We start from the raw sequence: 57,671 nt of genomic DNA on the forward strand, positions 1-57,671 counted from the left end.
GCGCTTGTAGATCGCCTTGCCCCAGGGGGTCAGGCGGTGGGCGTCGGTGCGTTCCCGAGCCTCGGCCCAGACATGGCGGGTGATGGTGCGGATCGCCTTGGTGTTGGCCGTGCAGGAGGACGGGCCCTCACGGGCCCGTTTTCGTTTCGGCTCCGCGCCAGCGGTCAAGCGCGTAGCCGGTTGAGGCATTCGCCATCAGCCTGTTACGGTCAGGGTGCTAGACCTTTGCGGGTCGAGCCCCTTACTGCGATGAAACCATGGACAAAGCCCTCCTCCGCCCTGCCCTATCCGGCGACGAACCCTATCTGGACTGGCTGGAAGAAGCCTGCATGCGCGACTATGCGGTCGCGCTCTGGGGCAATTGGCGGCCGCGTCCGGCGGATGCGCTGATCCTTGACGAGCATCGGATCATCGTTGCGGGGGAAGAAGATGTCGGCTGCGTTTCGGTCACCCGACGCGAGGACCATGTCTGGGTGAACAAGCTTTATGTCGCGCCCGGTCACCAGAAGTGCGGTTACGGTGCGATCGCGCTCCGCCAGGTGCTCGGCGAAGCAAGAGCGATCGGCCTACCGCTGCGCCTCAGCGTACTGACCACCAATCCGGCAGTCGCATTCTACCGCCGCGAAGGTCTTGTCATCTATGAGGAAACCGCCGAGCGGCGCTTCATGACGTCGGAGGCACGTTAAGCTTATCAGCACCTTCTGATTGACGACCCGCATGCTCAGGCGCATCCTCGCGGGGGTCAGAGGGGGACACGCCATGAGCGAGCCTGATCTCTATCTGCTTGGGCGCGCCGGGCCCGAGGAAGAACGCCTGAAGCGACAGATTGCCAATCTCGCACCTGACTCCGACCAACAACTCGAAAGGGTCGGCATCCGGCCGGGAGAACATGTCATCGATCTCGGTTGTGGCCCCGGCGGTGTGCTGCACCTCATCGGCAAACGTGTCGGACCGACTGGCGCGGTGCTGGGCATCGAACGCGACCCGCACTTCGTCGAGCTTGCCCGCCGTTTCGTCGCCAGCCACGCCCTACCCCAAGTGGAGGTGCGCGAAGGCGATGCCTATGCCACCGGCCTGCCGCGCCGCTCCTTCGACGGTGCCCACATGCGGCTGGTGCTCGTCAACGTGCCGCGGCCGGAGCTTATCGTGCTCGAAATGGTGTCACTGGTAAAACCAGGCGGCTGGATCGCAAGCTTCGAGGCCGATTTTCTGGGTCATATCTGCGATCCTCCGCTTCCCGCCTGGGACCGCCTGCTTGCCGCCTATGTCGCCTATTCCGCAGCCAGGGGCATCGATCTTCATATCGGCCGCCGCGTGCATCGTCTGTTCCGGGATGCGGGTGTCGAGGCGATTTCCGTCGATGCCGTCGAGCACGTCTATCCGCCCGGCCACGACCGTCGGCCGATCCTCAAGGATTTCATCAACAATGTCCGTGCAGGGCTTGTGAGCGAAGGCTTCATCAGCCAGTCCGAGCTGGATGCCGATCTCGCAGCGCTCGACCGGCACCTTGCCGATCCGAACGTGCTCGTGACGTCCCATCTGTTCTTCCGGCTGACCGGCCGTATACCGGAACCGCTCGTCGTCAAAGCGTGAAACGGCCTGCCATCCGGGTTCACGCCATTTCAAATCCGCCTAGAGCATCCCGCTCTCAAGTGGATTCACGTGAGGCGGAAAGATGCTCTAGAATCAAAGTGCTAGGGCGTCCTTGGGCGTTCACACGAACGCACGGCGCTCTAGGCGGCGGCACCGGCGCGCTGGTGTGCCAGACGCTCGCCGACAATGATCAGCAGGCCGGCCGCAAAGATCAGGCCGGCGCCGGCAAAGACGTTTGCGGTCGGCACGTCGCCCCAGATCAGGAAGCCGAGGCCGAAGGCCCACACGAGTGAGGTGTATTCGAAGGGTGCGATTACCGAGATCGGCGCCCGGCGCATGCCTTCAAACAGCGCGAACTGGGCGATGCCGGCAATCACCCCCGTGCCCGCCATCAGCGCGACGTCGAAGAGGGCCGGCGGCGTCCAGAAAAAGCCGACCGCAAGCCCGGTCATGCCGATGAAGAAGACGTTGGAGATGGTCATCTGCGTCAGCGTCGTTTCCTGGAGAGCGGTCTTGCGCAGCATCACCGTGCCAATCGCCCAGAACACCGCGGCCATGAGCGCCAGGACCACCGGCAGCGACAGCTTCATACCGGTGCCGAGCGGATCGCAGGCGACGAGCACGCCGACAAAGCCGATGAAGACGGCGAGCCAGCGGATTGGCGGCACGTCTTCCTTCAGGATCGGTACGGCGAGCAGCGTCACGATGATCGGCGCGGCGTAGTAGAGCGTCGTCATCTCGGCGAGGCCGAGATCGCGGGCGGCATTGAAATAGGAAAGCCAGGCGGCGAGCAGCAGGAGGTTGCGCACGAAGAGCGGCTTGATCACCGGCGACGAGATGGCGCTCCGCACCAGCTTGCCGCGGCCGATGACAAGGCAAAGCACGAGGATGGTGATGCTTCGCGTAAACAGGATCTGCCAGACCGAATAGCCGACGACCAGCCATTTGACCGACGCATCCTGCAGCGAAAACAGGAAATAGGAAAACGTCGTCATGACGATACCTGACAGGACGGTCTTGTTCATGGGGGCCTCGATCGCGCCGGCGGGAGAAAGAGCGGCGGAGCCCGTCTGATAGCGCGGTCGCGGCACACGCGGAAGGGGTGTCCCGGTGCCGGGCTGTGGCGATTTCTTGGGGTGGCGCCAGGACGATCGGGCACCACGCTTGATGGAGATCAAGAACAGGCGCTTGCGCCGCTGCTAGAAGGCAGTGATAACGGCCACGAAACCAGGTCCCAACGACATGCAGCCGCTCGCCTTTTCCTTTGCCGCCCTGATCCTGCTCGCAACGCCGGGGCCGACGAACACGCTTCTGTGGCTATCCGGCGCATCGGCAGGCTTCCGCCGCTCGCTGCCACTGCTCGCCGGTGAACTTGGCGGCTATCTTGCGGTCATCATTCCCGCGGTTGCACTGCTGGCACCATTTCTTGCCGCCCACCCGCAACTTGGTCTGGCGCTGCGGTTGATCGCCTCTGCCTGGGTTCTCTATCTTGCCTATGCGCTCTGGACGACCGATGCCGAGCGTAGCGAAGGCATTGTCATCTCCGTCCGCCAGGTCTTCGTCACGACGCTGCTCAATCCGAAGGCGCTGATCATCGCCCTGGTGCTCTTGCCGCAAACGGGCCTGGCTGCGGTCTCGCCCTGGATCGCCGGCTTTTCGCTGCTCGTGCTTGCTGTCGGATCGACGTGGATCGGCGCCGGCGCCGTGCTGGTGCAGATGTCGAAGAACGTGTCGGCCTCGCATCTGCCGCGCCGGATCGCAGCCGTCTGCCTCACCCTCTTCTCCGTCGGCATTGCCGGCAGCGCAATCGCCGCCATGCACTAAAATCCCCGAGGACCGGTCCTCGGGGATAGCAATGCGCTTGCGAGACCGATTGCTGCGTCACGCAGCGACAGTCGCTTCGCCGAGTTCCTTTGCCAGCGCCACGCCGATCAACTGTTCCCAGCCCCCACGCCGATATTCGAGCTTGTCGAGCCCGTCGAGGAAGGCGACTTGCTCGGTGAAGACGAGGCGCGTGCCGTTGCCTTCCGGCTGAATGTCGACTGTGGCGACGGAAGCGGAAATCTTCCGGTCGTTCTCTGTCATCGTATAGGCGAAGATGATCCGGCGGTTCTCGACGATATCGAGATAGATGGTGTCGTCGTAATAGGTGGTCTCGTCGTCCTGGCTGAAGCGACCAGTCTCGCGGCCGCCGACGCGGAAGTCATGGGTGACTGTGGCACCGGCCTCGACGTTGACGAACCAGCGCTCTTTTGCGGCCGGCTCGGAGAAGGCCGTGAACACCTGTTCCGGCGTCGCCTTGAAGCAGCGCTCGATGGTGAAGCTCCAATGTTCCACGGATCTGTCGGTCACGTTCTCTCTCCTCTGAAGCTCGAAAACCGCCGGCCTCTGTCGAACTGGTTTCGTTTAAAAACTGCTATAATTTTGAAAGCAGTTGCACGATAGCTTCACTGATGCGATAATGCAAGCGGTTTTGAAGAGGTGCCAATGAAGGACGACATTCGCTCGGGTTGCCCGATCAATCTTTCGCTCGAAGTGTTCGGCGACAAATGGAGCCTACTGATCATTCGCGACATGATCTTTGGCGGCAAACGGCACTTCCGGGAATTGCTGCGGTCCCAGGAGGGGATCTCCTCCAACATCCTGGCGGACCGCCTGAAGATGCTGGTCGAGCAGGGCATGCTGACCAAGGCCGACGACCCCAGCCACAAGCAGAAGGCGATCTACAGCCTGACCGAGATGACGATCGCGCTGGTGCCGATCATGGCCCAGCTCGGCGCCTGGGGCCGTCGCTACCTGCCGGTCAGCGAGGAACTCAGCATCCGTGCCGAACTGATGGAGGATGGCGGGCCGCCTCTTTGGGATCGGTTCATGGAGGAGCTGCGCCACGCGCATCTCGGTGCACCGCTTGATGGCCCACCAAGGGTGCGCGCAACACTTCAGGCAGCCTATGAAGAGGTCGTGGCCAGAAAGGCGCGTGAAAGGGCTATCGCCTGACGCCGAACCGAGCGGTCGCGGATCAAAGCCCGATCGCGGACAACATGACGAAAGTGGCGAACAACACGAAATGTGTCATGCCCTCGATGGCGTTCGTCTGACCATCGTTGAGGTTGATCGCCGCAACGATCAGGGTAATCGCCACCATCACCGTGTGCACCGGCGACATCGCCATCAGGAAGGGCTGACCGGTATAGAGTGCGATCGCCTCCATGACAGGCACGGTCAGGATGACCGTTGAAAGCGATGCGCCGAGCGCGATATTGACCACGGCCTGCATCCGGTTGGCGAGTGCTGCGCGCATGGCGGTCATGATCTCCGGCGAGGCGGAGATCGCAGCGACAACGATGGCGGCAATCGCCGGCGGCGCGCCGCTGCCCCTCAATCCGGACGTCAGCAGCGACGACATGATTTCTGCGAGAAAGCCGATCATCACGATGCCGACGATCAAGGTCAGGATCGACGGCAGCACCGGCTGGTCGATGGCATCCTGCAACGCCCTCCCCTCACCCTTGGCTTTGGGATAGCTGTAGCTGAAGAAATAGCTGTGCACGCCCACCTGCATGCGCAGGAAGAGAGCGTAGAGCGTGATCATCGCGCCGATGGTGAAGGCCGAATAGAGATGCCATTTCGCCGCCGGAACGAATTCCGGAACGACCATCGAGATGCCCATCGCCGTCAGGATCATGACGCTGTAGGTGCGGGCGGAATCGTCGTTATAGGGCTGCTCGCCGTGCTTCAGACCACCAAGCAGGGCGGCAAGACCCAATATGCCGTTGATGTCGAGCATGACGGCGGCATAGATCGTACGGCCGACAACGTCAGGATCATGGTGCCATAGGGGTCGCCGACCTTGGACGCAAGCACCTCGGCGTGGTGGGAGACGCGAAGCGAGGCAAGAACGATCGCTGCCACAAGCCCGGCGGCGCCGAGAAGCGCTGCCAGCCGGCCCATCTCGAGGAGCTTATGCTCCAGCGCAAACCCGGCAAACGCGGCAGCGACGGCAGCGATCAGCAGGCGCTCTGATCTCATGCGTGCCTACAAGACGCCCCTCCACCAAAAAGCCTGTTCTGCCCGTCACACGAACTATAGGGTCCGCAATCCCCAAAGCAAATGACAGGAAAAGGACTATTTTCCTTCCGATTCTTTACCGCTCCCCGGCCTTTCGGTAGGGTAGCGTCGAATGAACCCAGCAAGCGGCCGCCATTTGGCCCGGATCTTTCGGCATGTTGTCCCACGGCACGATCTGGCACGCTATTGACGCCCTGGCCGAGCGCTATCAGCTCTCGCCCTCTGGCCTTGCGCGCCGCGCTGGCCTCGACCCAACCTCGTTCAACAAGTCCAAGCGTCGCTCCGCCGATGGGCGGGAACGCTGGCCCTCGACCGAATCGATCGCCAAGGTGCTGGAGGCGACCGGCGCCACGATGGACCAGTTCACGAACCTGCTGCGTCCGGACGGGGGGGAGGCGGCAGCCTCCGACCCGGTAGCCAGCGCGACCATACCGCTGATTGGTTTTGCCCAGGCGGGCGCCGGCGGCTTCTTCGATGACGGCGGTTTTCCCGCCGGCCAGGGCTGGGATGTCATCGACTTCCCGACGACGGCGGAGCGCCGCTCCGGCATCTACGCGCTTGAAATCCAGGGCGACAGCATGCTGCCGCTCTATCGCGACGGCGACACGCTCATTGTCGACCCGGGCGCACAGATCCGGCGCGGCGACCGGGTGGTGGTCAAGACGCGCGACGGCGAGGTCATGGCCAAGATCCTGACGCGCCAGACACCACACATGATCGAACTCCTGTCCCTCAATCCCGAGCACCCGAACCGGGGCTTCGAGATCAACCAGATCGAATGGATCGCCCGTGTCATCTGGGCCAGCCAGTAGGACGACTTCCTGATGCGGCAGCATTTCTACACACTTGCCGGCGGCATCGCCGCGATCGCGCTATTCACCGGCATCCTATATGCCGGAGCGGCCGCTATTCGCGACCGCGAGAGCGCCGCCACGCCGGACCTCGTTCTCGAAACGCCCGACATGTCAGAGCTCGAGCCGACAGCGGGTCAGGCCGAAACGGGCGACGACGTTCCGCTGGATCTTGGCTCGTCGGATGGCAGCGCTGCGGGGGAAGGCGTCGCAGACGGCGGCGGCTCGACCAACAACGCCAGGACGGAGACGGCTGCTCGTACTATCGAACCGCAGCAATTCGGGATGCCAGAGACGGTGACGAGCGCGCCGCTTGAACGGGTGGAACCCCGCCCGCCCTTGTCGGAACCGGACAAGCAAGCAAAGGCGGCAACCGGACCGACGGTCCTCTATCGCCCCGTGGCGATCGCCGCCGGGGTGATCCAGTTCGATAAGTTCACGCTGCAGATCGATGGCATCGAGCCCGAAAACGCGGACCGGACCTGCGAAAGCGGCGGCAAAAGCTGGCCCTGCGGCGTGGTCGCAAGGACCGCCTTTCGCAATTTCCTGCGCGCACGGGCGGTCAGCTGCGACATGCCTTCAGGCAAGACCGGCACGACGACAGCGGCTTGCACGCTCGGCGGGCGGGATCTCGCGACCTGGCTTGTCGACAATGGCTGGGCGACACCGCTTGCCGGCTCGCCGCTCGAAAAGCGTGCCGATGCGGCGCGCAAGGCAAAGCTTGGTTTCTACGGCGACGACCCGCGCGATCTCAACCACACGCCGATGACATTCGACGATCCGACCGCCGGAACGGGGATGGACGCCCTGCAACCGGACTTGTAAACAGCCACGGCAATTCCCAGCTCTCAGCGGTCCAACTGCGGAACACCCCATGTTGCCAAGCCTCAGCCACCACGAAGCTCTCGTCTATGTCATGGTGATGATGTCGGCGGTCGACCGCGAGATGAGCGACGACGAGTTCGCGCGTATCGGTCGGCTGGTGCAGTTCCTCCCTGTCTTCGACGGCTTCGACGAAGGCAGCCTCGTCCATATCGGCCACGAATGCTCCGCGCAGCTAGCTGCGCCTGAAGGACTGGACATCGCGCTGGAGATCGTTCGCGAGGCGCTTCCGGAAAAATTCCACGAGACGGCCTATGCACTCGCCGTCGAAATCGCCGCCGCGGACCAGCGCATCCGCAACGAAGAAATCCGGCTCCTTCAATTGCTGCGCGATCGCCTTAGCCTCGACAAGCTCACCTGCGCGGCGATCGAGCGCGGGGCGCTTGCCCGGTTCCGCCGGTAGCAGCTTCGCGTGCCGACGGCGACGCCAAGGCGCCGTTGCCCTCAGTAGATACCGTTCGGGAAATAGCGCAGATAAATTTCCTCGAGCCGGCCGCTGCGCGAGAGCGCCAGCAGCGCATGATCGATCGCCTGGGTCAGAGCCGGCTCGGACTTGCGGTTCATGATCGTCAGGCCTTCGCCGAGGAACCGCTGCGAGAAGTAAGCCCCATCAATGAGCGCACAGCAGCCGGCTGCAGCGCTGCCGGAGATCCAGAAGGAAAGCTGCATGCCGTCGGAAAACACCGCCGGCACCTCACCCTTCCTGAGCGCCGCCAGCATGACGTCGCGATCCGGAAACACCTTTGCCTCGATCTTCGGGAAGAACGACTTGAACATCGCCTCATGCGTCGTTCCCGCGACGACACCGACCGCTTTTTTTCCGAGATCTTTCGGCCCTGTCGCGGCACCGGCCGCCTTGACGTTGACGGCGAAGCGCGCGGGAAGCCGCATGAAGGCGCGCGAAAAACCGAAGCGCTGGCGCAGCTCAGCGCCGACGGCGACGCCGGCGGCAACCGCCTCGCCCTGCCCCTCTTCCAGCGCTGGCAAGAGTTCTGCATAGGTCACGGCCTGGATCTGGCACTTGGCCTCGATATCGAGCTCGCGGCAGATCTCGCGCACCAGATCGACATGGAAGCCGGAGAGCTTTCCAGACTGGTCGATGAAGTTGAACGGCGGAAAGTCCACCGTCGTCAGAAATCGCAGACGGGCAAGGCCAGTGAGATCAGGTTTGGCAATGCGTTCGCGCTGATCAAAGAGAACGGGCAAATCCTTGGTCTGAGCCGCAAGCGGGCTCGCGATCAGGGAGGCACACAGAGCAAACAGGGGAAGAAATCTCATGGGCCGGCGCGTCTTCGTTGTCGGATGCGGCCTTGGAACCGCGGATGATTCATCGGGCGGTAAATTAACCGCCCGCAGCGCAACTGGCCATAGCCATCCGCGCAAACGCAGCATCATCAGAATGGGAAAATTTGGAGCGGGTGATCGGGATCGAACCGACGACATCAAGCTTGGGAAGCTGGCGTTCTACCACTGAACTACACCCGCAATGCCCCGAAATTTCCCGAACCGCGGCGATCTGTCAAGGACCCTTCCGCGCGATCGCGACACAGGCTCGGGGAAAACCCGTCACTCCGCGCGAAAATGCTTCGAAAGCTTCAGGCCCTGCGCCTGGTAATTGGAGCCGACGCCAAGGCCATAGAGGCCATCGGGTTGCTCCAGCATATGCTCGTAGATCAGGCGGCCGACGATCTGTCCGTGTTCGAGGATGAACGGCACCTCGTGGCTGCGCACTTCGAGCACTGCCCGACTGCCGCTGCCACCGGCAGAGGCGTGGCCGAAGCCCGGATCGAAGAAGCCGGCATAGTGCACGCGGAACTCGCCCACCAACGGATCGAACGGCGTCATCTCGGCGGCGTAGAGCGGTGGCACATGTACCGCCTCGCGCGAGACGAGGATATAGAACTCGTCCGGATCGAGGATCAGTTCGTCGCGCCCGCGGCTGTAGAGCGGTTCCCAGAAATCGAAGATCGAGTGTTGCGCCTTCTTGTCGACATCGATGACCGCGGTGTGGTGCTTGCCGCGATAACCGATCAGACCTTCCGGGCCGGTGCCCTTGAGATCGATCGACAGCGCGATACCGCCGCCGCTGACATTCGGCTTGTCGCTCGCCACCAGCACATCGCTCACGTGCAGGGCCAGCAGTTCCTGCTCGGAGAGCAGCGACTGACCCATGCGGAAACGGATCTGCGACAGGCGCGAGCCACGGCGCACGACAATCGGGAAGGTGCGCGGGCTGATTTCGAGATAGAGCGGGCCGCTGTAGCCGGCAGGGATCTTGTCGAATTCCTGGGCGCGGTCGGTGATGACACGGGTGAAGATATCGAGGCGGCCGGTCGAGCTCTTCGGGTTGGCCGAGGCAGACATGCCCTCGGGCAGCGCCAGGCTCTCCATCAGCGGCACGATATAAACGCAGCCGGTTTCCAGAACCGCGCCTTCGGTCAGGTCAACGACGTGCAGTTTCAGCCGATCGAGCTTGTCGGCGACCAGATGGGACGGTCCCGGCATGAAGCTCGCGCGAACACGGAACGCCTTGGCGCCCAGACGCAGATCGAGGCTTGCCGGCTGGATCTGGTCGGCATCCAGCGGCCTCTCGCTTTTGAGGCGTCCCGTCTCGAACAGCGCGGCGATCGCGCGGTCGGCCAAAATCCCAGTATTGCGGCCCATTGCAGTCCTCTTTTCAGTTGCGAGACAAAACCAAACTCCGGGAATTGACGCAAGCGCACCCTAGCAGTATTGAAGCTTTATCCCGTGGTGATTTGGCCGGTCGGCTTGCAGCCACGTTAAACAAGTAGCTAAAAAGGCCGGGTGTCAAACCGGCCCGTTTTCGCGGCCGGTTTTTTTGTTTTTGAAGGTGATCGTCACATGAGCAAGAACTGGCGCCCGGCAACCCAACTCGTCCACGGCGGAACGACCCGCTCCCAGCATGGTGAAACGTCCGAGGCGATCTTCCTCACCCAGGGCTTCGTCTACGAGACATCCGAGGCAGCAGAAGCGCGTTTCAAGGGCGAGACCGAAGGCTTCATCTACGCGCGCTACGGCAGCCCGACCAATGACATGTTCGAGAAGCGCATGTGCATGCTGGAAGGCGCCGAGGACGCCCGCGCCACCGCCTCCGGCATGGCAGCCGTTTCCGCCGCGATCCTTTGCCAGCTGAAGGCCGGCGATCACATCGTCGCCGCTCGCGCGCTCTTCGGCTCCTGCCGCTGGGTCGTCGAGACGCTGGCGCCGAAATACGGTATCGAATGCACGCTGGTCGACGGCCGCGATCTTCAGAACTGGGAAAAGGCGATCCAGAAGAACACCAAGGTCTTCTTCCTGGAAAGCCCGACCAACCCGACGCTCGAAGTCATCGACATTGCAGGCGTTGCCAAGCTCGCCAACCAGATCGGCGCCAAGGTCGTCGTCGACAACGTTTTTGCGACCCCGCTCTTCCAGAAGCCGCTGGAACTCGGCGCCCATATCGTCGTCTATTCCGCCACCAAGCACATCGACGGCCAGGGCCGCTGCCTCGGCGGCGTCGTTCTTTCCGACAAGGAATGGATCAACGAGAACCTGCACGACTACTTCCGCCATACCGGCCCGGCCATGTCGCCGTTCAATGCCTGGACGCTTTTGAAGGGCATCGAGACCCTGCCGCTGCGCGTGCGTCAGCAGACGGAAACCGCCCGCCGCGTCGCCGATTTCCTGGCGGAACAGCCGCAGGTGGCGAAGGTCATCTATCCCGGCCGCAAGGACCACCCGCAGGCCGACATCATCGCCAAGCAGATGACCGGCGGCTCCACCCTGGTCGCCTTTGAACTGAAAGGTGGCAAGGACGCCGCCTTCGCGCTGCAGAACGCGCTCGAGATCATTCGCATCTCGAACAACCTCGGCGACAGCAAGAGCCTGATCACCCACCCGGCAACGACGACGCACAAGAACCTGACCGACGAGGCCCGCGAAGAGCTCGGCATTTCCGCCGGCACCGTGCGCTTCTCCGCCGGCATCGAGGACAGCGAGGATGTCATCGAGGATTTCGCCCGCGCCCTGAAGGCCGTCAAAGCCTGACGCGAACGAATAAGCGGCCGCCCGCAACAGCCGGCGGCCGCCAATCGCCTCTGGCGATCACAGCGCCAAGCCGCCGGCGTCAAGAAACCAATTGGGACACCAGCGGGATCGGACTGATTGAGGGCCCACTACGCTGCAGCAGGCCATGCCCCAGAATGGGCGCGCACAATCTTGCCGTTATTCTTGACGAAACCATCTTGCTGTAGAATACCCTGAAAGACCTGAAGCAAGGTGTTGCCCATGTATCGCGCTTTGACCCGCGACATAGAAGTTACGGTGGAGCCGTACTATCTCGAAGAGCAGTCGGATCCCGATGACGGGCGCTATGTCTGGGGCTATCGCATTGTCATCTCAAACCACTCGGACGCGGCCGTCCGGTTGATGACCCGCTACTGGCACATTACAGACGAGAACGGACAGGTCGATGAGGTCAGCGGCCCCGGCGTGATCGGTGAGCAACCTTTGCTCAATCCGGGCGACACCTACGAGTATTCCTCCGGCTGCCCGCTGGACACGCCCTCCGGCGTCATGTTTGGCCACTACAGCATGGAATCCGAGGGCGGCGAGACCTTCAACGTCGCCATCCCCGCCTTCTCTCTCGACTCACCCGGGCTGGTGCGCACCCTGAACTAGGGCGCGCCGGCCAGAAACCTGTGAGATCGCACCAAGCGAAAACGGGAAGCGCGCAGAATGTCCGCCCGCTTCCCGTTTCGTTGATGCACCGGCACGCACTTGCGATCCTCGATCGACCAGACCCAGGACCAAAGCGCCGTCTACTGCGGGCGTACTTCGCTCGCCTCGAAGCGATAGGTCGTCGAGCAGAACTCGCAGGTGACCTTGACCTCGCCATCGTCGATGGTGCTTTCGAGGTCTTCCGTGTCCAGGTTCGCAAGCACCGAGTGCAGCTTCTCGCGCGAGCAACTGCAACGGTCATAGACCGCCTGCGGTTCATAGACGCGAACGCCACGCTCGTGGAACAGGCGATAGAGCAACCGCTCGGTTCCCACCATCGGGTCCGTCAGCTCGTCGGTGTCGATCGTTTCGACCATCACCTTGGCTTCCGCCCAGAGATCGTCGTCCTCGAGGCCGTTTTCGCCGTCGTCGCCATCGCCGCCGGAAAGATCGGCCTGGCGCATGCGCTCGGGCGCTTCCGGCAGGAACTGGGCGACCATGCCGCCGGCACGCCAGCGATGACGCGGCTTGCCGTTTTCGTCGCGGTCGAGCAGTTCGGCCACGCCGAGCCGCACCTTGGTCGGGATCTGTTCCGATTGACGGAAGTAGACGCCGGCAATCTCTTCGAGCGTCGCGCCGTCGAGTGCGACGATGCCCTGGTAGCGCTGGGTGTGGGCGCCCTGGTCGATGGTGAAGGCGAGCACGCCCTTTCCAAGCAGTTCATGCGATCGCGTACGGCCATCCTTCTCGGCGGCAGCAAGCGCGTCGGCATCGTAGCGGGCATAGGCGCGCACCCGGTCCGGTGTCGAGAAATCGGCGACGACCAGATCAACCGGACCATCGCCTTGGGTCTGGACGATCAGCTTGCCCTCAAACTTCAGCGACGTGCCAAGCAGAACCGTCAGCACGACGGTTTCGGCCACGAGCCGTGCGACCGGCAGAGGATAGTTGTGGCGCTCCAGAATTGCATCCAGCATCGGGCCAAGCTGCACGGCGCGACCGCGCACGTCGAGGCCTTCCACCTGGAAAGGTACGACGTGATCGTCACCGGCAAAGTCGAACTCACCAAGCCCTGGCGTCATGTCGGTCATGTCTTGCTCCTTGCCTTCAGCCATCAAGCTGCACCAGAGATATTGCTATCCCCGCGCAACGTGCTCGCTGTCTCAATTGATCCCGCGATGAACGGATTGTCCACCAGGCTCGTATCGCCGCGATTGCGACGCACCACCTCGACGGTTTGCGCTCACTCTCTTCAGGAGCGCCCGTATGCCGCCTAAATCGTGTCGCGCATCGGCAATGTCAAGAGCGGCGCTCGTAAGCCCGACGCAGCCCGCGCAACGCACGACCTGGGACCTTTTCAACGCGCCCTCGACCCCAACCCTGCGGCGGGCTCAGACGAGCCCCATGCACCAGGCGATAACAGACTTCTGCGCATGCAGCCGGTTTTCGGCCTCGTCGAACACCACCGACTGCGGGCCGTCGATCACCTCGTCAGTCACCTCTTCGCCGCGGTGCGCCGGCAGGCAGTGCATGAACAAAGCGTCCGAGGCTGCGTGCTTCATCAGCGCTTCGTTGACCTGATAGGGCTGGAAGACGTTGTGGCCGCGGGCGCGATGCTCCTGGTTCATCGAGATCCAGGTGTCGGTCACCACGCAATTGGCGTCGGCGACCGCCTGTTCTGCGTCGTGACACAGCAGGATCTCACCGCCATTGTTGCGCGCCCAGTTCAGGAACTTGTCCTGCGGCTCGGAGCCGAGCGGCACCGCCATGTTCATGCGGTAGCCGAAGCGGGCGGAACCCTCGATCAGCGAGTGCAGCACATTGTTGCCGTCACCGGTCCAGGCGATCGTCTTGCCCTTTACCGGTCCGCGGTGTTCTTCGAAGGTCAAGATATCGGCCATGATCTGGCAGGGATGGGTATCGTCGGTCAGGCCATTGATCACAGGCACGGTCGCATGCTCGGCCAGCTCCAGAAGACGGCGGTGATCGGTGGTGCGGATCATGATCGCGTCGACGTAGCGCGACAGGACCTTCGCGGTGTCGCCGATCGTCTCGGCGCGGCCGAGCTGCATTTCGGTGCCCGACAGGAACAGGGTCTCGCCGCCGAGCTGGCGCATGCCGACGTCAAAGGAGACGCGCGTACGAGTCGAGGGCTTTTCGAAGATCATCGCCAGCATCTTGCCGGCGAGCGGCTTCTCGGCGGCTCCGGCTTTCGTCGCCGCCTTTCGGATGCGCGCATCGTCGATGATCGTCCGGAGGTCGGCGGCCGTCATGGCCGAAAGATCAAGAAAATGTCTGGTGCCTGCCATCGTACTCGGTTCCTGTCTGAAAAACGGATCCTTCGTGCGCCATGCATCCGCGTCAACGCACGAAGGACATTCTAACACCTCGGTGGGGCCTGCAGCGCCGCGCGTCCTGTTGGGCGCGCAAAGGCCGCTGCAGCACTTCCTATCCGTCAGGCTGCAGCGTCGCCGCTCGCCTTCCTGACCGCCTCGGCGGCGCGCTCGATGCGAACGAGGCCTTCGCGGGCTTCTTCTGCCGTGATCGTCAGCGGCGGCAGCAACCGCAGCACGTTCTCGCCGGCCGGCACGGCCAGGAGCTTCTCGGCACGGATTTCCTTCAGCAGATCGGCCGACGGTCCCTTTACCTTGATCCCCAGCATCAAACCGTCGCCGCGGATCTCCTCGATCACATCGGGAAAGCGGTCCTTCAGCGACGCGAGGCCCTGACGGAAGACGAGGGCTACGTCGCGCACATGGGTCAGAAACCCATCCGCGAGAATGACATCGAGCACGGCATTGCCGACGGCCATCGCCAGCGGGTTGCCGCCGTAGGTGGAGCCGTGCGTGCCCGCCACCATGCCGGAAGCCGCCTCCTCCGTTGCCAGGCAGGCGCCGAACGGGAAACCGCCGCCGATGCCCTTGGCGACCGCCATGATATCCGGGCGGACGTCCGCCCATTCATAGGCAAACAGTTTGCCGGTGCGGCCGACGCCGGTCTGAACCTCGTCGAGGATCAGGAGAAGTCCGAACTCGTCGCAGAGCGCGCGCAGTTCCTGCATGAACTCCTTGCTCGCCGGGCGGATACCGCCCTCGCCCTGGATCGGTTCGATCAGGATCGCAGCCGTTTCCTCGGTAATGGCATTCTTGACCGCGGCGATATCGCCGAACGGAACCTGGTAGAAGCCCGGCGCCTTCGGCCCGAAACCTTCGATGTATTTCTGCTGGCCACCGGCGGCGATGGTCGCGATCGTGCGGCCGTGGAAGGCGCCCTCGAAGGTGATGACGTGGAACTTCTCCGGATGTCCCTTGGCGAAATGGTAGCGCCGCGCCGTCTTGATCGCGCACTCCAGCGCTTCAGCACCGGAATTGGTGAAGAAGACCTTGTCGGCAAAGGTCACCGCCGTCAGCCGACGGCCGAGGCTTTCCTGGCCTGGGATTTCGTAGAGGTTGGACAGGTGCCAGACCTTGTCCGCTTGCGCTTTCAGCGCCTCGACGAGGTGCGGATGGGCATGCCCCAGCGAGTTCACGGCAACGCCGGCGCCGAAATCAAGATAACGCGTGCCGTCTTCGGCGATCAGCCAGGCGCCCTCTCCTCGCTCGAAACGCAACGGCGCGCGCAGGTAGGTATCGTAAAGCGGCGTTGCAGTCATGCGAGGCTCTCCTTCTCACTCCAGTCGGTATCGAACCCACGTCGCGCGGCCCGATAAAAATCAAAAATGCCGCCTTTCGGCGGCGCAGGCACTATTCCTATTTCGCGCTGCAATGTCAACAAAACCAAGCCTTGCAGCGCAACAGAGGGGACTGTTTCCTGTCGGCGAAAAAATCACCCGGAAGGGCTTGCAAAAATGCAACGCCAGCCGAGCAAGTTGGGGAAAACTACGAAATCGATTCGGCGTGATTCCCGGGACTCTTGCCACGGAGTCCGGCCGTCAGTACGTTAACATTCAATTACTAGACGCATGCGGCGGACCTAGTCACCAAAAGAGTTATCGCGTTGCAACTCCGGGGTTTAACCGGAGTGCGGTGAGGGATTCTGCCATCCCCAACGCTGAGAACGGAGAGTGCAGAAATGAACTGGACTGACGAGCGGGTGGAGAAACTGAAAAAGCTTTGGTCGGAGGGCCTGAGCGCCAGCCAGATCGCGGCGCAGCTCGGCGGCGTCAGCCGCAACGCGGTCATTGGCAAGGTTCATCGCCTGAGCCTGCCGGGTCGCGCCAAGGCCGGCGGCAGCACCACCGCTGCAGCCCGCCCGAAGCGGCCGACCTCGGCGCCGCGCGCCCCGAACTACGCCTCGCGCGTTTCGACCCGCACCGTTGCCCGTCCTGCCGGCGCGACCGTTCTTAAGGAAGAGATCGAAGTCGATCTCGTCGCCGAACAGGACTTCAGCGTCCGGACCGATGTGGTCGTGCCGATGTCGCGCCGACTTGAACTGACCCAGCTCACCGAGCGCACCTGCAAGTGGCCGATCGGCGACCCGCTGAAGGAAGAGTTCCATTTCTGCGGCAACGATTCCCCCGAGGCCTCGCCCTACTGCAGCTTCCATGCGCGGCTTGCCTATCAGCCGTCGGCCGAACGCCGGCGCATGCGCTAAGGCCTCGCTCGGCACTGAACTGGACACGAAAAAGGGGCCCTTCGGCCCCTTTTTTATTGGCTCGCCCTCGCTTCGTCAGCTTTCAAGCGAGTAACCGGCGCCACGAACGGTGCGAATGACATCCGGCATGTTCGAAAAGTTCAGCGCCTTGCGCAGGCGGCCGACATGCACGTCGACCGTGCGCTCATCGACATAGATGTCATGCCCCCAGACTCCGTCCAGAAGCTGCGAGCGAGAGAAGACGCGGCCTGGAGAGGACATCAGGAACTCGAGCAGGCGGAACTCGGTCGGTCCGAGACGAACCTCGCGGCTGCGGCGATGGACGCGGTGGGTCTCGCGGTCGAGCTCGATATCGCCGCAACGCAGCAGCGTCGAGAGCACCTCGGGTTTCGCCCGGCGCAGCATCGCCTTGACGCGCGCCATCAGCTCCGGCGTCGAGAAGGGCTTGACCACATAGTCGTCGGCGCCTGTCGCCAGCCCGCGAACGCGCTCGCTTTCCTCGCCGCGCGCCGTCAGCATGATGATCGGCAAACGTTCCGTCTCCGGACGCTGGCGCAGCCTGCGGCAAAGTTCGATGCCGGAAACGCCCGGCAGCATCCAGTCGAGGATCAAGAGGTCGGGCAGGCGTTCCTGCAGCCGGATCTCCGCCTCGTCGCCCCTGAGGATCGTATCGACGTCGAAGCCCTCGGCTTCGAGATTGTAACGCAGCAGGACGCTCAGCGCCTCTTCGTCTTCGACTACGGCGATTTTTGGCAGCATGAGGTAACGTCTCCTTACCGCGGGCGCCGTCGGTCCCTAGACCATCAAGGCGCTCAGACACTCTAAATCTGGAGCACAGCCGCCGTTTTCAAAGGCGGTGCGAAAGCCGCTTGCTCCAGATACAGGAATTCGGGGCCGCGACCGAAGCCGCGACCAGATGGCATTCAAAAGGCATGCATTCGGGTGCCGCGTGCGGCGCTCAGTCGTTGACCGAGCCCAACGTCGACGTATTGTCATCCTTCGGGCGCTCGCCTTCCGGCTGGGCGCCCGTCGCCATGTAGTAGATCGTCTCGGCGATATTGGTCGCGTGGTCGCCGATACGCTCGATGTTCTTGGCGCAGAACAGAAGATGCGTGCAGGGCGTGATGTTGCGCGGATCTTCCATCATGTAGGTCAAAAGCTCGCGGAACAGCGAGGTGTAGATCGCATCAATCTCCTCGTCACGCTCGCGGATGCTGTTGGCCTTTTCCGGAGAGCGCGAGGCGTAGACGTCGAGAACTTCCTTGAGCTGCACCAGGGCCAGTTCCGCGAGGTGCTCGAGGCCACGGGCGAGCTTGCGCGGGATGCCGGAGCCGGCGACGGCGATCACGCGCTTGGCAGTGTTCTTGCCCAGGTCGCCGACGCGCTCCAGGTCGGAGGCGATGCGGATCGACCCCATGATCTCGCGAAGGTCGGCGGCGACCGGCTGGCGCTTGGCGATCGTGACGATCGCCTTCTCGCCGATCTGCCGCTCGGCATCATCGAGAACGGTGTCGTCCGAAATCACCTTCTGTGCCAGGGCCAGGTCGGAATTGACCAGGGCGCGAACGGACTCGGCGACCATCTGTTCGGCGAGACCGCCCATCTCCGAGATGCGGCGCGTCAGGTACTTCAGTTCTTCGTCATAGGCGGACATGATGTGCATGGACATGATCGTCGATCCTTACGGGCGCTTTCCAGTTGCTGTCGGAGCTTTATTCGGCCTCAGCCGAAGCGGCCCATGATGTAATCCTGGGTGCGCTGGTCATCCGGATTGGTGAACATCTTGTCGGTGTCGTTCTCCTCGACGAGGTTGCCGAGGTGGAACATGGCGGTGCGCTGCGAAACGCGAGCTGCCTGCTGCATCGAATGGGTCACGATGACGATCGTGAAGTTGGTCCGCAGCTCGTGGATCAGCTCCTCGACCTTGGCGGTCGCGATCGGGTCGAGTGCCGAACAGGGCTCGTCCATCAGGATCACTTCCGGGCTGACGGCAACGGCACGGGCGATGCACAGGCGCTGCTGCTGACCACCGGAAAGGCCGGTGCCCGGCTCGTGCAGGCGATCCTTCACCTCGTTCCACAGACCGGCCTTGTGCAGGCTGGTTTCGACGACCTCGTCAAAGTCTGCCTTGGTGCGGGCAAGCCCGTGGATGCGCGGGCCATAGGCGACGTTGTCATAGATCGACTTCGGGAACGGGTTCGGCTTCTGGAACACCATGCCGACGCGGGCGCGCAGTTCGACGACGTCGATGGTCGGATCGTAGATGTCGTCCTCGTCGAGCGTGATCTTGCCGGTGACGCGGCAGTTCTCGATCGTGTCGTTCATGCGGTTCAGCGTGCGCAGGAAGGTCGACTTGCCGCAGCCCGACGGACCGATCAGCGCCGTGACCGTGTTCTCGCGGATGTTGAGGTTGACGTCGAAAAGCGCACGCTTCTCGCCGTAGTAGACCGACACATCCTTGCCGATCATCTTGAAGGGAACCGTGTTCATTTTCTGATCCAAGGCTTTCTCGACGGCTGCTTCTGACATGATGTTCATAGTAATTACCTCACTACCAACGGCGCTCAAAGCGACGTCGCAACAGAATGGCGCCAAGGTTCATGACGACGAGGAAGATGAGAAGAATGATAATCGCGCCGGAGGTGCGTTCGACGAAGGCGCGTTCCGCTTCGTTGGCCCACATGTAGATCTGCACCGGCAGCGCAGTCGACGGTTCCATCGGAGAACCGGGATAGTCGACGACGAAGGCGACCATGCCGATCAACAGCAGCGGCGCGGTCTCGCCAAGCGCATGGGCAAGACCGATGATCGTGCCGGTCAGGATCCCCGGCATCGCCAGCGGCAGCACGTGGTGGAAGATGGTCTGCATCTTCGACGCACCAAGACCGAGGGCTGCCGAGCGGATCGACGGCGGCACCGCCTTCAACGCCGCACGGGTGGCGATGATGATCGTCGGCAAGGTCATCAGCGTCAGCACGAAACCACCGACGACGGCTGCCGAACGCGGCATGCCGGCAAAGTTGATGAAGACGGCGAGGCCCAGCAGGCCGTAGACAATCGACGGAACGGCCGCGAGATTGTTGATGTTGACCTCGATCAGGTCGGTGAGCCGGTTCTTCGGCGCGAACTCTTCGAGGTAAATCGAGGCAGCGACACCGATCGGCAGCGACAGCACGAGCACGATCAGCATCATGTAGAACGAGCCGAGGGCGGCAACGCCGACGCCCGCCGCTTCAGGACGGCTGGAAGCACCGAAGGTGAAGATGCCGGTATTGAAGCTCTTCTTGAGGACGCCGGCCTCAGCAAGCTGGTTCATCCAGGTGACCTGCTGATCCTTGACCTTGCGCTTGCTCTCTTCGACCCTGAGGTCGATCTGACCCTTATTAGCCGAGTCGATGTTGGCCTCGGCGAGCAGCGTGACCGGAACGGTCTTGCCGATGATCGACGGATCCGCCACGACCATGTCGCGCAGCAGCGTGCGGGAGCTCGCAGAGACCATATCGGTCGCCTGCTTGACCTGCGGCCGCTTGCTCGCGTCGATGCCGAGCTGCTTGACGAGTGCGTCACGCACCAGGAGCGGATAGTTGGCGGTCTGCAGCACCTTGCCGTCGGTCGCGCGCTCCCCCTTGGGATCGATGACCTTTTCGGTAAATTCGATCGGCAGCGTAATCGTCGTCTGCTGGAACGCGGTGTAGCCGTTGGAGACAACGGTCCACAGCAAGAGCGCCAAAAAGAAGAGACCGGTGCTGATTGCGGCCATGCCATAGGCGCGGAACCGGCGCTCGGCGGCGTAGCGGCGCTTGATGCCGATATCGCGCTTGGCGGATTCGGGACGGGCGGAGATCCGGACGGTCGGGGAAGCGATGTCGGTCATTCGTACTGTTCCCGGTATTTGCGCACGATGTAGAGCGCGTAAATGTTGAGGCCGAGCGTGATGACAAAGAGCGTGATGCCCAATGCGAAGGCGACCAGCGTCTGCGGCGAGGTGAACTCGAGGTCGCCGGTCAACTGGTTGACGATCTTCACGGTGACCGTCGTCATCGGCTCGAAAGGATTGATCTGCATGCGGGCCGCGACACCGGCTGCCAGCACCACGATCATCGTCTCTCCGACGGCACGGGATGCGGTCAGAAGCAGAGCGCCGACGATGCCCGGCAATGCGGCGGGAAGGATGACCTTCTTGACCGTTTCCGAGCGGGTGGCGCCGAGCCCCAACGACCCATCGCGCAGTGCACGCGGCACCTGGGTGATGATGTCGTCAGACAGAGACGACACGAACGGGATCAGCATGATGCCCATAACAATGCCGGCCGTGACCACGCTCTGCGCCTGGATGAAGTTCTGATAGTTGCCGGTGACGAGACCGTTCAACTGAGCTGAAATATCGCGCAGGAACGGGCCGACGGTCACGAGCGCGAAGAAACCGTAGACGATCGTCGGGATGCCGGCGAGCACCTCGAGCAGCGGCTTTGCGGTCGAGCGCAGCCGCGGGCTGGCATATTCGGCCATGTAGATGGCTGCGAAAAGCCCGATCGGCACGGCGAAGAGCATGGCGACGAAGGCGATGTAGAGCGTGCCGGCAAGAAGCGGGATCAGGCCGAACTGGCCGGAAGCGCCACCGCTGCCGGCAGCCGCGAAGCGCGGATCCCAGACCGTGCCGAAGAAGAACTCGAACGGCGATACCATGGTGAAGAAGCGGCCCGCTTCCGACAACATCGAAGTGACGATGCCCACCGTCGTCAGGATGGCGATGGAAGACGCGACGATCAGCGAGCCGAGGATGACGCGCTCGACCTGGTTGCGGGCGCGAAAGCGCGCAGCGACGTTGCGGATGGCATAGATGCCGCCGACGACAGCGATCAACAGAACGACCGCGCTCATCAGCCAGCGGTTGGTCACGGTCATCGTGTTGAAATGCTGGGCGGCGGCGATCATGTACGGTTCGCCTTCGCCAGCAAGGGCAACGCCCTTGGCGGCGAGCGTCGAGCGCAGATTGGCGGCACCGCTTTCGAGCGCCGCGACTTCCTCGCCGCTGAGGCGCAGCAGGCCACCGGCAACGGACTTGACCTGACCAAGCGCGAGCTGGAGGGAGGCAGCCCCCTGGCTCTGAACCGTATCGGGCAGAGCGGCTCGCGTGCTGCTATCGATATAAATGGGCGCCGCGATCAACCAGGTGCCAAGCACGAGCGCCGCCGGCAGCATCGCCCAGATGGCGACGTAGCTACCGTGGTAGCCCGGCAACGAATGAAGGTTGGAGAGCTTGCCGCCAGCCAGCGCGAGTGAGCGCGAACGGCCGGAAAAATAGGCAATGAAACCAATAACAACAATTAACAAAAGAAGGAGCGAAGTACTCATTTAGCACGTCTCCCCGGCATCGCTCGTCATGGCCGCCGGCAAAATCGAATGAAGGCATGCCCCGGCGCGAGCGATCTCGCGCCGGGACTTGTCATTATCAGAGCATGTTGCCGGCGGTGAAAGCCTTGCGAACTTCTTCGCGCTCAGCGTCCGGAGCAGCAACCAGGCCGTATTCGGCAAGCGGGCTGTCGGGGCCGATCATCTGGTCGTCGAGGAAGAACTCAACATATTCCTTGAGGCCCGGGATAACGCCGAGGTGAGCCTTCTTCACGTAGAAGAACAGCGGGCGGGAAACCGGGTACTCGCCGGAAGCGATCGTTTCGGTCGACGGAACGATGCCGTTGACGGTTGCGACCTTCAGCTTGTCGGCATTGTTTTCATAGAAAGACAGACCGAAGACGCCGATGCCGTTCTTGTTGGCAGCGATACGAGCGAGCGTTTCGGTGTAGTCGCCGTCGATGTCGACGGCCAGGCCGTCCTTACGAACCGCAACGCACTTGCTGTGCTGCTGCTTTTCATCGGCAACGGCAGCCTTGATGACGTCAACGGCGCCAGCCGCCTTGCAGCCTGCTGCGAGGATCTTCTCTTCGAAGACTTCGCGGGTGCCGTGCTTTTCGCCCGGGATGTAGGCGGCGATTTCGACAGCCGGAAGCGCGGCGTTGACTTCCGACCACTTCTTGTAGGGGTTGGCGACGAGCTTGCCGTCGACGACGACTTCGGCGGCCAGAGCCATGTAGAGATCGACAGGCTTCAGGGCGAGGTCGGCATTGCCGGCATCGGTCGCGAAGACGATGCCGTCATAACCGATCTTGATTTCCTGGATTTCGGTGACGCCAGCGGCCTTGCAGGCCTCGACTTCGCTGTCCTTGATCTTGCGCGAGGAGTTGGCGATGTCGATGGTATCAGGGCCAACGCCCTTGCAGAATTCCTTCAGGCCGGCAGACGAACCGCCGGATTCGACGACCGGGGTCTTGAAGTCGGGGAAGGTCTCGCCGAACGTCTCGGCGACGATCTTGGCGTAGGGAAGAACGGTCGAGGAGCCAGCGACCTGAACTTGGTCGCGCGCGGCGGCGGCGCCGGCAAAAGCGACGGACGCGACGAGAGCCGCAACAGTGAGTTTAAGAGCTTTCATAAAAGTTCTCCCGGAATGGGCTTGTGTTGGTGTGCGCCAAGCGTTGCAGCGCTCTTCGCCGTTTCATCGGCTGCCCCTAGTTAGCCGCCGATGGCCACACCTTTTATGTCAGTTTGACGAAACATTTATGACAGCTCATGTCATTGAAAATGCTAATCAAAAATGAACGCACCTAAGTTTTCCAGAGCCAATATGTCAAAAGCGAACCGTAAAAGTCGTACCTTTTCCCACCTCGGAATGGATGAGGAGCCGGGCGCGGTGCCGGGTGAGGATGTGCTTGACGATCGCAAGGCCCAACCCGGTCCCCTTCTTTGAGCGGCTGGCCTCGACATTCACCCGGTAAAACCGCTCGGTGATACGCGGCACGTGCTCGGCCGGGATGCCAGGCCCATAGTCCCTCACGATCACTTCGGCCTCCGCTCCACCGCCACCGCGCAAGGCTACATCAACCCTCTTGCCTTCCTGTCCGTATTTGCACGCGTTCTCGATCAAGTTCTCGAAGACCTCGATAAGCTCGTCGCGATCGCCCTGCACGACCACAGGCTTGTCCGGCACCACGAGCGAGACCGTGACGTCGAGATCCTTTGCAAGCGGCAGCAGGCTGTCGCGGACATGTCCGAGCAGCGGGGCGAGATCGACCGGGTCATCAGGTGCGATATGCGAACGCAACTCCAGCCGCGACAGAGACAGGAGATCATCGACGAGTCGGCTCATGCGGGTGGCCTGCTCATGCATGATGACGAAGAATTTTTCCTGCGCCTTCAGGTCGTTGCGCGCCGGCCCCTGCAGGGTCTCGATGAAGCCGCGCAGCGAGGCCAGCGGCGTGCGCAGCTCGTGGCTGGCATTAGCGACAAAGTCCGAGCGCATGCGGTCGATGCGGCGCGCCTGCGAGATATCCCGATAGGTGATCAGGAAAATGCGTCGCGTCGGCCCATCGCCGCCGATTTCGGCGGGCGCGACGCGCACGACATAAACGGCGTCCGACGGCAATCGTTCGGTATGCTCAATCTGATTGGCCTTCCCTGTCGCCATCGTCTCGCGGACCATGTCGAGGATGCCGGGCGAACGCACCCTTGCTGCCAGATAGGTATTGGGCGGAATGGTTCCGAAGGCTTTTTCGGCGGCGATATTCTGAAAAACCACGGTCTCGTCGGCGGCCACCACCAGGACCGGCATGTCGAGCGCGTTCAGCGCGGGCACGAGCGGGTCGCTTGCCGGCCCCGTCGCCACCACGGTCTTGGCCGGGTTCAATATGACCGAAGCCGGGGCGGTGCGATTGAGCAGGGCTGCAACCAGAACGATCCAGAAAGGCAGGACAATGAGGAAGTGTATGCCGGCGAAGGTCGCAAGGATCGCCAACAGCAGGGTGAGGCTCAGCAACCAGCGTTCTGCCTTCAGTCGCGGCACCAGGTCCCGCCAGAACGCCTTCGTACCGTCCACCTCGACATCCTCATGAATCACTTTGTCTTCCTCCCGAACCAAAATGGTCGAGAAATAGCGATCCTTCATGACATGATTTTCACGACCGACTTGAATCCGCAATGCAATTGTGGCCTCCTCCAAAGAAATCGGGCCTTGGACGCCGCGCGCTTTACGCGGTGCGAACCGGCCCGGGACCTTTGAAAACGCGCAGGATCCTCCGACGATCGAAGCCGGTTTTCGGACCCGTGCGCCAAGCCGGAAGGGCGAGCACATGGCGTCATCGGAGAAGATCGAAAGCCACGCGGTGGAACTTGAGATCGGCGGCAAGAGCCGCGTTTTCGACATCGACAATCCCGAGTTGCCGAAGTGGATCGATGACGAGGCCTTCTCCTCCGACGACTATCCCTACAAGAAGAAGCTCGACGAGGAGGAATATCTGGAAACGCTGGAAGCGCTTCAGGTCGAGCTCGTCAAGGTCCAGCTCTGGCAGCAGAAGACCGGAAAACGCATGATGGCGCTGTTCGAGGGGCGTGACGCCGCCGGAAAGGGCGGTGCGATCCACGCGACCATGGGCAACCTCAACCCCCGCTGGGCGCGCATCGTGGCGCTGACCAAGCCGACCGAAACCGAGCGTGGACAATGGTATTTCCAACGCTATGTCGCGACCATGCCGACAGCCGGAGAGTTCGTGCTGTTCGATCGTTCCTGGTACAACCGGGCCGGCGTCGAGCCGGTCATGGGCTTCTGCACGCCCGAGCAGCACAAGCAGTTCCTGAAGCAGGTGCCGCGCTTCGAGAAGATGATCGTGCATGAGGACATCCAGTTCTTTAAATTCTGGATCAACATCGGCCGCGAAATGCAGCTCAAGCGCTTCCACGACCGCCGTCACGACCCGCTGAAAATCTGGAAGCTGTCGCCGATGGACATTGCCGCGCTCAACAAGTGGGACGATTACACCGCCAAACGTGACGAGATGCTGAAGGCAACCCACACGGACCATGCGCCGTGGACAGTGGTGCGCGGCAACGACAAACGCCGGGCGCGGATCAACCTGATCCGCCACATCCTCACTTCGCTCGACTACGAAGGCAAGGACAAGGGCGCCATTGGCGAGGTCGACGACAAGATCGTCGGCACCGGATCGGGCTTCCTGAAGTAGCTGGGAGGTCGAAAATCATAAAGACGGAGCCTGTTGCGCGTCGATTGGCGGCAGGTTTCCAGACACCTGCCGCTTTCCCGAAGCGTCACAATCTTCCCTGGCGTGATCGACCTATTGCCCCGGCAGAACGCGGATCGCATAGAGGCTGAGGCTTTTGCCCTCGCCGCTGATGTCACTGTTGATGACGATCTGGCCAGGCGAATTCGGCGCGAGGCTGCGGTCGAAGGTGATCTTGAACAGCATGTCGAGCCGCTCGTCGTGCACGGTGAAACGGTGGCGGCCGCATTCGCCAAGCGACGAGAAATTGCACTCGACCACAAACTCGGTGGTCTTGCCCGGTTGCGCCTGCACGGTCAGCGCCAGTGTCGAGGTTTTCCCCGAAAGCTCCGCCAGGACCGCAGCCGGAATCTCGATGGTGATGTCGCCTTCCGCCTCGGCAACGGACGAGGTCAGCTGGAGGCGCCGGCCGCCTTCGTCATCCAAGGGCTCGGCCTTTGCGCTTGTTCCGGGTACAACCGCTGCAGCTTTCTCAGGCGTAAAGACCTCCACCCAATCACCGGTGAAGCCTTGCTGCGCGCCGAGCGTCTGCAAGCCGGCCGCACCATCGAAATCTTCCGACGCCACCGATGCCGGCGGGTTGGCAACGTTCGTGTCGCGTTCGGCGGCGGATTTCAGCAGATCGTTGGTTTGCACCCACCACACGGCGGCGCCCGCCGCGGCGGCGAGCGTGACGACGACCATGGTGAAGGACAGAAGACGGCTGCGCTTGCGGCGCCGCTTGCGACCGGTGTCTGCGCGGACTTCCGGCGCAGCACCGGCGGTTTCCGCGCTCTTCGTGGCGCTGTCGACGGCGGCACGCGTCGAGACGACCGGGCCGTCGCGATCAGCGCGCAGGCTACCGAGCCCGCCGTCGCCTGTCGCCTGGCGGGGGGCGTCGCCTGCAAATCCCGGCTCCCGGCGACCGGGCGCCGGCGCCTCTGGTTGAGGCTGCGCCTGAGACTGGGCGGGAGACTGGGCCGGAGACTGGACTTGCGGTTCGACACGCGGCTGCCCTGACCCACGCGAACGCGTGGCATCGCCGAGGCTGGCGACCGGCGGTGCTGGCTGGCGCGCCCTCAGGGCCGCCCTCTCCTCCGTTTCGATCGCATGGATGACGGCTTCAAGCCGATGGCGCTGCTGGGCGATGACGTTGACGTCCTCGATCCCCTGTTTCTGCAATCCCGCTTCGAGCGCCTGGCGGGCAGATTGGTAGATGCGCGCCCGCGTTTCCGCATTGGCGCGCTCGGAACGCTCAAGCGCATTTCTGATCGCAGTCTCAAGTCCGCTCACATCAAGTCCTTCTGTGTAGGCAGGGCTTTAGACCTGCCGGCGCGCCGCAGCTGATCGGTACTCCTCGACTTGTCCGCAAGGGCCTAACGGTTAAATCTGGAGGCACGCCGTTGGTTTTGTTAACAATTGCGTAACCGCTGCTTCGAGAATCCGCAAGCCCGACGACCACGTCGACCGGCCAAGGCCGGGGAAAACGCCGCGCCGCGTGAGGGATAGGCGAATGGGAGCCCGTAGCGCAGGCAGCCAAACCAGCACTTTGCAAGCGACCAACTTGCTGCTATTTGTTTTGACGTTTACGCAAACGTCAAAATTTGTTGCAATCAATCGAGGGATGGAGAAACCGATGCCGCTTCCGCCAATTCTTTCCGGAACGACAAGACTGCCGGTTGTCGGCGCGCCCCTGTTCATCATCTCCAACCCGCAGCTGACGATCGCCCAATGCAAAGCCGGCGTGATCGGCGCCTTCCCGGCACTCAACGCCCGGCCGCATTCGCAGCTCGACGAATGGCTCGCCGAAATCACCGAAACGCTTGCCGATCACGACGCCAAGAATCCCGGCCGGCGCGCAGCACCCTTCGCTGTCAACCAGATCGTACACAAATCCAATGCGCGCCTCGAGCAGGACCTGATGCTGTGCATCAAGTACAAGGTTCCCGTCGTCATCTCGTCGCTCGGCGCCGTGCCCGAAGTCAACGCCGCCATCCATTCCTATGGCGGCATCGTGCTGCATGACGTCATCAACAACCGCCATGCCAATTCGGCGATCCGCAAGGGCGCCGACGGGCTGATCGCGGTTGCGGCCGGCGCCGGCGGCCATGCGGGCACGCTTTCTCCCTTCGCTCTCATCCAGGAAATCCGCTCCTGGTTCGACGGGCCGCTGCTTCTCTCCGGCGCGATCGCCACCGGTGGCGCCATATTGGCGGCCCAGGCGATGGGCGCTGACATGGCCTATATCGGCTCGTCCTTCATCGCCACCGAAGAGGCCCGCGCCAGCGATGCCTATAAGCAGATGATCGTCGACAGCAACGCCGCCGACATCGTCTATTCCAACTATTTCACCGGCATTCACGGAAACTACCTGAAACCGTCGATTGCCGCCGCCGGCATGGACCCGGAGAACTTGCCCGAAGCCGATCCATCAAAGATGGATTTCGCCCAGGCGACGGAAGGCGCCAAGGCCTGGAAGGACATCTGGGGCTGCGGCCAGGGCATCGGCGCGGTCAAGGAAGTGACGTCCGTCGCCCGTCTCGTCGACCGGCTCGAGCGCGAATACGACGCCGCCCGCACCCGCCTCGGCCTGCATTCCGCCCCGGCCACGGCCACCAACAAGGAATTTTCAACTTCTCGAAACTGATGGCTTGAAATCTTGGCGCTTTGCGTTTATCAGCGCCTCACATTCGTTCCGCGGTCTTCCGCGGAACCGCCTCCGGGCCGCTTTAGCTCAGTCGGTAGAGCACATCATTCGTAATGATGGGGTCACGTGTTCGAGTCACGTAAGCGGCACCATTCTTCTCAAGCACTTGTTGTTGTTGTCGTTGTTGCGAGCTTCGTAGCGCCAACTCGCAGAAAATCGCGCGCCGCGAAGGCAGATTTTCCTGGCCCGATCCTCCGAAAGAAGACCTCCGGTACAACGCCGGCTTTCCGGGAAAACGGGCGCCGTATGGTTTTCCATATCCCCTTCGTGCACCTACGAAGCTCGGCCGGCAAGTGCATTGCGCCATTTCGCGATCCGAACGACGCGACCCTCGGGGTCACGCCTTATCGAGTGCCCGTGCATATTCGGGAAGAGATTCCGCTGCAGATCGCGGACGATCCGCGGCGCGTCGCCGTAGGGGGCGACAATGTCCATCACCCAGAGATGTTTGCCGGCCGCCCAACGGTCGGCCGGCGGATTTCTTCCGTGGGAAAGCATCGCCTCATGGCATTCGTCGTCAAGAAAAGCCCAGGTAACAAAAGCGGTAGGGCCGAGGTCGTCATTGCCGTAGATTTTACATTGCCCGCTTTTCAACGCCGGAACGATGTGCCTTTCGACCTCGGAAATGGACCAGTCGCTGTAATGGGAATCCATGGCGACGGCTATGATCATCCCCAATGCTTCGAAGATATTCCCCGTTCTCGGATCGTCGCTCGTCGTCATTCATCGTTCTCCGAAACTGTCTTGCAATGCCTTGAGGATGGGTTCGAAAAAGTAACTGATCAGTCGCCGCTCGCCGGTGATCACATCAACCGTCGCTGTCATCCCAGGTGAAAACGCCGCCATGCGGTCGCCGACGGCGATACCGCTCTGTTCGGGTTGAAGCCGGACGGCATAGACCCAGGGCCCGCCTGGCGTCTGTTGCCGAGCGTCGGCGCCAACGCTTGAAACGGTTCCGCGGACAACACCAAAGCGCTCGGGCGGAAAGGCATCAAACTTCACGAATGCCCGCTGACCCGCTTTAAGGAACCCGATATCCCGATTGTCAAAGAACGCTTCGAGTTCAATCTTGTCATCGGACGGAACCACCGTCATCAAGGTGGCACCAGCCTCAACAAATCCGCCGATCGTGTGCACCGACAGGTTTTCGACCCGACCGTTGATTGGGGCCTCAAGCGAAAGATCCGCGAGCCGGCGTTCGGCAGCACCCAACTCGCCCTGCAAGGCCTTCAACGCAATGGATGCGGCGCTGAGCTGCTTTCGATAGGTGGAGCGCACTTCCGATATCGCGCTCTTGCGCTGCGCCGTTACAGTCTGAGCTTCGGCATCAAAGCCGGCCAACTCGCGCTCGGCGATAAGAACCTCGTTCTTGCCGGCGTTGATGAGCCGCGAGCGTTCAAGGTATTCGGAATTGCTGATCGTGCCTTGCTCTTTCAAGGACGCAGATGCGGCGAAACGTTGCACGAGAATGTTCCATTCGGTGCGCGCTTTCTCGATGCGAGCGACCTGAACGCCCTTCATCTGCTCGATGCGGAAAATCTGTGCATCGATTTGCGCAATCCGGTCGCTCAGCGCCGATAGAACCGCAACTGTTAGCGCTTCGGTGTCGCCAGAACCTGCCCCACTCTCCCGCCGCAGGACGGTCAGGCCACCGTCAACAAAATCCTCGCTGGCGGGATCGCCACCGTCCAGCGGCGAAAGGATCGACCGCGCAACGGCTCTATCCTGAGTCTGCCTGTTGATTTCAGCCTTAATGCGATCAATGTCGCTTCGGACCGACGTATCATCCAGCTCAACAAGCGGTTGGCCCCGCTGCACTGCTCCGCCTTCGGTAACATGGATGGCTGTAATCTTGCCGTCGCCCCGGGGCTGCAGCGTCTGGACGCGGCCTGCCGGTACGACTTTGCCCTGACCGCGCGCTACGATCTCGGTTCGGGCAACATAGCTACCGGCGACGGCCACCGCAAAGAACCCAACGAGCAGCCAGACGGTTATGCGAATGGTCGGAGAAGCCGGCGTCCCCCATTGCTGGCTTGTCATGCTGGCTCCGCCATTGCGTGTTCCGTTGGAGCCGCCTGGAGGCTTGCAAGGTCAACGACGTTGACGTCCAGGCCAAGAAGCTCCGGGTGGTGTGTAATCACGATCAACGTTCGATGACGTGCCAACCGTTTCAACGCCTCGATAATGATGGCGGCCGACGCCGCATCGAGTGCGCTTGTGGGCTCATCGAGCACGAGTGCGGCGGCATCACAAAGCAACGCCCGCGCCAGAGCCAGGCGCTGCCGTTGACCACCCGAAAGATGGCCGCCGCGTTCGCCGACATCGGCTTGCAGGCCGCCCGGAAGCTGTGCCACCACTTCGTCGGCAGCACTGTCAGCCAGCGCCCTCTGGATCTCCGTTTCCGTTGCATCCGGTCGCGCGAGCAGCAGATTTTCCAGCACGGTACCGGAAAACAACACAGGCTCCTGCGGCAGGTAGACGACCGCGCGTCGCACGCTTTCGGGATCGCAAGCGCTGATGTCTTTGCCATTGACCCGAATCGTCCCGGTCTCTGGCGTGTAGAGGCCAGACATCAGTTTCGCCAACGTCGATTTGCCTATGCCGGAGCCACCGACGATGATGGTTGGCCGGTTGGGTTCGATATTGAGGGTGAGGTCACGGATCACCGGGCGGTCCGGTACGTAGCCAAACGAAACGCCGCTGAGGCTGAGCCGCAAGGGGCCTTCTATGCGCAACGGCGGCCGGGCAACCTCGGTCTCCACCGGCCTGTTCAGGAAATCACCGAGGCGAAGACGCGCGACGCCGATTCCCTGCCATTGCTCCCATATGGACGAGAGCGACATGATCGGCCCGGCCACCTTCTCGCTCAGGAGATGGAAGGCAATCAATTCGCCAAGCGTGATCTCGTTCTGAAATACCAGCTTTGAACCGAAGTAGATAATCAGGATAACGGAGCTGTTCTCAAGGATGTCGCCAACGAAACCGTCGGCGATGTTGAGTTTAGCAACCCGAAATTCCGCTGTAAGACCGTCCTCCAGCGTCTCCTGAAACCGCTCGGCTTGCCGCCGTTCGGAGGCCAGCGCCTTGACGGTGATGACATTGGCAAACGTTTCGACAAGCCGAGACTGATGGCGCGCACCGGCAAAAAAGGACGCCTGCATCCGTCGCCTGAGAAATGGCCCCATCACTCCGAAGGCGGCCAATTGCAACGGAAGCATGATCAGAACGACCGCTGTCAGCAACGGGCTGATGGACAGAAGCGCGCCGATGTAAATGGCAGCGAAAAGCACATCGAGCACATAACCGGACATCGTCCCCGTCAGAAATGCTCGAACGGTGTTGATTTCGCCCATACGCGCCAGGGTTTCTCCGACCTGCCAGCGCTGCAGGAATTGCAGCGGCAGGCCGAGAACGTGCCGGAAAATCCGGCTCGCCATTTCCGCGACGAGGCGGTTGCCCATATGGTTGCCAAGGTAGGCGGACAGCGCCTGCAGCGTAGCGCTCATCAACGTGACGAGCGCCAAGACGACAACGATCAGGGTCAGCGTCGCTTCCCGCTGAAATGGCAGCACGCGATCGATGATCGCCTGGAATACGAATGGTTGAACCAGTCCGAGAAGTCGAATGACCACCGCCACGACCATGAGTTCGGCGATGAATGGCGTGTAACGGAATGTCGACTGAGTGAACCATGCCAGCGGTGCGGGTCGCGATTGACCTTCCTGCGCGTCTCGCAAATTCCCCTCCTTCACACGCCCCTCGCGTTGAGCAACGTTTATGCATGAATCGATAAAAAGACAACCGATGCGGGAAGACCATTGACATGCTTCGCGCAAAATGATCGCCTACCAACGCAATCGACGCGTGTGTCAGATTGTTGATTTATCGTATAGCGAACAAGGGGATTTCAATGGGTAGCAGAGACAGAGGCAGTAGCGGTGGCGTAAACAGGCAAGCCAAAACGAACCGCGACGGTTCGAAGAACATTCGCGACGGCTTGACCGACCAGGGCCGACAGGCCCGAGATCGCTCGCCCGGCCGTTTCAACGGAGCAGATCACCTTTTCCAGGACCGCAATGGATCGGGTTGCACCTCCTGCCATGTTTCCGAACCTGACAGCAGCATCCGTAACCAATTTCGCGGTAGGAGTTGGTGAAGGCAGAATTTAGCCCTAGAAAAGAGGCGGCGCGACTTTACAAGGCCGCGCTGCTAACAAATTCAGGATCATCTATGCGCATTCGGTTTTTAGTTGCAGGGCTTGCCACGCTAGTTGCCTTGGGTAGTGCCGGATATGGGACGCATCAGCGCGGCGACTACAACAAGTACGTTGATCTAGCCATAAACGAACACGGTCCAAATATTAACTTCGTGTATGTCCCTCAATTTTTCCGTGATGAACCGGGACATTTTAGCGTCGCAATCGATGCGGACATGCCGCGAAAGTACTCGGATTACGTTAGGAGCGTGTATGCGTTCCTCGCAAGAGTGAGCAATCGTACGGTTGATTTCGAGATGGTTTCTGCCGGCGCCCTAATGAAAGCGGACCGGTTTGTTTATGTCGGAAGCGACCCCAGCAATGACGTTGATCCGCACACGTTCCAAAGTCCCTTTGCGGCAAAATTGCGCTCATCGCTATCGAGAATATACCCGAATGAAAACGATGAAATATACTGGAGTATACTTAATTTATATTTGCCAGGATATTATGGGCGACCTCTATTTTTCAATTCTGATTTTGCAACGATGGATTTTAAACGCGCGCAAAGTGAAAAAACATATTCACTTAAAAGCAATCGCATCGAGAAGGCGGCGGTATATGTTAATGTCCCACCAATACCAGACGCTCCAGAACAAGATGTCGAGAGATTCACGAAATTCATTATTATTCAAGAGATATTCCAAGAGTACAATGTGGCGCCTGACATTAACGGTAGTGACTTTCAATTGAAAACTATACTAAATGACAATGATGGCGCTTTGTTAGACACTCGCGGGGTAGAAACCATGCGTGGCGCGTACAATACAGCATCCTCTGCTTTGTGCCCGTATGATGTCATGTTGACGTCTCAACTGCATGCCAGGCCAAATGCAAACCCTGAGCCTGTTGGTTTGCTCACTTACCTTGGCCTCTACGCTCAAGCGTATTGGTATCGCTTTACGTCTCCGTCCGATTTATTTGACGACCGCTGCTGGTAGCCTTCGAAGAAGCCCCGCTTTCGAAAATTTCGCCGTTTCAGAGTTGTTAGAACAGGCGCCGGAAGGAGACCCTAGAATGATAAGCGCAACGCCTGCATTAATATCTCTTTCTCTCTATATATTGATTTGGGACAAACTTCCGTTTTGGGGGAATTGGTTCAACTATGCTTTGGATAAATGTCCAACTTGGATGCAGACTTTATATGAGCAGTGGCGGTGCCCATTCTGCGTGGGGTTCTGGCTAGCGGGCTTTGTACATTTGACCGTTGGACTATGGACGGTAGGAGAACTGGAAACCTACCCAATTTTGTCGGGCTGGCCGACCTTTGCACTGTATATTTTTCTCGATTGTCTTTCCTGCGCAACGCTCGTCTATGTCGGAAACTTGATCGTGAGCGTGCTGCTCTCATCGACAATCAGAGGTCACGAGATAAAGACTGACTATATGCGAGCGGCATCCGCGGACCGTGAACGAGAGTCGACCTGAAGAGGGTGCGTGCTCATCGGCGCAAGCAATCGCGTCGACCGGTGTTCATTCGCGGAGGGTCTGAAAGAAAGAATGTTGTTTAATGCAGTCTTTGCGATAATCGTCGCTCTTTCACTACCCATCATCGTTGGAATGCGCAGTGTTGCACCTGTCGTGTTATGCGCATTCCTTTCCTTCGCTATTGCTGTGTTTTGCGGCATCCCAATTGCGGGGTTGGCGGGGAGGTTCTTTGAACCTTTGGGTTTCCTCTATTTCCTTCTCGTCGCCCTTCCAGAAGAAATCAGCCGTGCAGTCGGATTGTTGATTCTCTTGAAAATTTTCGCGAAGAATCAAATTGATACCTTTGATCTGCTCGCAGGGTTTGGCATAGCCATAGGCTTGTTTGAGTTTGGTTTGAAACTTCTACATCTGTATGGCGACGGCTACCCCTGCACTCTCGCAGATTTAACGACGCAATGCCTGACGAGCCAGGCCTACACCAACGTTGTCCTCGGTTCGACGATTTTGATGCACGCATTCTTGACGATCGGGTATGCCCAGCTCTTCAATAGAAGCAGTTGGTGGCGGTGGTCGTTGGTCGTGCTATGCGCAACCATCACGCATGCGGCTCTGAACAGCCTATCTGCCGACTCTGCCGGCGACATATTTCCCTTTCAGAAGCTTCCGCTCTTCCACATCGGTGCAATTCTGTTCTACCTGGCGATAATTGCTGTATGCCGGAGCCGCAGGTCTGCTAAGGCAGTCTGACAGAGCCTCGGTATGCGTACGGAGGATCGAATGAGCCGCCGCCGCCTGTTCTGCAAGTTCAGAACTGACGGCAAGCTGAATGCGCATGGCGACTGCGTGCGTGGCCGCCTGGGCGAGCATGGCGAACTGATCTTGGAACGACGGGGCCGCGCCTATGCGGCCTGCACCTTCCAACCATGGTCGGCATCCAACATAGTACCGGGTGTCGCAACGCCGTCGAGAAGAACTTCCAGACCTTGAGCGCTCGGCAGGTGACGCCTTTCCGGGAACCATGGCCGATGGGGGTCGACGGCAATCAGCATCCCCTCGTCATTGCCGATCGCGCCGAAACTGGAAGAGGCCGGTGCGAGTGTTCCGACGCCGAATGTCCAGACAGCTTCGGCAACAGTACCCTCGACATCGCCCGTTGGAAGTCCGACCTCACTGAGGCAGGACAAATCGGACCCGCTGAAGGGCAGCTTCGCCGCAGGGCCGACCAATCGACGGCGGCCGATCAATTCAAGGACAGAGCTATCGGGACCGTCGAAGTAGACAGATTTTGACTGCCAATCTCCCTCGAGGACGTGGCACTCGTTACCATCCGGCTCTCTTTGAAGAGGTGTGCGTTGCTTCAACCAGGCGATTGCGGCATCAAAGCGCTCATAGGGTACGTTGAAAGCCAGATGCACACCGCGCGGCGCCGCCTGCATGGCGGGGATCAGCCGAATTTCGCTCCACCCCACCTGGATGGAATTCCCGATCGTCGGCAATTCCAGCAGGTCGCGAAAGAAGCCCGCACTCTTCGAAACATCGGATGTCGGCAGTGACAATTTTCTTATGCGCATAGAAACCCGATCCCGTCGCGAGCCAATTCGCTTTGTCGGGCGAGGTATACGACCTCAAGATAAGTTGAGGTCAAGACCGCTCCCGACGCGAATTCACGGCTCATGGGATAATCCGGCTTCGCCTTCTGCCTGCGCCGTGCAAGCGCATCGCAGACAAGTTGATCCCGTGTTGGGAAGGACCCCGAACGCCCTCTGTTAGAAGTCTGAACCCATGGTCAAAGCAGCAAAAGCTTCTTCAGAACCGAGAAGACTTCCTTGTAGGGCAGCCTGGTGGCGCCGGCGACCGCGAAGGGAATGAGGGCTGCGGCGGCGACAGGCACGACCGCGTTGCGACTGATGAGCATGGTTGAGAGCTTGTTGGTCGTGTCGAACAGCTTGCTTGGGTCGGCAATCTCCTCGTCCGGTTCCGGGCCGGCATCAGCAGCCACGTTTCGGCCGAGCACCTTGCGCTCGGCGGCGCGGTGGAAACGCGTCGCCTGTACACCGAGCATCAACAACCCGTTTTCCTTGAGCCGTGCAAGCGGCTGCGAGAAGGCCGACAAGGGATAGGCGAAGAACGCGATCACGATCGCCAGCCAGCCGCCCATGATCATGCTGAACGTCGTCATCGAGAGCGTCTCTTGCAGGAGGTGCTTCATGACTGCAGCGGCGATCGCCGCGCTCATGCCGAAGACGAAGAACATATAGGCGTTCGGATATTGCGACAGAAACCCGAGCCCGCCCTTGCTATCGGGATGGGCCGCCACGAGCCGAAGCTCGAGCCCGGCGATCTTTCGCAGCAGTCGCGCCCAGACGAAGTGCCGCCATACCCCGCGCAGGAACAGAAAGACGAAGAACGGCAGGCTGACGCAGATCGACCACCAGCCAGCCGCAGTAATCCTGTTGCCCTCGGCCGAATGCGCCACAGCCCAGGACGAAATGTCCGACGCGTGAAAGTTCAGGAAGGAAAGCAGTGCGGCCATCGCAGCGAACGCGAGGCAGACCAGTTCGGCAAGCCGGCTATCGCGCTGTTTCAGTGCCGTCGAGATGGCTTGAGCGGCAACCGGCATCGAGGTCGGTGCAATCAGCGGTGCCCGCGCGAACTGTCCGAGCTTGGTGCGCAGACCCCGCTCGACCTGCTGTTCCGCCAGCACGAAGGCGGCAATGGCAATGAAGAACTTCGCCCACACGCCCGGATCGGTCAGGTAGGCGCCTTGGCTGTGATCGAGCGACAGGCTCTCTGGCAGTCCGAGCAGAAAGGGAACGCCCCAGGCAAGGGCAACGAAAAGCAATGCCCTCTTGCCCGACTGCAGGGCGTTCGCGCGCAGAAGTTTCAGCCGGGTCTGAAGCTCGAAGAACGGGCCGCCGTGGGACGCGAGATATTCAGCGATCTTGCCTTGCCGAGCCGCTGGAGCGGCTTCCGCCGCATCGCTGCCGGGTGCCCGGTCACTGGGGGCCGCACTCATGAGCGTTAATCCTCCACGACCTGCCAATTGTCGTTCGGGTTGAACTGTCGGATGCCTGAGGCAACGCTCTCGGTCTTGTCACCGAGATCGGCCTGATAGACGGTGCCGTTGCGGTTGACGACGAAGCTGTGAACGCCTGTCACGCCATACTTCACCGGCCAGGCGACAAGCCCGAAACCGGCGATCATGTTGCCGTTGATGATGTAGTCGAACTTGCCGCCGGCGATGTTGTCACCCTGGCTCGTCAGCACGCGATAGCGATAGCCGAAGTAGCCCTTGCCGGCCTGTGCCCTGGCGAGCACAGCGCCGTCGGCAAGCGCTTCGCCAGCCGGGCTTTGCGGCTCGCCTTCGGTAGCGGGCCAATAGAGCCCATCCGTCTTGCCCTCGCTGCTGATCAGCTTCTGCGCGTATTCCAGAACGCCGTCACCATCGTGATCTGCAAGCGCGTACTCCTCCTGGGCCTCGACATAGGCCCGCACCGTGGCGATCGTGTCGAGTTCATTGCTCCCGACCAGACGATTGGCGATCTCCTCAAGACCGGTATAGGTATCGAAGGCCCACTTGCCATCATCACCCTTGGCGATCGGGAACGGGAAAGGCCAGAGCACATCGCCGATCTCCAGCACCTTGCGGTTCTCGACGTCCTCGACCGTCACCTTCTTCTTCACCCCCGCCTGGATATCGGCATAGGCGTCCATGACACCGTCGCTCGCCTTGGCCTTGGCGGCGTCCAGACCCACCAGGTTCGCGAGCTTGTCGAAATCACCTGAGGCGACCGCCGACTTGAAGGCGTCAACCGCCTGATCGGGCGTATCGAACGCCGGCGGATCGCTGGCCGCGGCATAGTCGGAAAGTGGCGCCCCGGAGCCATCTTGCGCTGAGACAGCCATCGCAGAAGCGCTGGCGACAACGACGCCGGCGATCGTGGACAGGAGCAGATTGCGTGCGATCTTGATCATTTGCGTTCTCCCCCCTCGATCTACCGGTGCCGTCCGCCGCCGCCGCGACGGACCTCTCGGTGCGGCTGACCGCCGCCGCGATGGCCGCCGCCAAGCGCCTGACGGCCGCGGTCCGACTGCACCTTGGTCACTCTGCCGCTCTGCACCTGGCCAAGGGCCGATGGTTTGCCGCCACCACCGCGCTCGATCTTGCCACCCGGCTTCGGCTTGGCGATCTGACGATCGTTCCTGGCGGCGGGCCTGGCGTTGCCGATCTTGTCGGCGCCCGCGGGTCGCGATTTGATCTGGTTGCCCGGCTTCCGATCGCCAAGGCCGACGTCCGTCCGGCCAACATTCTCCCGCTGGCGCGCCTCGACCTTGCTCTTGCGGACATCATCGACCGAGATCCTACTCGCGCCTCTGTTAGCGACCGTGCCGATCTGGTCGGTGCGCACGGCTTTCGCGCGATTGGCGATATTGTTGCCCTTCACCTGCTCGAAATCGTTCTTCAGCGACGTGCGATCGATCTTGGCGAACTGGTTCTTGTCAAAGCTGATCTTGCTGCGGTCGACGTTCTTCCAGTCGATATCATTGAACTTCACCTTGCCGTTGATGTCGACATTGTTGAAGCAGTGGTCGCAGTCGATGTCGATGTCGCCACCGTTCCAGCGGCCACCCCAGACGCCCCAGTCATCCCAGTCGACGGCCGCGGCAAAGACGGCGCCGGTAACAACGCCGGCAAAGAAGGTCGCCGTCGGATAGTAGTAGTTCGGGTAGGGCTCGGGATAATAGGCGATCGGGGCCGGCGCATAACCCGGATCGTAAAGCATCTGCGGCTCGTACTGTGGCACGTAGATCTTTTCCGGATTGGCGGCTTGGATCACGACATTGTCGTTCTCCTGCTTCACGACCACCTTGTCGTCTGACTTGATGACGCCATCGGCGACAGCCTTGTCGCGCAACTGCTGAATGGCGACCAGGACATCCTTTTGCTGATAGGCGAGAGCATTGCTGAGTGCCTGGGTCCAGTCCAGGTCGTCGCTCATCATCTTGACGATCTCGGGATAGTTCAAAAGCGAAACGACGCTGCCGTCCCAAGTGTCCTTCGGCTTCAGGTCCTTCTTCGACTTCGAGTCCTCGAGGAAACGTTCCGCCTCAACGATCTGCAGCGGATAGAGCGAGGCGGATGTCACCAGGGCCACGAGTTCATCTGGATAGAGCGCGATGCGCGCAACCAGGACCTCTAGCTCTTCCTCGCTGAGCGGCTGGGGCGCCTCTTCGGCCGGCGCCTGGGCCGCTGCTTGCTCCTGCGCGACGGCACTTTGCATCGCAAATGAACCGGTCAACAAAGCAAGCAATGCCATCGTCGGCGCGCGCAAAGAACGAGGTCGGTCAAACATGGTCTCTCCTCTAGTCCGGCGTTTCGTTCCGCTAGAGAATGCACAAGACGAAGCAATTGCAACCGAAATTACGACAACCAGGAGTAAAACAAGGCGCCCACGCTTTCCAGGCGAGCCGAACATTATGCCGAATTTCGGAACAGTGACCGCCGATAGATGGATATTCACCCGAAAGCTGCAATGAAAGAACATGTCCTCATCAACGATCGAGCGGCTACCGATCCAATCGGAGCCTCGAGCAGAGGAGATACGACGGTGAAAGGCTTCACACTCAAGAAACTGGCCACTGTTCTTGCCGCCTCGGCAGCGCTTTACTCCACCACCCTGACGCCGGCGCAGTCTGCAGACCCATCCGGCAGCAGGGTTGTGCAGGCCCCGGCCGGAGAGGCCGCGCAGGGCGAAAAGATCCGGCTGACGCAGAACAGCCCGGCCTATTGGACCGTTACCTTCAACAATCCGCCGCTCAACATCGTTGGCCCGGCAGAGGTTCGTCAACTCGTGAAGATCCTCGACCAGATCGAGGCCGACCCGAACGTCAAGGTCGTCGTCTTCGACAGTTCGGTGCCGGGCTATTTCATGGCGCACTACGACCTTTTGAAGCCACTCGAAGATTCGACCGGCATGCCTGCCGGCCCGACCGGCATGCATCCGGTGCCAGACTTCATGACCCGCCTCAGCCGCCTCAAGGCCGTGACGATCGTTTCGCTGCGCGGGCGGGCAAGCGGCATCGGCAGTGAACTGGCGCTCGCCGCCGATATGCGTTTCGCCAGTCGCGAGAAAGCAGTACTGTCGCAATTCGAAGTCGGCGCCGGTTTCGTCCCAGGCGGCGGTCCCATGGCCTACCTGCCTCGTCTTGTCGGCCGCGGCCGGGCAATAGAGATCCTGATCGGCGCTGACGATTTCAATGGAGAACTGGCCGAGCGCTACGGCTATGTGAACAGGGCGCTGCCGGATGCCGAGCTGGACGCCTTTGTCGACGGTCTGGCCAGGCGCATCGCCTCGTTCGACCAATACGCCATTGTCGAAACCAAGAAGTTGATCGATCGGGCCAGCCTGCCGCCAGAGGAGGAGATGCAGCCAGGTTGGGACGCATTCATCACCTCCGTACAACGGCCGGCCGCTCAGTCCCGCGTCAAGGCGCTGGTCGAGCAGGGTCTGCAGCAGCCCGGTGACGTCGAGAAAAATCTCGGCCAGTTCACAGCCAAGTACAAGGAATAGCCGAGCCCCATCCGATTGGCGGCCCGATGTGGGCCGCCCTAGCCCAGGGAGAGAAAGATGAAGATACTCATGGTTCTGACGTCGCACGACCAGCTTGGCAATACCGGCAAGCCGACCGGCTTCTGGCTCGAGGAATTTGCCGCACCCTACTACGTGTTCAAGGATGCCGGCGTCGAGATCACGCTTGCTTCGCCCAAGGGCGGCCAACCGCCAATCGATCCCAAGAGCGACGATCCGGGCAACCAGACCGAGGCGATGGCCCGGTTCAAGGAGGATCCGGCAACGCAGCGGGTCTTGGCAAACACGCTCCGGCTCGCCGACGTCAAGTCAGACGGTTTCGACGCGGTGTTCTATCCGGGCGGCCACGGCCCGATGTGGGATCTCGTCAACGACCGGAACTCGATCGCCCTGATCGAGAGTTTCTATAACGCCGGCAAGCCGGTCGCCGCGGTCTGCCATGGGCCGGGGGTACTCAGCAAGGTCACCTACCAGGGTGAACCCATCGTCAAGGGAAAGCGCGTAACCGGTTTCACCAACTCGGAGGAAGAAGCCGTTCAACTGACGAAAATCGTCCCATTCCTGGTCGAAGACGAACTGAAGCGTCTCGGCGGCCACTTCGAGAAGGCGGCCGACTGGGCGGATTTCACCGTCGTCGACGGCCGCCTCGTCACCGGGCAGAATCCGGCATCCTCGACTTCAGGCGCCAAAGAACTGTTGAAGCTGTTGCAGTAGGTCCGAATGACGACGGGCCGGCGGCCGGCAATCCTGCCAGCCGCCGAGCCTTACCCAACTCGCATGAAACGCAACTCGCAAACCCTGCCGCAGACCTGCTCGACCGGCGTTACTTCAAGTTGCCGTCGCCGCTGCGGTCCGCGGTTTTGAAGTCCGCCATCACCTGATCCAGGAACTCCTTCTCGGTGATCTTGCCGTCACCGCTCGCGTCGGTGGCAGCAAACTGCTGGGCGTTCAGCGCTTGCTTCGTCTCGTCGGGACTGAGGCTACCGTCCTTGTTTTTGTCCAGGTTGGCGAAGGCCGTTTTCATGAAGGCCTCATATTCAGACCGCTCGACCGCGCCGTCCTTGTTGCTGTCGAGCGCACTCATCTGCCCCTGGTTCATGGTCGCAGTCTGTTGCTGAGCGACCGCAGGGGCGACCTGGCAGAGCGCAGCCAAGCCCAAGAGAACGATTTTTCTCATTCGACACCTTCCACGATCAATAATAGCGGCACGTCAGCGCGTTGCCGGCTGCGGCACCAAGCGTTGCACCACCGCCAACCGCCCAGAGCTGGCCCGTTCCCGAACCGATGGTCGAGCCGATCAGGCCGCCGACGATCGCGCCGCCCACGGTTCCGGCAATGCAGCCGAATTCGTTTCCGGTCGGTCCCGATTTGGACACGTAGGCGGACTGGCACCCGGACAAGGCAAGAGCGCCGGCAAGAATGAGAGTTATGGTCTGCTTGCTCATTTTATCCTCCAATATGGCCGTCTGATTGCAATAGAGATCGGCGGAGGCGCCATTGAGTGGCGTCAGATGTAAATAAGCTTCGGAGTATGATCCCCCGATACAGGAGAGACTCTTCTGTTCGGACAGAAGCAGTCCACGGGTTAAACACGCGGTCTGGCGACAAAGGCGCCTGAACCGCGGGCGAATACTACCCCTGAGCGGCAGTAATGACAACGTTTCGCTTGACGATCGGTTCCGGTGGATCGTCCTCCTCTTTTTGGAGCTGACCTTCCCGAAGACGGGTGCGACAGCGCCCTGCCCTATTTTTTCTAGGATCTCCCTCGAAATATCGTCGTTTGTGCCTTGGGAACGAGCAACTTAAGTCTTCCTCGTCCTGTCGGTCGGTCCTGTCCAAATCCTTGTGTCAGCGGAGTAGCGACGGACGAAATGCCCTTTCAGGCGAAATGACCCGATAAACTGTCGCCGTCTGCGGCCGACGACGCCCCCTTTGTCCTGCGCCACGGACGGCGTCCCTATCGAGAAAGAACACATTGAATGGATGGAATGACGGCAATCAAATTAGGTCTTGCTACTGCGATCTTCTCGACAATCACGGCAACCGTCCTTGCCGCCGACGGCGAAGGGGCGCGGATAGCGGCGGCGGCCGACAAAGCGATCCGCCCGGTCATGCGTGAACACCAGGTGCCGGGCGTGGCCGTCGCGGTCACGGTCGACGGCCGCCACTACTTCATGAACTATGGCGTCGCCTCCAAGGAAACAAACGCACCGGTCACCGAGAACACGCTGTTCGAACTGGGCTCGATCAGCAAGACCTTCGCCGCGACGCTCGCGTCCTATGCGCAAGCACTCGGCAAGCTCTCGTTCGAAGACCATCCCGGCAAGTACATGCCGGCGCTCAGCGGCAGCGCGATCGACAACGCGTCCCTTCTTCATCTCGCGACCTACACGGCCGGCGGGTTGCCGCTGCAGTTTCCCGGTGCCGTCAAGAACGACGCCGACATGGTGAGCTATTTCAGCACATGGAAACCCGACGCCAAACCTGGAAAGAAGCGACGCTATTCCAACCCGAGCATCGGCCTCTTCGGCCACACCGCGGCGCTGGCGATGGGCGGCAGCTTCGGCGACGCTCTCGAGACGGAACTGTTTCCCAAGCTCGGCCTCAAACACAGCTATGTCACCGTGCCCAAGGACGCGATGAGCAGCTACGCCTGGGGCTACGGCAAGGCCGACAGGCCGATCCGGGTCAATCCCGGCGTGTTCGACGCGGAAGCCTACGGCGTGAAATCGTCGGCTGCAGACATGATCCGCTTCGTCGAGGCCAATATCGACCCGGGACCGTTCGACGGCACTGTTCGCCGCGCGATCGAAGGAACCCATATCGGCTACTTCGACAGCGGCAAGATGGTTCAGGGCCTCGGTTGGGAGCAGTACTCCTATCCGGTTTCGCTGGAGCGGTTGCTTGACGGCAACTCCCGTACCATGGCGCTCGACGCCCACTCCGTCAAAGCGCTGGATCCACCAAGGCTTGCGGATGGCGCAACGCTCTACAACAAGACCGGCTCTACCAACGGCTTTGGCGGCTACGTCGCCTTCGTGCCGGAAAAGAAGGTCGGCATCGTGCTTCTCGCGAACCGGAATTTCCCCATCCCCGAGCGCATCAAGGCGGCCTATGCGATCCTCGAGACGCTGGCTGCGTCCGCACAATAGGTGATTTCGGCGCCCGCCAGACAGAATGACTTCGCGTTGGGGCACACGTCCAACGCGGCGTCTTCGCCCTTGTCGACAACCTGATCGCGAATCTTCAACCTGTACCCGCTTGCATATTAGCCTCGAGTGTTGTCATCTTCCCTTCGCGAAAGCGCTGTGAGATGCGACTGGGTTAAGTGTTCCGGGGACTGTCTATGTTTGAGTGGGGACGTTTGCATACTTCTGCGCTGGGCAGATTGACACGCGGGAGAACAACGGCTTGCACGATTGCGCTGCTGGCGGCTCTTGCCGGCTGCGGCGGTCATGCCAAAGGTGTGATGGCACCTGTCGCGCTGACCTCTCCGACCCCCGGTACATCGACGGTCGACATGCTTGTCGCAACGACCCGCCAGCCTTCGGGCGACCCGGCAACGCTGTTTTCAGGCGAACGCGACGCCAACACCTTCCTCACGGACGTTGCCGTGTCGATCCCGCCCGAGACGGTGCGCAAATCGGGCACGGTACAGTGGCCGCGCAAGCTGCCGCCGGATCCGGCCAAGGAATTCGCCGTCACGCGCGTGCGTGAACTCCAAACACTCGATGAGGCCAAGTCCTGGTTCTTGCAGCACGATGTCGGCGGCCATGCCTTCGTCTTCGTCCACGGCTTCAACAACCGCTATGAGGATTCGGTCTACCGGCTTGCACAGATCGTCCATGACTCGGACGTCCAGGCGACGCCTGTCCTGTTTACCTGGCCATCCCGCGCCAACGTCTTCGACTACAACTATGACAAGGAAAGCACGAACTATTCGCGCACGGCTCTCGAAGACATCCTGAAAAAGCTCTCCGACGCGCCGAAGGTCAAGGACATCACCATCCTTGCCCATTCGATGGGAACGTGGCTCACGATGGAATCGCTCCGGCAGATGGGCATTCGTGACGGCAATGTGCCCTCCAAGGTCAAGAACGTCATCCTTGCCTCGCCCGACATCGACCTCGACGTTTTTGCCAAGCAGTTCGTCGAGATGGGTGACAAGCGGCCGAAATTCACGATCTTCGTTTCGCAGGATGACCGCGCGCTGGCGCTTTCCAGCTTCATTTCCGGCGACGTCTCCCGTCTCGGTGCTATCGACCCATCGGCTGAGCCCTATCGCACCCAGTTGGAACGGGCCGGCATTACCGCCATCGACCTGACGAAGGTCAAATCCGAGGACAGCCTGCACCACGGAAAATTCGCGGAAAGCCCGGAAATCGTCCAGCTCATCGGCACGCGGCTTGCCACGGGCCAGACACTAACCGATTCCGATATCTCGGTTGGAACCGGCATTGCAGCGGTTGTCGCCGGTACAGCCAGAAACGTCGGCAATGTCGCGGCTGTCACCGTCTCTGCGCCGGTGTCGATCCTGGAAAATCCGCAGCCGGCGAAGAAGAAGAGGGTGGTCGTTGGAGATACGCTCTCAAGCAACACGCCGCAGCCGGTGAAGATCAAGTAACGACCAGCGGCTGCCGTCTTTTGCGACGGCCGGCCATCAGCCGTCGTCGCCGACGAAGCGGTAGCCGACGCCCGGCTCCGTGCGGATGATTTTCGGATCGGCCGGGTCGCGCTCGATCTTGCCGCGCAACTGGCCGATGAAGACCCTGAGATAGTGCAGGTCCTCGCCGTGGGCGACGCCCCAGACCGAGGTGAGCAGCGTCTTGTGGGTGACGACGCGGCCGGCGTGATGCGCCAGCATGACCAGGAGATCATACTCTTTCGGCGTCAGGCGCACCGGCTCGCCATCCTTCGTCACCACGCGCTTGATCGTGTCGATCGCCACGCCGTCGGCAGAGAGCTGCGTCTGGCCGCCATCCATCTGGACGCGGTGGCGCAGTGCCGTCCGGATGCGGGCGGTCAGTTCCCCGATGCCGAAGGGTTTTTCGATGTAGTCGTCGGCGCCAAGGTCAAGAGCCGCGATCTTTTCGCTTTCGCGGTCGCGGGCAGACAGAATGATGATCGGCACTTGCGACCAGCCACGCAGATTGGCGATGACCTCCTTGCCGTCCATATCCGGCAGACCGAGATCGAGGATGACAATGTCGGGTGCGCTCGTCGCCGCCGCCTTCAGCGCCGCGGCACCGGTCATCGCCTCCAATACGTCATAGCCGGCGGCACTCAGCGCCGGCTTCAGGAAGCGCTGGATCTGGGGCTCGTCGTCGACAACGAGGATACGCTCAACGCTCATGCACGGTCCTTTTCGGAAATTTCAGCCTTGGCGGCGGGAAAACGCATGGAAACACGCGTGCCGCGGCGTCTGAGCGCCGGGCTTTCCGCCTTGATCTGGCCCCCCATGGCCTCGACGAAACCCTTGGCAATCGAAAGCCCAAGGCCCGTCCCCGGCGTGCGGCCATCCGCCTTGCCGCGGCGGAAGAATTTTTCGAAAACCTGCTCGAGATCCTTCGGCGCGATGCCCTTTCCAAGGTCGGTCACCGACAGCACGATCTCGTTGCCGTCGCACCGGGCATAGATGCTGATCGGCTCGTCGCCGCCATACTTGTTGGCATTGTCGAGCAGGTTGAAGAGCACCTGCCCGAGAAGCACGCTGTCGCCGCGCATCAAAGGCAGATCCGGCGCGATGCTTGTCTCGATCTCGCGCTCGGGGAAGTATTTGCGAGCGCGATCGACCGACGCGCGCACAGCATCAGCGACATCGACCCAATCGCGCTTGGCATTGACGGTGCCGGCCTCGATGCGGGTCATGTCGAGCAGGTTGGCAACGAAGCGTGTCAGGCGACCGCCCTCCTCCTCGATCGATTTCAACAGATCGTCACGGCTTTCCGGCGGCATGCGGTCGCCGAGCTGGCGCAGGCTGGTGACGGCCCCGGTGATGGTTGCAAGCGGCGTCCGCAGGTCGTGCGAGATGGACGACAGGAGTGCTGCGCGGAAGCGCTCGCCTTCGAGCTTTGCCGCCTGGTCGAGGCTTTCACGCGACAGGCGCGCCCGGTCGACGGCAATCGCCGTCTGGTCGAGGATCGCCGCCAGCGCCCGCTCCTCGTTGATCTCCAGCGGCTTGTCCGCCTGGACGAAGCCGCAGACGCCGACAACACCATGCGGGCTCGTCAGCGGCCGGAAGTGAAACGGGCTGTTCGGCAGCGTGCCCGTACCGTTGCCGGCCGGCTCCCTCTTGTCCATCGCCCAGCGCGCCGCCATGACGTCGGTGACGTCGAGCTCGGTGTCCGGCGGCCAGGCCGCTTTCAGTTGCAGGTCTCCGTCCTCCGGCAGAAGCAGCGCCGAACTGCGTTTCAACGTCGATTGCATCTGCGTTACGGCCGCCCACAGCACATCGTCCGCCTTGGCGGTGCCGGAAAGCTTGCGGGAAAAATCGTAGAGCGCCTGGGTCGCGGCTGCGCGTTGACGCGCCGTCTTTGCCTGTTCGCGCACCCGCGATGCGAGGCTGCCAGCAAGGGTCGCAGCGACAAGGAAGATGACGAGCGCAAAAACCTCGTGCGGCTCGGCGATGGTGAAGGTGCCGGTCGGCTTGATGAAGAAGAAGTTGTAGGCGAGCACCGAAAACAGCGACGCGGCGATCGCCGAGATGTGGCCCGCATAGGTCGCCGAAGCGAGAACCGCGAGCAGATAGAGAAGCGAAATATTGGGCAGGACGATGAAGTGACCGAGCAGCAATCCGACCGCCGTTGCCCCGGCGACCGACCCGGCGGCGATGGCGACGGCGCGCCCGGTTCCCGGTGGCAGCGTCTTCTTCATCGCTGACCGCCGCTTGGCGGGCACGGTCTCGCGATCGGTGACGAGATGGATGCCGACACCGGACACGCGTTCGGCCAAAGCGTCAGGGAGCGATTGGCGGAACAGCCGCATCGGAAAGGACTGACGCCGCGCGCCGATGACGATCTGCGTCGCATGTTCGCGGCGCGCGAGCTTCAGGATTTCCTCGACGAAGTCGTTGCCGATGATGCGGCGCGTCTCGGCACCCAGCTGCTCGGCGAGCCGAAAGGTCTCGTCGAGCCGGCGCACGTCGTCGCCGTCACCGCTTTCGCGGTCGGCACGTTCGATGAAGACGACGATCCAGGGGGCATTCAATCCCTCGGCGAGCCGGCTCGCGGTGCGGACCACCTTCTCCGACAGGGGATCGGGACCGATGCAGACAAGCAGCCGCTCGCCACTCGCCCAGACCCCTTCGATCGCATTCTGCTTCAGGTAGTCGACCATCTGGTCGTCGACCCGGTCGGCCGTGCGCCGGAGCGCCAGTTCGCGCAGCGCCGTCAGGTTGCCGAGGCGGAAGAAGCGGTCGACCGCGCGCTTGGCGCTGTCGGGCAGATAGACCTTGCCTTCCTTCAGCCGCTCGATCAGTTCGGCGGGTGGCAGATCGACCAGCAGCACCTCGTCAGCGCGCTTTAGCACCGTATCCGGCACCCGCTCGCGCACCGGTACGCCGGCGATCTGGGCAACGATGTCCGAGAGGCTTTCGAGGTGCTGAATGTTGAGCGCGGTCCAGACATCAATGCCGGCGGCGATCAGTTCCTCAATATCCTGGTAGCGCTTCGGATGCCGGCTTTCGGCCGGATTGCTGTGAGCGAGTTCGTCGACAACGATGATCTTCGGTCGCCGCGCAAGCGCCGCATCCAGATCGAACTCGGAAAGAGCACGGCCGCGATGGTTCACATCGCGGCGCGGCAAGATTTCCAGGTCTTCAATGAGCGCGGCGGTCTCGCTGCGCCCGTGGGTTTCGACAAGCCCGATGACGATATCGACGCCATCTTGCTTGAGCCGGCGGGCCCGCGTCAGCATCGCATAGGTCTTGCCGACGCCGGGCGCGGCACCGAGGAAAACGGTCAGTTTTCCTCGGTGATCCTGCGCAGCAAGAGCCAGTAGCGCGTCTGGGTCGGGGCGACTTTTGGCGTCGCGATCACTGTCGGGCATGCATTATCTCAGGAGTGGTCTCAGGTTCGAGGCGTATCAAGGGCCAGGTTCAGTTCTAGCACATTGACGCGCGGCTCGCCTACGACCCCGAACAGCCGATCCTCCGTCGCCTTGTCAACCAGGGCGGTGACATCCGCTTCGCTCAAACCGCGCGCCTTGGCAACCCGGGCGATCTGCGCCTGGGCAAAGGCCGGTGTGATGTGCGGGTCGAGACCGGAACCGGAGGTGGTTGCCGCATCGGCGGGAATTTCCCCCGTGAACCCGGTGGCCTTCAGGCGCTCGACGTCAGCGGCGACGCGATCCTTGAGCTTGACCGATGTTGTGCCGAGGTTGGAGCCGCTCGATGCGCCGGCATTGTAGGCCTCCGGGCCGGTCGCGGATGGGCGCGGCCAGAAGTACTTGTCCGAGGTGAAGTTCTGGCCGATCAGCGCCGAGCCGATCAGCGCGCCGTCCTTCTCGATGAGACTGCCGTTTGCCTGTGCCGGCATCAGCACCTGCGAGGCGCCGGTGATCGCGAAGGGATAGGCAAGTCCGGTGATGGCGGTGAGGAGCACGGTCATCACGATGGCGGGGCGAAGTTGGTTCAGCATGGTTACACCAGATTGAGTGCGTTGACGGCAAGGTCGACGAGCTTGATGCCAGCAAAGGGCAGGAGAATACCGCCGAGACCGTAGACAAGGAGGTTGCGGCGCAGCAGCGCAGCAGCGCCGACCGGCCGATACTTGACGCCCTTCAGCGCCAGCGGGATCAGCGCGACGATGATCAGCGCATTGAAGATCACCGCAGACAGGATCGCCGATTGCGGCGAGGCGAGGCCCATGACGTTGAGTGCTGCCAGCGCCGGATAGGTGGTGATGAACAGCGCCGGGATGATGGCGAAGTACTTCGCCACGTCGTTGGCGATCGAAAACGTCGTCAGCGAGCCGCGGGTCATCAGGAGCTGCTTGCCGATCTCGACGATCTCGATAAGCTTCGTCGGGCTGGAATCGAGGTCCACCATGTTGGCGGCCTCGCGGGCAGCCTGGGTGCCGGTCTGCATGGCGACGCCGACATCGGCCTGGGCGAGCGCCGGTGCGTCATTGGTACCGTCGCCGCACATGGCGATGAGGCGGCCACCCTGTTGCTCCTTGCGGATATAGGCGAGCTTGTCCTCGGGCGTTGCTTCGGCGAGGAAATCATCGACACCTGCTTCGGAGGCAATCGCCGCGGCCGTCACCGGGTTGTCGCCGGTCACCATGACCGTGCGGATGCCCATGGCGCGCAGCGCCGCAAAACGCTCCTTGATGCCCGGTTTCACCACGTCCTTCAGGTGGATGACGCCGAGCAGGCGCGGACCGTCTGCGACGGCAAGCGGCGTGCCGCCTGTGCGCGCCACCTGGTCAACGGCGCGGCGAAACTCGTTTGGCACGTTCTCATCGCGGATGCCGGTGAACTTCAGGATCGAGTCGACGGCGCCCTTGCGCAGCCGGCGACCGGCGAAATCAACGCCCGAGAGCCTTGTCTCCGCGGCAAACGGAATGACCGCGTCGATCCGGGTCGCGCCGGCCGAGCTGCCACCGCCACCAACGGCAAGCGCCACGACCTCACCCTTGCTTGCATCGGGAAGCGAAACGGCGGGCGCCTGGCGACCGAACTCACCGGTCGCAAGGGCTGCAATCGAACGTCCCTCCGGCGTTTCGTCGGCAAGGCTTGCGAGCAGTGCTGCATCGGCGAGTTCCGCCTCGCTGACGCCCGGCACCGGCATGAAGTCGGCAGCCATGCGGTTGCCGAAGGTGATCGTGCCCGTCTTGTCGAGCAGCAGCGTGTCGACGTCGCCGGCGGCTTCAACGGCGCGGCCCGAGGTGGCGATGACATTGAAGCGAACCAGGCGATCCATGCCGGCGATACCGATCGCCGAGAGCAGGCCACCGATGGTGGTCGGGATCAGCGTGACCAGCAGGGCGGCAAGCACCGTTACGGACAGAACCGTCCCGGAGTAACCGGCAAGCCCCCAGAGCGTGACGACGGCGACGAGGAAGATCAGCGTCAGACCCGAAAGCAGGATCGAAAGGGCGATTTCGTTCGGGGTCTTCTGGCGCTGGGCGCCCTCGATCAGCGCGATCATGCGATCGACGAAGGTATTGCCCGGCGCGACGCCGATGCGGACCTTGATCCAGTCGGACAGCACCTGCGTGCCGCCGGTGACGGCCGAACGATCACCGCCCGATTCGCGAATGACAGGCGCCGATTCACCGGTGATGGCGCTTTCGTTGACGGAGGCGACGCCTTCGACAACCTCGCCGTCGCCGGGGATCAGTTCCCCGGCTTCGACCAGCACGAGGTCTCCGACCCTCAGCGAGGTCGCAGCGATCGTCTGGGTTTCCCGGCCATCGGCCGCGACGAGCTTGCGGGCCGTCAGCTCGGACTTTGTGCGGCGGAGACTATCGGCCTGCGCCTTGCCGCGGCCTTCGGCGACGGCTTCAGCGAAGGTGGCAAAAAGTACCGTGAACCACAGCCAGGCGGCGATCTGCCCTGAGAACAGCGGGCTGCCGGTGCCGGTAGCAATGTCGCGGACAAAGAGGGCGGTGACCACGGCCGCAACCACTTCAGTGACGAAGATCACCGGGTTGCGGACGAGCTGGCGCGGGTCGAGCTTGACGAAGGCCGCCTTGACAGCCGGCAGGAGGATTGCCGGATCCAGAAGACTAGGAGCGACTGGTTTGGAAGACATGGTGTCGAATTCCTTTAGAAGGTCTGACCGGCAAGCATCGAGAGATGCTCGACGATGGGACCGAGAGCGAGCGCCGGGAAGAACTGCAGCCCGCCGAGAATGAGGATTATGCCGACGAGCAGGCCGACGAAGAGCGGCGTGTCGGTCGGGAAGGTGCCCTTGGACGCCGGCACGCGGGTCTTGACCGCGATCGAGCCGGCGATCGCCATGACCGGAACGGCATAGGCGAAACGGCCGAGCAGCATCGCGAGCCCGAGTGTGGTGTTGTACCAGGGCGTGTTGCCGGTCAGCCCGCCGAAAGCCGAGCCGTTGTTGCCGGCAGCCGACGTGAAGGCATAGAGGATTTCGGACAGGCCGTGCGGGCCCGCCGTGCCGATGCTTGCGACCGCAAAGGGCAGCATGGCAGAAACGGCGGCAAAGCCGAGGATCGTCACCGGCAGGATGAGAACGGCGAATATCGCGTATTTCATCTCGCGGCTTTCGATCTTCTTGCCGAGCAATTCCGGCGTGCGGCCGACCATCAGGCCGGCGACGAAGACGGCGAGGATCGCAAAGACCACCATGCCGTAGAGACCGGAACCGACACCACCGGGCAGGACTTCGCCAAGCTGCATCAGGAACATCGGCACAAGACCGCCAAGCCCCGTCAGCGAGCCGTGCATGCCGTTGACACCACCGTCCGAGAGGCCGGTGGTGACAGCCGCGTAGAGCGCCGTCATCGCCTGGCCGAAGCGGACTTCCTTGCCTTCCATATTGCCCTGGGCGGCGTCGAGACCGAGTGCGGTCAGGATCGGGTTGCCCTGCGCTTCCGCCCAGTAGACGACAGCAACGCCTGAAATCAGCAGGATCGCGGTAACGGCGATGAAGGCCCAGCCCTGGCGGCGGTTGCCGACCATCTGGCCGAATGTGTAGACGAGGGCCGCCGAGATCGACAACATTGCGAAGATGTTGAGATAGTTGGAGAAGGCCGTCGGGTTCTCGAAGGGATGGGCGGCGTTGACGTTGAAGAAGCCGCCGCCATTGGTGCCGAGCTGCTTGATCGCCTCCTGGCTTGCGACCGGGCCGAGCGAGATCGTCTGCTTGGCGCCTTCGAGCGTCGTTGCGGTGAGATCGGCATTGAAGGTCTGCGGCAGGCCGGTCCAGACCATGGCAAGGGCCATGACGACGGCGACCGGCAAGAGCACATAGAGGGTCGAGCGGGTGAGGTCGACCCAGAAGTTGCCGACCGTCGACGCGTTCGAGCGGGCAAAGGCGCGGGTCACGGCAAGCGCCATGGCGATACCGGTCGCGGCCGACACGAAGTTATGGACGGTGAGGCCCGCCATCTGGCTGAAATGGCTGAGCGTCGTTTCGCCACCATAGTTCTGCCAGTTGGTGTTGGTGACGAAGCTGACCGCCGTGTTGAAGGCGAGGTCTGACGGCATGCCGGCAAAACCCTGCGGGTTCATCGGCAGGTGGGCCTGCAATCTCAAGATCGCGTACAGCGAAGCAAAGCCGGTGAGGCTGAAAGCGAGCATCGACATCGTGTAGGCGAGCCAGCCCTGCTCCTTGTTCGGATCGACGCCGGCAGCGAGATAAAGACCGCGCTCGACGGGACCGAGGACAGGTGAAAAGACGTTGCGTTCACCGGAGAAGACCCGCGCCATGTAAAGCCCCAGCGGCTTGATGACGATCAGGACGGCGATGAAGAGGAGGCTGATCTGCAGCCACCCGATGATAGACATGAGATTTCTCCGCTCAGGAAAATGTGCGGCGCAAAGGGCGATCCGGTCTTGATGTGTCGACCCGGACCAAACCTTTGACCGGGGTCAGAACCGTTCCGGGCGAACGAGGGTGACGACGAGATAGGCCGCAAGGGCGACGGCGACGACGAGACCGATCAGGGCTTCGAACATCGGGGCCTCCTAGAGGCGGCTCAGCGCGCGCGCATAAAGCGCAAACACGACAAAGCCGCCGATGCCGGCGGCAAGGAAAAGAACATCGGACATGCAAATTCTCCGGACTATTGAAGTCCGGATCTTGCTCCCTGGGCGGGTCAATTATCGATTGCGATAGTCGCAAAGGCGCATAAGGAAATGATAAAGACGCGCACACGGCGGCCAGCAGCCCACACGACGGAGGCTTGAGCAGCAGCCGGTCGACGGCGGCAGGAAACGATCAAAATGCATCGGCCGCGCACGCCGAACCGTGCGCAGGGCCGCCGGATGGGCGGCCGGCCTGCCGTCGGCGCTTAGCCCTTGATGATGTGGTCGACCGTCGCCTCGGGCGGCGTCGTGACTTCGCGCATCCACTCGCGCCAGATGGCAACCAGCAGCGCCATCAGCACCGGGCCAACGAAGAGACCGAGGAAGCCCATGGTCTTCACGCCGCCGACGAGGCCGAAGAAGGTTGGCAGGAACGGCAGCTTGATCGGGCCGCCGACGAGGCGCGGGCGCAGCGTCTTGTCGACGATGAAGAGTTCGGTCGTGCCCCAGGCAAACAGCGCGATGCCGTGAACCGGCGAGCCGCTGGCGACGAGATAGATCGAGACCAGCGTGAAGCAGAGCGGCGCGCCGCCCGGAATGAGAGCCATCAGGCCGGTGATGATGCCGAGCGTGACCGGCGACGGAACGCCGGCGAGCCAGTAAGCGACGCCGAGCACGATGCCTTCGCCAATCGCGATGATGCCCATGCCGGTAACCGTCGAGCTGATCGTCATTGGCACGACGCGTGAGAGCCGCTCCCAGCGCATCGGGAAGATGCGTTCGCCGAGGCGGTCGAGCTGGCCGGAGAAGGACTGGCCATCGCGATAGACGAAGAACAGCGTGATCAGCATGAAGAGCAGCGTCAGGAAGGCGTGAAAGGTCGATGCGCCGACGACCAGGACGCCGCGGTAGATGTTGCCGATGTTGGAGCCGCTGACCAGCTGGACGAGTTCGCCGAGCGCACCCGGATGACCGACATGCTTGACCCATTGTTCGCCGAGCCACACGCCGGCAATCGGAATGCTGCTCAGCCAGGCGGGCACGACCGCACCATTGGCATTGGTCTCGACCGCCCAGACGACCCAGTCGCGCACTTCGTCGACCGCATAAACGGCGGCAATCGAAATCGGCACGACGATGAAGGAAATGACGCTGACGATGGCGATGGTCGCGGCAAGCGTCCGGTTGCCGTTCACTGCGGCAAGCAGGCGGCGATAGATCGGCCAGCTGGCAAAACCGATGACGACGGCGGCGAGAACCGGCACGACGAAACCGTGGAAGAAGTAGACACCGGCGAGAAGAACGAAGACCAGCATCCAACGGGCAGCGGTCATCGGACCGACAAGGGCATGGCGCGAAATCGCCGTCTGACCGAGGAGCCGCGGCTCCACGGCAAAATTCTCTCGTTCGCGATTGCCCAATTGCACCAATGATCCTCCGTCTTTCGACGAGCTTACAACAAACCCGCGGCCTTGCCATCCTATATGGGCGCCGCGCGCCGCCCTTTGCCCCTGCTTTACGGTAGTTTCAGGGCCATAAGCGACGCTAGCGGCGGGACATGACAGAATAATTTAGGAGGGATCAAGATCTCGCGGCGTTCTTTCGGCCCGATCGGTCATTCGGCCGCAGGCTTGGCGCGCATGCCGGCCGGCTGGGCGCGGTCGACGAAGACGGATGCGAGGAAGATGCCAAAGCCGGCAACACCCAAGACGGCACCGACGAGACCTGTCGACGTCCAGCCATAGCCGGCGGCGATCGAGGCGCCGCCGAGCCAGGCGCCGAGCGCGTTGGCAAGATTGAAGGCGGAATGGCTAAGCGCTGCGGCGAGCGTCTGCGCTTCGCCGGCGACATCCATCAGCCGCGTCTGCACGCCGGGCACGACGGCAAAGCCGCCACCGATGAACAGCACGTTGACGATCGCGATCCACGGATTGCCCATGGTGAAGTAGAACAGCACATAGGCGAAGATGTTGAAGGCAATGGCAATGCCGATTGCCGGCAGCAATGCCCAGTCGGCCAGACGCGCACCGACGATGTTGCCGAGGATCATGCCCGCGCCAAAGACCGACAGCATGATCGGCACGTTGGCGAGCGAAACACCCGCCACTTCGGTGAGTGCCGGCGTGATGTAGCTGAAGACCGCGAACATGCCGCCGCAGCCGATGGCGCAGATGCCGAGCATCAGCCAGACCTGCAGCTTGCCAAGGGCGCCCAGCTCATGAAGCGGTGTCGCCTTGGGATTGCCCTTGTCTCGCGGCACGTGGGCGACGGTGAGCACCATGGTCAGGAGACTGATGGCGCCGACGATCGCGAAGGCCGAACGCCATCCGAGCGCCTGGCCGAACCAGGCGACGAGGGGCGTGCCGAAGAGCGTTGCGATCGTCAGGCCCATCATCACCCGGCCGACGGCGCGCGCTCGCTGGTTCGGCGCGCCAAGGCCGGCTGCGACCAAAGCGGCAACGCCGAAATAGGCACCGTGCGGAAGGCCGGCAAAGAAGCGCGCCGCGATCAATGTGTAGAAATCCGGGGCGACGGCACTCGCGAAATTGCCGACGGCGAAAATCAGCATCAGTGCCAGCAGCACCCGGAAACGTGAGAAGCGGGCGGCAAGCACCGCGATCAGCGGCGCGCCGACGACGACCCCGAGCGCATAGGCGCTGATCACCGCACCCGCCCGCGGCACCGAAACCGCGACGTCCTCGGCCACCTGCGGCAACAGGCCCATGATCGCGAATTCACCGGTACCTATGCCGAAGCCGCCGACGGCGAGCGCCACTTCGGCAGCGGAAACGCGGGCGCGACGCGGCGCACCGGCGGAGGAAAGGGCTTCGTCACACATGGGTTCACTCATGGGCAATGGCCAGCGTCGTCCGCCCCGCGGGGACCGGAGAAAAATCTGGGGGATATGTCGGCGGGCGTTGGATCGAACCAACAGGGATATGCTGCAATGCAATACAGGTTTTTCAGGCGGCAAGCAAAGATTTTGCAGTTCTCGTCATACTTTTTCGCAAGCACCGAAGACGCCGGTTAACCGTAAGTTCAGTTGACGTTTACGTCAAAGTTATATAACCCCGAATCTCAGCTTGAAGAGGTGTCGCAAAAGCATCATCTTCATCGGCATGAGAAGATCGGGAGGATGTTCTCAGGCCGCGAGCAGGCCAGCCTGTGGCGACCAGAGGGAGAGAGGTCATGGCGGAAGTCAGCACACAACAATCGGGTACCAGCCAGGGCAAGATCTGGTTGCAATCCTACCCACCCGGCATAGCTGCCGATATCGGCCCCCTGCCCTATAAGTCGATCGGCGAGTTCTTCGACCACGCCGTTGCCCGCTATTCGAGCCGCCCGGCCTTCACCTGCATGGGCAAGACACTCACCTTTGCCGATCTCAACGCCGAATCCGCCCGGATCGGCGCCTGGCTGCAGTCGATCGGCCTTGCCAAGGGTGACCGCGTCGCGGTGATGATGCCGAACATCCTGCAGAACCCGGTCATCGTCTACGGCATTCTCAGGGCCGGCTTCACCGTCGTAAACGTCAACCCGCTCTATACGCCGCGCGAATTGCAGCACCAGCTGGTCGATTCCGGCGCGAAGGCGATCTTCGTTCTCGAAAACTTCGCCCATACGGTGCAGCAGGTGGTCGACAAGACCTCGGTGAAGCACGTCGTCGTTGCCACCATGGGCGATATGCTGGGCCTGAAGGGCGCGATCGTCAATCTGGTGGTCCGCCGGGTCAAGAAGCTCGTGCCCGCGTGGTCGATCCCTGGGCACCTCTCCTTCAAAAGCGTGCTTGCCAAGGGCGGCCGCGCCAAGCTGACCAAACCGAACGTCGCCTCCAGCGACGTCGCCTTCCTGCAGTATACCGGCGGCACGACCGGGGTCTCCAAGGGCGCGACGCTCACGCACTCGAACCTTCTGTCGAACATGGCGCAGATGGAGATCTGGTTCCACACGGCTTTCCGTTCGCGGGCGCGTCCGGACAATCTCGTCTTCATGTGCGCGCTGCCGCTCTACCACATCTTCGCGCTGACGGTGAATTCGCTGATGGGTCTTGCCACCGGTGGCAACAATATCCTGATCCCCAATCCGCGCGACATTCCGGGCTTCGTCAAGGAACTCGGCAAGCACAAGACCAACATCTTCCCGGGTCTCAACACGCTGTTC

At 61.9% G+C, this 57,671-nt stretch carries 50 protein-coding genes, 2 tRNA genes, 1 pseudogene and 1 riboswitch (1 of these 54 running past the window's edge); of the genes and pseudogenes, 20 read left to right on the forward strand and 33 right to left on the reverse strand.

What is annotated here, in order from left to right; genetic code table 11:
- The first annotated feature begins 257 nt into the window (after positions 1-257).
- Together BBX50_RS00980 and BBX50_RS00985 are read left to right on the forward strand one after the other, a co-directional pair.
- Positions 258-686, forward strand: coding sequence for a GNAT family N-acetyltransferase (locus BBX50_RS00980; RefSeq protein WP_065773466.1), 429 nt, complete (start codon positions 258-260; stop codon positions 684-686).
- Positions 687-759: 73 nt separating this feature from the next.
- Positions 760-1,593 carry a methyltransferase domain-containing protein gene (locus BBX50_RS00985; RefSeq protein WP_065773467.1) on the forward strand — a complete coding sequence of 278 codons (834 nt, stop codon included), beginning with the start codon at positions 760-762 and terminating at the stop codon, positions 1,591-1,593.
- Positions 1,594-1,733: 140 nt separating this feature from the next.
- On the opposite strand, the gene BBX50_RS00990 is transcribed toward BBX50_RS00985, so the two are convergent.
- Positions 1,734-2,618: a DMT family transporter gene (locus tag BBX50_RS00990; protein WP_065773468.1), complete on the reverse strand. Its 885-nt coding sequence runs from the start codon at positions 2,616-2,618 to the stop codon at positions 1,734-1,736.
- A 217-nt stretch (positions 2,619-2,835) separates the two neighbouring features.
- Here BBX50_RS00990 and BBX50_RS00995 point away from each other — a divergent pair, with 217 nt between their 5' ends.
- Positions 2,836-3,417 (forward strand): threonine transporter RhtB, encoded by a 582-nt coding sequence (locus tag BBX50_RS00995; protein ID WP_065773469.1) that lies wholly within the window; start codon positions 2,836-2,838, stop codon positions 3,415-3,417.
- 57 nt (positions 3,418-3,474) lie between these two features.
- On the opposite strand, the gene BBX50_RS01000 is transcribed toward BBX50_RS00995, so the two are convergent.
- Positions 3,475-3,945 (reverse strand): SRPBCC family protein, encoded by a 471-nt coding sequence (locus tag BBX50_RS01000; protein ID WP_065773470.1) that lies wholly within the window; start codon positions 3,943-3,945, stop codon positions 3,475-3,477.
- A 135-nt stretch (positions 3,946-4,080) separates the two neighbouring features.
- Between BBX50_RS01000 and BBX50_RS01005 the strand changes: the two genes are divergently transcribed.
- The gene (locus BBX50_RS01005) at positions 4,081-4,590 is read left to right on the forward strand and encodes a helix-turn-helix domain-containing protein (RefSeq protein ID WP_065773471.1); all 510 of its coding nucleotides are present in this window, start codon (positions 4,081-4,083) and stop codon (positions 4,588-4,590) included.
- A 22-nt stretch (positions 4,591-4,612) separates the two neighbouring features.
- Here the strand turns inward: BBX50_RS01005 and BBX50_RS01010 are convergent.
- Positions 4,613-5,622, reverse strand: a pseudogene (locus BBX50_RS01010) (calcium:proton antiporter).
- Between the two features lie 194 nt (positions 5,623-5,816).
- Between BBX50_RS01010 and BBX50_RS01015 the strand changes: the two are divergent.
- The 3 genes from BBX50_RS01015 to BBX50_RS01025 are packed head-to-tail and all read left to right on the forward strand — an operon-like array spanning position 5,817 to position 7,797.
- A complete protein-coding gene (locus BBX50_RS01015; RefSeq protein ID WP_065773472.1) occupies positions 5,817-6,473 on the forward strand; it encodes a helix-turn-helix transcriptional regulator in 657 nt (218 codons plus the stop codon).
- A 12-nt stretch (positions 6,474-6,485) separates the two neighbouring features.
- Positions 6,486-7,337, forward strand: coding sequence for a thermonuclease family protein (locus BBX50_RS01020; protein WP_065773473.1), 852 nt, complete (start codon positions 6,486-6,488; stop codon positions 7,335-7,337).
- Between the two features lie 49 nt (positions 7,338-7,386).
- Positions 7,387-7,797 (forward strand): tellurite resistance TerB family protein, encoded by a 411-nt coding sequence (locus tag BBX50_RS01025; RefSeq protein ID WP_065773474.1) that lies wholly within the window; start codon positions 7,387-7,389, stop codon positions 7,795-7,797.
- A gap of 41 nt (positions 7,798-7,838) precedes the next feature.
- On the opposite strand, the gene BBX50_RS01030 is transcribed toward BBX50_RS01025, so the two are convergent.
- The 3 genes from BBX50_RS01030 to BBX50_RS01040 form a co-directional block, all read right to left on the reverse strand.
- Positions 7,839-8,672 (reverse strand): transporter substrate-binding domain-containing protein, encoded by an 834-nt coding sequence (locus BBX50_RS01030; RefSeq protein ID WP_065773475.1) that lies wholly within the window; start codon positions 8,670-8,672, stop codon positions 7,839-7,841.
- Positions 8,673-8,804: 132 nt separating this feature from the next.
- A tRNA-Gly gene (locus tag BBX50_RS01035) sits at positions 8,805-8,879 on the reverse strand.
- Between the two features lie 81 nt (positions 8,880-8,960).
- Positions 8,961-10,058, reverse strand: coding sequence for a 2'-deoxycytidine 5'-triphosphate deaminase (locus tag BBX50_RS01040; RefSeq protein ID WP_065773476.1), 1,098 nt, complete (start codon positions 10,056-10,058; stop codon positions 8,961-8,963).
- Positions 10,059-10,132: 74 nt separating this feature from the next.
- Positions 10,133-10,211: riboswitch (SAM riboswitch) on the forward strand.
- 45 nt (positions 10,212-10,256) lie between these two features.
- On the opposite strand from BBX50_RS01040, the gene BBX50_RS01045 reads away from it, so the two are divergent.
- Both BBX50_RS01045 and apaG read left to right on the forward strand, forming a co-directional pair.
- Positions 10,257-11,441, forward strand: coding sequence for an O-succinylhomoserine sulfhydrylase (locus tag BBX50_RS01045; RefSeq protein ID WP_065773623.1), 1,185 nt, complete (start codon positions 10,257-10,259; stop codon positions 11,439-11,441).
- 240 nt (positions 11,442-11,681) lie between these two features.
- Complete coding sequence (gene apaG / locus BBX50_RS01050; RefSeq protein WP_065773477.1) at positions 11,682-12,074, forward strand: Co2+/Mg2+ efflux protein ApaG; 393 nt, start codon at positions 11,682-11,684, stop codon at positions 12,072-12,074.
- Positions 12,075-12,214: 140 nt separating this feature from the next.
- On the opposite strand, the gene BBX50_RS01055 is transcribed toward apaG, so the two are convergent.
- From BBX50_RS01055 to BBX50_RS01065, 3 genes are all read right to left on the reverse strand, one after another.
- On the reverse strand, positions 12,215-13,204 hold the full coding sequence (locus tag BBX50_RS01055; RefSeq protein WP_065773478.1) for an Hsp33 family molecular chaperone: 990 nt from the start codon (positions 13,202-13,204) through the stop codon (positions 12,215-12,217).
- A 300-nt stretch (positions 13,205-13,504) separates the two neighbouring features.
- Positions 13,505-14,422 carry an ornithine carbamoyltransferase gene (gene argF, locus BBX50_RS01060; protein WP_065773479.1) on the reverse strand — a complete coding sequence of 306 codons (918 nt, stop codon included), beginning with the start codon at positions 14,420-14,422 and terminating at the stop codon, positions 13,505-13,507.
- 146 nt (positions 14,423-14,568) lie between these two features.
- Positions 14,569-15,765, reverse strand: a complete 1,197-nt coding sequence (locus tag BBX50_RS01065; protein ID WP_065773480.1) for an aspartate aminotransferase family protein — start codon at positions 15,763-15,765, stop codon at positions 14,569-14,571.
- Positions 15,766-16,184: 419 nt separating this feature from the next.
- On the opposite strand from BBX50_RS01065, the gene BBX50_RS01070 reads away from it, so the two are divergent.
- On the forward strand, positions 16,185-16,706 hold the full coding sequence (locus BBX50_RS01070; protein WP_065773481.1) for a GcrA family cell cycle regulator: 522 nt from the start codon (positions 16,185-16,187) through the stop codon (positions 16,704-16,706).
- A gap of 75 nt (positions 16,707-16,781) precedes the next feature.
- Here BBX50_RS01070 and phoB read toward each other — a convergent pair whose 3' ends face one another.
- From phoB to phoR, 7 genes are all read right to left on the reverse strand, one after another.
- Positions 16,782-17,465 carry a phosphate regulon transcriptional regulator PhoB gene (phoB, locus tag BBX50_RS01075; protein ID WP_034797168.1) on the reverse strand — a complete coding sequence of 228 codons (684 nt, stop codon included), beginning with the start codon at positions 17,463-17,465 and terminating at the stop codon, positions 16,782-16,784.
- 199 nt (positions 17,466-17,664) lie between these two features.
- Positions 17,665-18,378 carry a phosphate signaling complex protein PhoU gene (phoU, locus tag BBX50_RS01080; RefSeq protein ID WP_093231848.1) on the reverse strand — a complete coding sequence of 238 codons (714 nt, stop codon included), beginning with the start codon at positions 18,376-18,378 and terminating at the stop codon, positions 17,665-17,667.
- 50 nt (positions 18,379-18,428) lie between these two features.
- Complete coding sequence (gene pstB, locus BBX50_RS01085) at positions 18,429-19,244, reverse strand: phosphate ABC transporter ATP-binding protein PstB (protein ID WP_065773482.1); 816 nt, start codon at positions 19,242-19,244, stop codon at positions 18,429-18,431.
- Between the two features lie 13 nt (positions 19,245-19,257).
- Entirely contained in the window at positions 19,258-20,580 is a 1,323-nt protein-coding gene (gene pstA, locus BBX50_RS01090; protein WP_065773483.1) for a phosphate ABC transporter permease PstA, read from the reverse strand.
- Positions 20,577-22,061 carry a phosphate ABC transporter permease subunit PstC gene (pstC, locus tag BBX50_RS01095; RefSeq protein WP_065773484.1) on the reverse strand — a complete coding sequence of 495 codons (1,485 nt, stop codon included), beginning with the start codon at positions 22,059-22,061 and terminating at the stop codon, positions 20,577-20,579. Before pstC ends, pstA begins: the two co-directional genes overlap by 4 nt.
- A 97-nt stretch (positions 22,062-22,158) precedes the next feature.
- Positions 22,159-23,193: a substrate-binding domain-containing protein gene (locus BBX50_RS01100; RefSeq protein ID WP_065773485.1), complete on the reverse strand. Its 1,035-nt coding sequence runs from the start codon at positions 23,191-23,193 to the stop codon at positions 22,159-22,161.
- Positions 23,194-23,388: 195 nt separating this feature from the next.
- Entirely contained in the window at positions 23,389-24,654 is a 1,266-nt protein-coding gene (gene phoR, locus BBX50_RS01105) for a phosphate regulon sensor histidine kinase PhoR (protein WP_065773624.1), read from the reverse strand.
- A 232-nt stretch (positions 24,655-24,886) separates the two neighbouring features.
- On the opposite strand from phoR, the gene ppk2 reads away from it, so the two are divergent.
- Positions 24,887-25,774 (forward strand): polyphosphate kinase 2, encoded by an 888-nt coding sequence (gene ppk2 / locus BBX50_RS01110; RefSeq protein ID WP_065773486.1) that lies wholly within the window; start codon positions 24,887-24,889, stop codon positions 25,772-25,774.
- A gap of 111 nt (positions 25,775-25,885) precedes the next feature.
- On the opposite strand, the gene BBX50_RS01115 is transcribed toward ppk2, so the two are convergent.
- Complete coding sequence (locus BBX50_RS01115) at positions 25,886-27,103, reverse strand: biotin transporter BioY (RefSeq protein WP_065773487.1); 1,218 nt, start codon at positions 27,101-27,103, stop codon at positions 25,886-25,888.
- Between the two features lie 343 nt (positions 27,104-27,446).
- On the opposite strand from BBX50_RS01115, the gene BBX50_RS01120 reads away from it, so the two are divergent.
- Positions 27,447-28,457: a nitronate monooxygenase family protein gene (locus tag BBX50_RS01120; RefSeq protein WP_065773488.1), complete on the forward strand. Its 1,011-nt coding sequence runs from the start codon at positions 27,447-27,449 to the stop codon at positions 28,455-28,457.
- A gap of 76 nt (positions 28,458-28,533) precedes the next feature.
- Positions 28,534-28,609 (forward strand) — tRNA-Thr (locus tag BBX50_RS01125).
- A gap of 181 nt (positions 28,610-28,790) precedes the next feature.
- Here BBX50_RS01125 and BBX50_RS01130 read toward each other — a convergent pair.
- The 3 genes from BBX50_RS01130 to BBX50_RS01140 are packed head-to-tail and all read right to left on the reverse strand — an operon-like array spanning position 28,791 to position 32,161.
- Positions 28,791-29,240, reverse strand: coding sequence for a toxin-activating lysine-acyltransferase (locus BBX50_RS01130; RefSeq protein ID WP_065773489.1), 450 nt, complete (start codon positions 29,238-29,240; stop codon positions 28,791-28,793).
- A complete protein-coding gene (locus tag BBX50_RS01135; RefSeq protein ID WP_065773490.1) occupies positions 29,241-30,557 on the reverse strand; it encodes an HlyD family type I secretion periplasmic adaptor subunit in 1,317 nt (438 codons plus the stop codon). It lies immediately after the preceding gene.
- On the reverse strand, positions 30,554-32,161 hold the full coding sequence (locus BBX50_RS01140; protein WP_083213862.1) for a peptidase domain-containing ABC transporter: 1,608 nt from the start codon (positions 32,159-32,161) through the stop codon (positions 30,554-30,556). The genes BBX50_RS01135 and BBX50_RS01140 overlap by 4 nt, the downstream gene beginning before the upstream one ends.
- A 508-nt stretch (positions 32,162-32,669) precedes the next feature.
- On the opposite strand from BBX50_RS01140, the gene BBX50_RS01145 reads away from it, so the two are divergent.
- Entirely contained in the window at positions 32,670-33,713 is a 1,044-nt protein-coding gene (locus BBX50_RS01145; RefSeq protein ID WP_139108377.1) for a hypothetical protein, read from the forward strand.
- Positions 33,714-34,209: 496 nt separating this feature from the next.
- Positions 34,210-34,947: a hypothetical protein gene (locus tag BBX50_RS01150; protein ID WP_139108378.1), complete on the forward strand. Its 738-nt coding sequence runs from the start codon at positions 34,210-34,212 to the stop codon at positions 34,945-34,947.
- A gap of 152 nt (positions 34,948-35,099) precedes the next feature.
- Here BBX50_RS01150 and BBX50_RS01155 read toward each other — a convergent pair whose 3' ends face one another.
- The 4 genes from BBX50_RS01155 to BBX50_RS01170 all read right to left on the reverse strand — a co-directional run bounded on the left by BBX50_RS01155 (position 35,100) and on the right by BBX50_RS01170 (position 39,482).
- Positions 35,100-35,771, reverse strand: coding sequence for a glyoxalase/bleomycin resistance/dioxygenase family protein (locus tag BBX50_RS01155; RefSeq protein WP_065773494.1), 672 nt, complete (start codon positions 35,769-35,771; stop codon positions 35,100-35,102).
- A 215-nt stretch (positions 35,772-35,986) separates the two neighbouring features.
- Complete coding sequence (locus BBX50_RS01160) at positions 35,987-37,216, reverse strand: hypothetical protein (protein ID WP_065773495.1); 1,230 nt, start codon at positions 37,214-37,216, stop codon at positions 35,987-35,989.
- 5 nt (positions 37,217-37,221) lie between these two features.
- On the reverse strand, positions 37,222-38,175 hold the full coding sequence (locus tag BBX50_RS01165; RefSeq protein WP_065773496.1) for a DUF2950 domain-containing protein: 954 nt from the start codon (positions 38,173-38,175) through the stop codon (positions 37,222-37,224).
- Positions 38,176-38,195: 20 nt separating this feature from the next.
- Positions 38,196-39,482 (reverse strand): DUF3300 domain-containing protein, encoded by a 1,287-nt coding sequence (locus BBX50_RS01170; RefSeq protein ID WP_244513249.1) that lies wholly within the window; start codon positions 39,480-39,482, stop codon positions 38,196-38,198.
- A 438-nt stretch (positions 39,483-39,920) separates the two neighbouring features.
- Between BBX50_RS01170 and BBX50_RS01175 the strand changes: the two genes are divergently transcribed.
- A complete protein-coding gene (locus BBX50_RS01175) occupies positions 39,921-40,772 on the forward strand; it encodes an enoyl-CoA hydratase/isomerase family protein (RefSeq protein WP_244513250.1) in 852 nt (283 codons plus the stop codon).
- Between the two features lie 57 nt (positions 40,773-40,829).
- Complete coding sequence (locus BBX50_RS01180; RefSeq protein ID WP_065773498.1) at positions 40,830-41,504, forward strand: type 1 glutamine amidotransferase domain-containing protein; 675 nt, start codon at positions 40,830-40,832, stop codon at positions 41,502-41,504.
- 109 nt (positions 41,505-41,613) lie between these two features.
- On the opposite strand, the gene BBX50_RS01185 is transcribed toward BBX50_RS01180, so the two are convergent.
- Positions 41,614-41,967, reverse strand: coding sequence for an EF-hand domain-containing protein (locus tag BBX50_RS01185; protein WP_065773499.1), 354 nt, complete (start codon positions 41,965-41,967; stop codon positions 41,614-41,616).
- A 16-nt stretch (positions 41,968-41,983) separates the two neighbouring features.
- Complete coding sequence (locus tag BBX50_RS01190) at positions 41,984-42,235, reverse strand: glycine zipper 2TM domain-containing protein (protein WP_065773500.1); 252 nt, start codon at positions 42,233-42,235, stop codon at positions 41,984-41,986.
- Between the two features lie 543 nt (positions 42,236-42,778).
- Here BBX50_RS01190 and ampC point away from each other — a divergent pair.
- Together ampC and BBX50_RS01200 are read left to right on the forward strand one after the other, a co-directional pair.
- Entirely contained in the window at positions 42,779-43,942 is a 1,164-nt protein-coding gene (ampC, locus tag BBX50_RS01195) for a class C beta-lactamase (protein WP_065773501.1), read from the forward strand.
- Between the two features lie 194 nt (positions 43,943-44,136).
- Complete coding sequence (locus BBX50_RS01200; protein ID WP_065773502.1) at positions 44,137-45,414, forward strand: alpha/beta hydrolase; 1,278 nt, start codon at positions 44,137-44,139, stop codon at positions 45,412-45,414.
- Positions 45,415-45,450: 36 nt separating this feature from the next.
- Here the strand turns inward: BBX50_RS01200 and BBX50_RS01205 are convergent, their stop codons facing one another.
- The 7 genes from BBX50_RS01205 to BBX50_RS01245 all read right to left on the reverse strand — a co-directional run bounded on the left by BBX50_RS01205 (position 45,451) and on the right by BBX50_RS01245 (position 56,361).
- Entirely contained in the window at positions 45,451-46,143 is a 693-nt protein-coding gene (locus BBX50_RS01205) for a response regulator (protein WP_065773503.1), read from the reverse strand.
- Entirely contained in the window at positions 46,140-48,836 is a 2,697-nt protein-coding gene (locus BBX50_RS01210; RefSeq protein WP_065773504.1) for a sensor histidine kinase KdpD, read from the reverse strand. The genes BBX50_RS01205 and BBX50_RS01210 overlap by 4 nt, the downstream gene beginning before the upstream one ends.
- A 20-nt stretch (positions 48,837-48,856) precedes the next feature.
- On the reverse strand, positions 48,857-49,426 hold the full coding sequence (kdpC, locus tag BBX50_RS01215) for a potassium-transporting ATPase subunit KdpC (RefSeq protein ID WP_065773505.1): 570 nt from the start codon (positions 49,424-49,426) through the stop codon (positions 48,857-48,859).
- A gap of 2 nt (positions 49,427-49,428) precedes the next feature.
- Complete coding sequence (gene kdpB / locus BBX50_RS01220) at positions 49,429-51,546, reverse strand: potassium-transporting ATPase subunit KdpB (RefSeq protein WP_065773506.1); 2,118 nt, start codon at positions 51,544-51,546, stop codon at positions 49,429-49,431.
- Positions 51,547-51,560: 14 nt separating this feature from the next.
- Positions 51,561-53,270 carry a potassium-transporting ATPase subunit KdpA gene (gene kdpA / locus BBX50_RS01225; protein WP_065773507.1) on the reverse strand — a complete coding sequence of 570 codons (1,710 nt, stop codon included), beginning with the start codon at positions 53,268-53,270 and terminating at the stop codon, positions 51,561-51,563.
- Positions 53,271-53,776: 506 nt separating this feature from the next.
- Positions 53,777-54,937: an AI-2E family transporter gene (locus BBX50_RS01240; protein ID WP_065773626.1), complete on the reverse strand. Its 1,161-nt coding sequence runs from the start codon at positions 54,935-54,937 to the stop codon at positions 53,777-53,779.
- A 188-nt stretch (positions 54,938-55,125) separates the two neighbouring features.
- A complete protein-coding gene (locus BBX50_RS01245) occupies positions 55,126-56,361 on the reverse strand; it encodes an MFS transporter (RefSeq protein WP_139108833.1) in 1,236 nt (411 codons plus the stop codon).
- Positions 56,362-56,699: 338 nt separating this feature from the next.
- On the opposite strand from BBX50_RS01245, the gene BBX50_RS01250 reads away from it, so the two are divergent.
- Positions 56,700-57,671: the 5' portion of a long-chain fatty acid--CoA ligase gene (locus BBX50_RS01250; protein ID WP_065773510.1), read on the forward strand. 729 nt of this gene lie beyond the right edge of the window; only the first 972 of its 1,701 coding nucleotides appear in the window; it begins with the start codon at positions 56,700-56,702; the stop codon falls past the right edge of the window.

Source organism: Ensifer sp. LC11, assembly GCF_001695835.1.
In the GTDB taxonomy this organism is placed as follows: domain Bacteria; phylum Pseudomonadota; class Alphaproteobacteria; order Rhizobiales; family Rhizobiaceae; genus Ensifer.

Coding starts and splice junctions, on each gene's coding strand:
- ppk2 (WP_065773486.1), top strand. CDS start 24,887: ATGGCGTCATCGGAGAAGATCGAAAGCCACGCGGTGGAACTTGAGATC.
- kdpC (WP_065773505.1), bottom strand. CDS start 49,426: ATGCTGAACCAACTTCGCCCCGCCATCGTGATGACCGTGCTCCTCACC.
- BBX50_RS01120 (WP_065773488.1), top strand. CDS start 27,447: ATGCCGCTTCCGCCAATTCTTTCCGGAACGACAAGACTGCCGGTTGTC.
- BBX50_RS01200 (WP_065773502.1), top strand. CDS start 44,137: ATGTTTGAGTGGGGACGTTTGCATACTTCTGCGCTGGGCAGATTGACA.
- phoB (WP_034797168.1), bottom strand. CDS start 17,465: ATGCTGCCAAAAATCGCCGTAGTCGAAGACGAAGAGGCGCTGAGCGTC.
- ampC (WP_065773501.1), top strand. CDS start 42,779: ATGACGGCAATCAAATTAGGTCTTGCTACTGCGATCTTCTCGACAATC.
- BBX50_RS01070 (WP_065773481.1), top strand. CDS start 16,185: ATGAACTGGACTGACGAGCGGGTGGAGAAACTGAAAAAGCTTTGGTCG.
- BBX50_RS01160 (WP_065773495.1), bottom strand. CDS start 37,216: ATGAGTGCGGCCCCCAGTGACCGGGCACCCGGCAGCGATGCGGCGGAA.
- BBX50_RS00990 (WP_065773468.1), bottom strand. CDS start 2,618: ATGAACAAGACCGTCCTGTCAGGTATCGTCATGACGACGTTTTCCTAT.
- BBX50_RS00980 (WP_065773466.1), top strand. CDS start 258: ATGGACAAAGCCCTCCTCCGCCCTGCCCTATCCGGCGACGAACCCTAT.
- BBX50_RS01140 (WP_083213862.1), bottom strand. CDS start 32,161: ATGGTCGTGGCGGTGGTCATTCGACTTCTCGGACTGGTTCAACCATTC.
- BBX50_RS01210 (WP_065773504.1), bottom strand. CDS start 48,836: ATGCCCGACAGTGATCGCGACGCCAAAAGTCGCCCCGACCCAGACGCG.
- BBX50_RS01065 (WP_065773480.1), bottom strand. CDS start 15,765: ATGACTGCAACGCCGCTTTACGATACCTACCTGCGCGCGCCGTTGCGT.
- BBX50_RS01190 (WP_065773500.1), bottom strand. CDS start 42,235: ATGAGCAAGCAGACCATAACTCTCATTCTTGCCGGCGCTCTTGCCTTG.
- BBX50_RS01170 (WP_244513249.1), bottom strand. CDS start 39,482: ATGCAAAGTGCCGTCGCGCAGGAGCAAGCAGCGGCCCAGGCGCCGGCC.
- BBX50_RS01025 (WP_065773474.1), top strand. CDS start 7,387: ATGTTGCCAAGCCTCAGCCACCACGAAGCTCTCGTCTATGTCATGGTG.
- BBX50_RS00985 (WP_065773467.1), top strand. CDS start 760: ATGAGCGAGCCTGATCTCTATCTGCTTGGGCGCGCCGGGCCCGAGGAA.
- BBX50_RS01055 (WP_065773478.1), bottom strand. CDS start 13,204: ATGACCGACATGACGCCAGGGCTTGGTGAGTTCGACTTTGCCGGTGAC.
- BBX50_RS01205 (WP_065773503.1), bottom strand. CDS start 46,143: ATGAGCGTTGAGCGTATCCTCGTTGTCGACGACGAGCCCCAGATCCAG.
- BBX50_RS01100 (WP_065773485.1), bottom strand. CDS start 23,193: ATGAAAGCTCTTAAACTCACTGTTGCGGCTCTCGTCGCGTCCGTCGCT.
- pstA (WP_065773483.1), bottom strand. CDS start 20,580: ATGACCGACATCGCTTCCCCGACCGTCCGGATCTCCGCCCGTCCCGAA.
- kdpA (WP_065773507.1), bottom strand. CDS start 53,270: ATGTCTATCATCGGGTGGCTGCAGATCAGCCTCCTCTTCATCGCCGTC.
- BBX50_RS01245 (WP_139108833.1), bottom strand. CDS start 56,361: ATGAGTGAACCCATGTGTGACGAAGCCCTTTCCTCCGCCGGTGCGCCG.
- kdpB (WP_065773506.1), bottom strand. CDS start 51,546: ATGTCTTCCAAACCAGTCGCTCCTAGTCTTCTGGATCCGGCAATCCTC.
- BBX50_RS01030 (WP_065773475.1), bottom strand. CDS start 8,672: ATGAGATTTCTTCCCCTGTTTGCTCTGTGTGCCTCCCTGATCGCGAGC.
- BBX50_RS01180 (WP_065773498.1), top strand. CDS start 40,830: ATGAAGATACTCATGGTTCTGACGTCGCACGACCAGCTTGGCAATACC.
- pstC (WP_065773484.1), bottom strand. CDS start 22,061: ATGAGTACTTCGCTCCTTCTTTTGTTAATTGTTGTTATTGGTTTCATT.
- BBX50_RS01020 (WP_065773473.1), top strand. CDS start 6,486: ATGCGGCAGCATTTCTACACACTTGCCGGCGGCATCGCCGCGATCGCG.
- BBX50_RS01185 (WP_065773499.1), bottom strand. CDS start 41,967: ATGAGAAAAATCGTTCTCTTGGGCTTGGCTGCGCTCTGCCAGGTCGCC.
- BBX50_RS01015 (WP_065773472.1), top strand. CDS start 5,817: ATGTTGTCCCACGGCACGATCTGGCACGCTATTGACGCCCTGGCCGAG.
- BBX50_RS01165 (WP_065773496.1), bottom strand. CDS start 38,175: ATGATCAAGATCGCACGCAATCTGCTCCTGTCCACGATCGCCGGCGTC.
- apaG (WP_065773477.1), top strand. CDS start 11,682: ATGTATCGCGCTTTGACCCGCGACATAGAAGTTACGGTGGAGCCGTAC.
- argF (WP_065773479.1), bottom strand. CDS start 14,422: ATGGCAGGCACCAGACATTTTCTTGATCTTTCGGCCATGACGGCCGCC.
- BBX50_RS01155 (WP_065773494.1), bottom strand. CDS start 35,771: ATGCGCATAAGAAAATTGTCACTGCCGACATCCGATGTTTCGAAGAGT.
- pstB (WP_065773482.1), bottom strand. CDS start 19,244: ATGAACATCATGTCAGAAGCAGCCGTCGAGAAAGCCTTGGATCAGAAA.
- BBX50_RS01005 (WP_065773471.1), top strand. CDS start 4,081: ATGAAGGACGACATTCGCTCGGGTTGCCCGATCAATCTTTCGCTCGAA.
- BBX50_RS01130 (WP_065773489.1), bottom strand. CDS start 29,240: ATGACGACGAGCGACGATCCGAGAACGGGGAATATCTTCGAAGCATTG.
- BBX50_RS00995 (WP_065773469.1), top strand. CDS start 2,836: ATGCAGCCGCTCGCCTTTTCCTTTGCCGCCCTGATCCTGCTCGCAACG.
- BBX50_RS01135 (WP_065773490.1), bottom strand. CDS start 30,557: ATGACAAGCCAGCAATGGGGGACGCCGGCTTCTCCGACCATTCGCATA.
- BBX50_RS01040 (WP_065773476.1), bottom strand. CDS start 10,058: ATGGGCCGCAATACTGGGATTTTGGCCGACCGCGCGATCGCCGCGCTG.
- BBX50_RS01045 (WP_065773623.1), top strand. CDS start 10,257: ATGAGCAAGAACTGGCGCCCGGCAACCCAACTCGTCCACGGCGGAACG.